Source organism: Amycolatopsis sp. NPDC021455, from assembly GCF_040640995.1.
Classification (GTDB): Bacteria; Actinomycetota; Actinomycetes; order Mycobacteriales; family Pseudonocardiaceae; genus Amycolatopsis.
The window spans coordinates 1-57671 of sequence record NZ_JBFACT010000044.1; the positions used below are offsets into that span (position 1 = coordinate 1).

The 57671-nt window shown below is 71.6% G+C and carries 47 protein-coding genes (1 of these 47 running past the window's edge); 31 read left to right on the top strand and 16 right to left on the bottom strand.

The genetic code is table 11. The annotated features are described in order from the left end of the window. Positions 1-106: 106 nt before the first annotated feature. Positions 107-1420, bottom strand: a complete 1314-nt coding sequence (locus AB0G28_RS34035) for a DUF349 domain-containing protein (protein ID WP_361098685.1) — start codon at positions 1418-1420, stop codon at positions 107-109. Between the two features lie 218 nt (positions 1421-1638). On the opposite strand from AB0G28_RS34035, the gene miaA reads away from it, so the two are divergent. Together miaA and dapF are read left to right on the top strand one after the other, a co-directional pair. Beyond that, positions 1639-2541, top strand: a complete 903-nt coding sequence (gene miaA / locus AB0G28_RS34040; protein ID WP_361098688.1) for a tRNA (adenosine(37)-N6)-dimethylallyltransferase MiaA — start codon at positions 1639-1641, stop codon at positions 2539-2541. 10 nt (positions 2542-2551) lie between these two features. Beyond that, a complete protein-coding gene (dapF, locus tag AB0G28_RS34045; protein ID WP_361098691.1) occupies positions 2552-3379 on the top strand; it encodes a diaminopimelate epimerase in 828 nt (275 codons plus the stop codon). Positions 3380-3395: 16 nt separating this feature from the next. Here dapF and AB0G28_RS34050 read toward each other — a convergent pair whose 3' ends face one another. The 3 genes from AB0G28_RS34050 to AB0G28_RS34060 form a co-directional block, all read right to left on the bottom strand. Next, positions 3396-4373: a hypothetical protein gene (locus tag AB0G28_RS34050; protein WP_361098694.1), complete on the bottom strand. Its 978-nt coding sequence runs from the start codon at positions 4371-4373 to the stop codon at positions 3396-3398. A 74-nt stretch (positions 4374-4447) separates the two neighbouring features. Then, complete coding sequence (gene valS, locus AB0G28_RS34055; RefSeq protein WP_361098697.1) at positions 4448-6964, bottom strand: valine--tRNA ligase; 2517 nt, start codon at positions 6962-6964, stop codon at positions 4448-4450. 9 nt (positions 6965-6973) lie between these two features. Beyond that, positions 6974-8227, bottom strand: coding sequence for an MFS transporter (locus AB0G28_RS34060; RefSeq protein ID WP_361098700.1), 1254 nt, complete (start codon positions 8225-8227; stop codon positions 6974-6976). 62 nt (positions 8228-8289) lie between these two features. On the opposite strand from AB0G28_RS34060, the gene AB0G28_RS34065 reads away from it, so the two are divergent. Genes AB0G28_RS34065 through AB0G28_RS34075 form a run of 3 tightly spaced genes read left to right on the top strand, consistent with a single transcriptional unit; the run spans position 8290 to position 11352 of the window. Beyond that, positions 8290-8793 (top strand): winged helix-turn-helix domain-containing protein, encoded by a 504-nt coding sequence (locus AB0G28_RS34065; RefSeq protein ID WP_361098703.1) that lies wholly within the window; start codon positions 8290-8292, stop codon positions 8791-8793. A 43-nt stretch (positions 8794-8836) separates the two neighbouring features. Then, the gene (gene hflX, locus AB0G28_RS34070; RefSeq protein WP_361098706.1) at positions 8837-10279 is read left to right on the top strand and encodes a GTPase HflX; all 1443 of its coding nucleotides are present in this window, start codon (positions 8837-8839) and stop codon (positions 10277-10279) included. A 53-nt stretch (positions 10280-10332) separates the two neighbouring features. Further along, complete coding sequence (locus AB0G28_RS34075) at positions 10333-11352, top strand: hypothetical protein (protein WP_361098710.1); 1020 nt, start codon at positions 10333-10335, stop codon at positions 11350-11352. A gap of 221 nt (positions 11353-11573) precedes the next feature. Here the strand turns inward: AB0G28_RS34075 and lexA are convergent, their stop codons facing one another. Continuing rightward, positions 11574-12233 (bottom strand): transcriptional repressor LexA, encoded by a 660-nt coding sequence (gene lexA, locus AB0G28_RS34080; protein WP_051736098.1) that lies wholly within the window; start codon positions 12231-12233, stop codon positions 11574-11576. 359 nt (positions 12234-12592) lie between these two features. Here lexA and AB0G28_RS34085 point away from each other — a divergent pair, with 359 nt between their 5' ends. From AB0G28_RS34085 to AB0G28_RS34105, 5 genes are all read left to right on the top strand, one after another. Next, a complete protein-coding gene (locus AB0G28_RS34085; RefSeq protein ID WP_361098713.1) occupies positions 12593-13066 on the top strand; it encodes a LysM peptidoglycan-binding domain-containing protein in 474 nt (157 codons plus the stop codon). 292 nt (positions 13067-13358) lie between these two features. Next, the gene (gene nrdR, locus AB0G28_RS34090; protein WP_361098716.1) at positions 13359-13853 is read left to right on the top strand and encodes a transcriptional regulator NrdR; all 495 of its coding nucleotides are present in this window, start codon (positions 13359-13361) and stop codon (positions 13851-13853) included. Between the two features lie 32 nt (positions 13854-13885). Further along, positions 13886-17767: a vitamin B12-dependent ribonucleotide reductase gene (locus AB0G28_RS34095; protein WP_361098719.1), complete on the top strand. Its 3882-nt coding sequence runs from the start codon at positions 13886-13888 to the stop codon at positions 17765-17767. Between the two features lie 111 nt (positions 17768-17878). Then, the gene (locus AB0G28_RS34100; RefSeq protein ID WP_361098722.1) at positions 17879-19123 is read left to right on the top strand and encodes a hypothetical protein; all 1245 of its coding nucleotides are present in this window, start codon (positions 17879-17881) and stop codon (positions 19121-19123) included. Between the two features lie 63 nt (positions 19124-19186). After that, on the top strand, positions 19187-19933 hold the full coding sequence (locus AB0G28_RS34105) for a ferritin-like domain-containing protein (protein ID WP_361098725.1): 747 nt from the start codon (positions 19187-19189) through the stop codon (positions 19931-19933). Here the strand turns inward: AB0G28_RS34105 and AB0G28_RS34110 are convergent. Beyond that, entirely contained in the window at positions 19930-21945 is a 2016-nt protein-coding gene (locus tag AB0G28_RS34110) for a prolyl oligopeptidase family serine peptidase (protein ID WP_361098728.1), read from the bottom strand. The genes AB0G28_RS34105 and AB0G28_RS34110 overlap by 4 nt on opposite strands. 114 nt (positions 21946-22059) lie before the next feature. On the opposite strand from AB0G28_RS34110, the gene AB0G28_RS34115 reads away from it, so the two are divergent. Continuing rightward, positions 22060-23043 (top strand): neutral zinc metallopeptidase, encoded by a 984-nt coding sequence (locus AB0G28_RS34115; protein ID WP_361098866.1) that lies wholly within the window; start codon positions 22060-22062, stop codon positions 23041-23043. Here the strand turns inward: AB0G28_RS34115 and AB0G28_RS34120 are convergent. Continuing rightward, positions 23036-23608 carry a TIGR03086 family metal-binding protein gene (locus AB0G28_RS34120; protein ID WP_361098731.1) on the bottom strand — a complete coding sequence of 191 codons (573 nt, stop codon included), beginning with the start codon at positions 23606-23608 and terminating at the stop codon, positions 23036-23038. The genes AB0G28_RS34115 and AB0G28_RS34120 overlap by 8 nt on opposite strands. Before the next feature lie 83 nt (positions 23609-23691). Between AB0G28_RS34120 and AB0G28_RS34125 the strand changes: the two genes are divergently transcribed. The 3 genes from AB0G28_RS34125 to AB0G28_RS34135 all read left to right on the top strand — a co-directional run bounded on the left by AB0G28_RS34125 (position 23692) and on the right by AB0G28_RS34135 (position 26084). Then, positions 23692-25107, top strand: a complete 1416-nt coding sequence (locus tag AB0G28_RS34125) for a PLP-dependent aminotransferase family protein (RefSeq protein ID WP_361098734.1) — start codon at positions 23692-23694, stop codon at positions 25105-25107. After that, complete coding sequence (locus AB0G28_RS34130) at positions 25104-25550, top strand: hypothetical protein (protein ID WP_361098737.1); 447 nt, start codon at positions 25104-25106, stop codon at positions 25548-25550. The genes AB0G28_RS34125 and AB0G28_RS34130 overlap by 4 nt, the downstream gene beginning before the upstream one ends. Before the next feature lie 102 nt (positions 25551-25652). Next, entirely contained in the window at positions 25653-26084 is a 432-nt protein-coding gene (locus tag AB0G28_RS34135; RefSeq protein WP_361098740.1) for a CBS domain-containing protein, read from the top strand. Positions 26085-26154: 70 nt separating this feature from the next. On the opposite strand, the gene AB0G28_RS34140 is transcribed toward AB0G28_RS34135, so the two are convergent. Further along, positions 26155-29832 carry an AAA domain-containing protein gene (locus AB0G28_RS34140; RefSeq protein WP_361098743.1) on the bottom strand — a complete coding sequence of 1226 codons (3678 nt, stop codon included), beginning with the start codon at positions 29830-29832 and terminating at the stop codon, positions 26155-26157. Further along, positions 29792-31342, bottom strand: coding sequence for a DUF4139 domain-containing protein (locus AB0G28_RS34145; protein WP_361098746.1), 1551 nt, complete (start codon positions 31340-31342; stop codon positions 29792-29794). Before AB0G28_RS34145 ends, AB0G28_RS34140 begins: the two co-directional genes overlap by 41 nt. Positions 31343-31426: 84 nt before the next feature. On the opposite strand from AB0G28_RS34145, the gene AB0G28_RS34150 reads away from it, so the two are divergent. Together AB0G28_RS34150 and AB0G28_RS34155 are read left to right on the top strand one after the other, a co-directional pair. Next, positions 31427-33232, top strand: coding sequence for a Xaa-Pro dipeptidyl-peptidase (locus tag AB0G28_RS34150; protein ID WP_361098749.1), 1806 nt, complete (start codon positions 31427-31429; stop codon positions 33230-33232). A 73-nt stretch (positions 33233-33305) separates the two neighbouring features. After that, complete coding sequence (locus AB0G28_RS34155) at positions 33306-34703, top strand: FAD-binding oxidoreductase (protein ID WP_361098752.1); 1398 nt, start codon at positions 33306-33308, stop codon at positions 34701-34703. Positions 34704-34707: 4 nt separating this feature from the next. Here AB0G28_RS34155 and AB0G28_RS34160 read toward each other — a convergent pair whose 3' ends face one another. Beyond that, positions 34708-35349, bottom strand: a complete 642-nt coding sequence (locus AB0G28_RS34160; protein WP_361098869.1) for a response regulator transcription factor — start codon at positions 35347-35349, stop codon at positions 34708-34710. Beyond that, the gene (locus AB0G28_RS34165; protein ID WP_361098755.1) at positions 35346-36458 is read right to left on the bottom strand and encodes a histidine kinase; all 1113 of its coding nucleotides are present in this window, start codon (positions 36456-36458) and stop codon (positions 35346-35348) included. The genes AB0G28_RS34160 and AB0G28_RS34165 overlap by 4 nt, the downstream gene beginning before the upstream one ends. Positions 36459-36553: 95 nt before the next feature. Between AB0G28_RS34165 and AB0G28_RS34170 the strand changes: the two genes are divergently transcribed. Next, positions 36554-37408, top strand: a complete 855-nt coding sequence (locus AB0G28_RS34170; protein WP_361098758.1) for a M23 family metallopeptidase — start codon at positions 36554-36556, stop codon at positions 37406-37408. A gap of 158 nt (positions 37409-37566) precedes the next feature. Continuing rightward, complete coding sequence (locus AB0G28_RS34175) at positions 37567-38640, top strand: DUF4192 domain-containing protein (protein WP_361098761.1); 1074 nt, start codon at positions 37567-37569, stop codon at positions 38638-38640. An 85-nt stretch (positions 38641-38725) separates the two neighbouring features. Here AB0G28_RS34175 and galE read toward each other — a convergent pair whose 3' ends face one another. The 3 genes from galE to AB0G28_RS34190 form a co-directional block, all read right to left on the bottom strand. Beyond that, entirely contained in the window at positions 38726-39715 is a 990-nt protein-coding gene (gene galE / locus AB0G28_RS34180; RefSeq protein ID WP_361098764.1) for a UDP-glucose 4-epimerase GalE, read from the bottom strand. A gap of 99 nt (positions 39716-39814) precedes the next feature. Further along, positions 39815-40993, bottom strand: a complete 1179-nt coding sequence (gene galK / locus AB0G28_RS34185) for a galactokinase (RefSeq protein WP_361098767.1) — start codon at positions 40991-40993, stop codon at positions 39815-39817. After that, positions 40990-41706, bottom strand: coding sequence for a metal-dependent transcriptional regulator (locus tag AB0G28_RS34190; RefSeq protein ID WP_020644897.1), 717 nt, complete (start codon positions 41704-41706; stop codon positions 40990-40992). Before AB0G28_RS34190 ends, galK begins: the two co-directional genes overlap by 4 nt. Positions 41707-41818: 112 nt before the next feature. On the opposite strand from AB0G28_RS34190, the gene AB0G28_RS34195 reads away from it, so the two are divergent. The 4 genes from AB0G28_RS34195 (at position 41819) to AB0G28_RS34210 (ending at position 47976) form a co-directional block, all read left to right on the top strand. Next, complete coding sequence (locus AB0G28_RS34195) at positions 41819-42664, top strand: sulfurtransferase (RefSeq protein ID WP_361098770.1); 846 nt, start codon at positions 41819-41821, stop codon at positions 42662-42664. A gap of 319 nt (positions 42665-42983) precedes the next feature. Continuing rightward, positions 42984-44153 carry an acetoin utilization protein AcuC gene (locus AB0G28_RS34200; RefSeq protein WP_361098773.1) on the top strand — a complete coding sequence of 390 codons (1170 nt, stop codon included), beginning with the start codon at positions 42984-42986 and terminating at the stop codon, positions 44151-44153. 2 nt (positions 44154-44155) lie between these two features. Further along, positions 44156-46837 (top strand): GNAT family N-acetyltransferase, encoded by a 2682-nt coding sequence (locus AB0G28_RS34205; RefSeq protein WP_361098776.1) that lies wholly within the window; start codon positions 44156-44158, stop codon positions 46835-46837. Between the two features lie 2 nt (positions 46838-46839). Beyond that, the gene (locus AB0G28_RS34210; RefSeq protein ID WP_361098780.1) at positions 46840-47976 is read left to right on the top strand and encodes a serine hydrolase domain-containing protein; all 1137 of its coding nucleotides are present in this window, start codon (positions 46840-46842) and stop codon (positions 47974-47976) included. A gap of 52 nt (positions 47977-48028) precedes the next feature. Here the strand turns inward: AB0G28_RS34210 and AB0G28_RS34215 are convergent, their stop codons facing one another. Next, positions 48029-49048 (bottom strand): acyl-CoA dehydrogenase, encoded by a 1020-nt coding sequence (locus AB0G28_RS34215; RefSeq protein ID WP_361098783.1) that lies wholly within the window; start codon positions 49046-49048, stop codon positions 48029-48031. A 10-nt stretch (positions 49049-49058) separates the two neighbouring features. Continuing rightward, complete coding sequence (locus AB0G28_RS34220; RefSeq protein WP_361098786.1) at positions 49059-50222, bottom strand: acyl-CoA dehydrogenase family protein; 1164 nt, start codon at positions 50220-50222, stop codon at positions 49059-49061. Positions 50223-50292: 70 nt separating this feature from the next. Between AB0G28_RS34220 and AB0G28_RS34225 the strand changes: the two genes are divergently transcribed. The 9 genes from AB0G28_RS34225 to AB0G28_RS34265 form a co-directional block, all read left to right on the top strand. Continuing rightward, positions 50293-50484, top strand: coding sequence for a ferredoxin (locus AB0G28_RS34225; protein ID WP_361098789.1), 192 nt, complete (start codon positions 50293-50295; stop codon positions 50482-50484). Between the two features lie 82 nt (positions 50485-50566). Continuing rightward, positions 50567-51433 (top strand): 3-oxoacyl-ACP reductase, encoded by an 867-nt coding sequence (locus AB0G28_RS34230; protein WP_361098792.1) that lies wholly within the window; start codon positions 50567-50569, stop codon positions 51431-51433. Continuing rightward, entirely contained in the window at positions 51430-52188 is a 759-nt protein-coding gene (locus AB0G28_RS34235) for a glucose 1-dehydrogenase (RefSeq protein WP_361098795.1), read from the top strand. Before AB0G28_RS34230 ends, AB0G28_RS34235 begins: the two co-directional genes overlap by 4 nt. A 76-nt stretch (positions 52189-52264) precedes the next feature. Continuing rightward, complete coding sequence (locus AB0G28_RS34240) at positions 52265-53053, top strand: ABC transporter permease (protein WP_361098798.1); 789 nt, start codon at positions 52265-52267, stop codon at positions 53051-53053. After that, positions 53053-53901 (top strand): ABC transporter permease, encoded by an 849-nt coding sequence (locus AB0G28_RS34245; RefSeq protein ID WP_361098801.1) that lies wholly within the window; start codon positions 53053-53055, stop codon positions 53899-53901. Before AB0G28_RS34240 ends, AB0G28_RS34245 begins: the two co-directional genes overlap by 1 nt. After that, positions 53898-55232: an MCE family protein gene (locus tag AB0G28_RS34250; protein ID WP_361098804.1), complete on the top strand. Its 1335-nt coding sequence runs from the start codon at positions 53898-53900 to the stop codon at positions 55230-55232. The genes AB0G28_RS34245 and AB0G28_RS34250 overlap by 4 nt, the downstream gene beginning before the upstream one ends. Further along, positions 55229-56266, top strand: coding sequence for an MlaD family protein (locus AB0G28_RS34255; RefSeq protein ID WP_361098807.1), 1038 nt, complete (start codon positions 55229-55231; stop codon positions 56264-56266). The genes AB0G28_RS34250 and AB0G28_RS34255 overlap by 4 nt, the downstream gene beginning before the upstream one ends. Beyond that, entirely contained in the window at positions 56263-57294 is a 1032-nt protein-coding gene (locus AB0G28_RS34260) for an MCE family protein (protein ID WP_361098810.1), read from the top strand. The genes AB0G28_RS34255 and AB0G28_RS34260 overlap by 4 nt, the downstream gene beginning before the upstream one ends. Next, positions 57291-57671, top strand: the beginning of a protein-coding gene (locus AB0G28_RS34265) for an MCE family protein (protein WP_361098813.1). 813 nt of this gene lie beyond the right edge of the window; the window shows 381 of its 1194 coding nt (coding positions 1-381); its start codon is at positions 57291-57293; the stop codon falls past the right edge of the window. The genes AB0G28_RS34260 and AB0G28_RS34265 overlap by 4 nt, the downstream gene beginning before the upstream one ends.

Here is a 57671-nt window from a genome sequence, read left to right on the forward strand (position 1 = left end):
GCTCTTCCGATCTCCCGGCCCCGCTTGCCGAGCCCCGTAAAGCCGTGAAGGCCTCCTTACCGGCTCTTATGGCCGGTAAGGAGGCCTTCACGGACTTGAAGCGACCTCAGCGGTCGGCGACCGCCGCCTCCGCGGCCTGCAGCCACTCACGCCACTGCGCGGCCTGCTCGTCGGCCTTCTTCGCGCGCCGCTCGTCCCCGGCCGCGCGGGCCTTCGCCGCCTGGGACTCGAACTGCTCGACGCGCTCGCGGAACTGGGCGGCGCGGGCCTGCGCCTCCGGGTCGGTGCGGCGCCAGCGGCTGTCCTCGGCCGCCTTGACCGCGTCCTGGACCGCCTTGAGCCTGCCGTCGAGCTCGCGGATGCGTTCGCGCGGGACCTTGCCGATCTCGTCCCACTGCTCCTGGATGCGGCGCAGCGCGCTCTTCGCCGCCTCCAGGTTGGCCGCCGCGTCGATCTTCTCGGCCTCGACCAGCAGTTCCTCCTTGCGTGCGGCGTTCTGCGAGAACTCCGCGTCACGCTCGGAGAACACCGCGGACCGGCGGGCGAAGAACTTGTCCTGCGCCGCGCGGAACCGCTGCCACAGCGCCTCGTCGCTGTCCTTCGGCGCGCGGCCGGCGGCCTTCCACTCGGTCATCAGGTCCTTGTAGCGGCCGGCGGTCTCGCCCCAGTCGTCGGACTCGCTGATCGCCTCCGCTTCGGCGATCAGCTCCTCCTTGCGCTGCTTGGCCGCCGCACGCTGCTTGTCGAGCTCGGCGAAGTGCGAGCCGCGGCGGCGGTTGAACGCCTCGCGGGCCTTCGAGAACCGCTTCCACAGCTCGTCGTCGGTCTTGCGGTCGACGCCCTTGACCGTCTTCCACTCGTCGAGGATCGTGCGCAGCCGGTCGCCCGCCGCCTTCCACTGCGTGGACTCGGCGGCGATCTTCTCGGCCTCTTCGGCCAGCTCCTGCTTCCGGGCGACGGCGGCCGCGCGGGCCTCCTCCCGCTCGGCCTTCGCGCTGGCCAGCGCCTTCTCGGCGTGCGCGATGACGTACTCCAGCCGCGCGGCGAGCGCCGCGAGGTCGCCGACCAGCGCGGCCTCGGCCAGCCCGTCCCGGATCTGGGTCGCGCTCGACAGCGCGTGCTTCGGGTCGCCCGCGCCGGAGACCAGCCGGGTTTCCAGCAGCTCGACCTCGGTGCGCACGTCGTCGAAGCGGCGGGCGTAGTGCACCAGACCCTCGTCGGGGCTGCCTGCCTGCCAGACGCCGACGGCACGTTCACCCTCGGCGGTGATGACGTAGACGGTGCCCTCGTCGTCGATCCGGCCCCAGGTCGACGGGGTGGGTTCGGCGGGCGGCACGGGCGGGGCGGCGTGCCCGGCGTGCAGCGCGTGCGGCACCGGGTGCGGGGCCGGGGTACCGGTGGAAGTGTTCTCCTGGGCCATCGCAGGCTCCTTATCGCCTGTACGCCCGCTCGCGCGGGCGCCCCGCCGTGGAGCGGGGCCGGGTAATGCGGTCGTCACGGGCCGTGCTCGGATGCTACGGCCCCACGCGGGCATTCAAGCAGCTCAGCGCGCACCGTGGTACTGGATGGGCCACTCGAAGCTCGTGATCCTACTTCCGGTGGACGCTCCGTGTCGGCCCGCCGGTATCGTCAGCCGTCGTGAACAGCCCAGTCGCGGTAGTCGGGCCGACGGCCACCGGCAAGACCGCGCTGGCCGTGGAGCTGGCCCTGAAGCTCGGCGGAGAGGTCGTCAACGCCGACGCGCTGCAGCTCTACCGGGGCATGGACATCGGCACCGCCAAGGCCACCGAGGCCGAACGCCGCGGCGTCCCGCACCACCTGCTCGACGTGCTGGACGTGACCGAGACGGCGTCCGTCGCGGCCTACCAGCGGCACGCGCGGGCCGAGATCGAGCGGCTCCTGGCCGGCGGCAAGGTCCCGGTCCTGGCCGGCGGGTCCGGCCTGTACGTCCAGGCGGTGCTCGACGACCTGCGGTTCCCGGGCACCGACCCGGCGGTGCGGGCCCGGCTGGACGCGGAGGCGGTCTCGCTGGGCACGGCCGCGTTGTACACCCGGTTGGGGGAACGCGACCCGGTGGCCGCCGCCAAGATCCTGCCGACCAACACCCGGCGGATCGTGCGTGCTCTCGAAGTCATCGAAATCACCGGCGAGCCGTTCTCGGCGAACCTGCCGAAGCCCGGCCCCGCCCGCTACGGCACGGTCGTGATCGGCGTCGACCGCGAGCTCGCGGACCTCGACGAGCGCGTCGACGAGCGCGTGCGGCGGATGTTCGCGGCCGGGCTCGTCGACGAAGTGCGCGAGCTGGAGAAGCGTGGCCTGCGCGACGGGAAGACGGCGTCGCAGGCCCTCGGGTACCAGCAGGTGCTCGCCGAACTGGACGGCGAAGGCGACTTCGAGGCGGCCGCCGCGGCGACGGCGCAGGCCACGCGGCGCTTCGTCCGGAAGCAACGCTCCTGGTTCCGGCGCGACCAGCGGATCCACTGGTTCGACGGCGCCGATCCCGGGCTGGCCGCGCGCGTCCTGGATACCCTGGGCCGGTAATCTTCACCCCATGGGCGGAATCGAGTTCCTCAAGGGGCACGGCACACAGAACGACTTCGTGCTGCTCCCCGATCCGGCCGGCCGCCTCGAGCTGACCGGGGCGAGGGTCACCGCGCTGTGCGACCGCCGCCGCGGCCTCGGGGCCGACGGCGTGCTGCGCGTCGTCCGCGCCGCCGCGCTCGACGAGCCGTCCGCGGGCGAGTGGTTCATGGACTACCGCAACGCCGACGGGTCGATCGCGGAGATGTGCGGCAACGGCGTGCGCGTCTTCGCGCGCTACCTGGTCGAAGCGGGCCTGGCGACCGAGGGCGAGTTCGTCGTCGGCACGCGCGCCGGCGACCGCCCGGTGGTCGTGCACCCGGACCGGTCGGTGACCGTGCGGATGGGACCGGCGACGATCACCGGCACCTCGGTGACGGTGGTGGCCGGCCGCCCGTTCTCCGGCGTGGCGGTGAACGTCGGCAACCCGCACCTGGTGTCGCTGCTCGACGACGACGTCGCGGACCTCGACCTGCGCGACCAGCCCGACTTCGACCACGACGTCTTCCCGCACGGGGTGAACCTCGAGTTCGTCAACCGCCTCGGCGAGGGCGCGCTGCGGATGCGCGTGCACGAGCGCGGGGTGGGCGAGACGCGGGCGTGCGGCACGGGCACGGTCGCCGCGGTGGCGGCGGCGTTCCACCTGGCGGGCACGGACACCGGAGCGTCCACTGTGGACATCCTGGGCGGCCGGGTCTCGGTGACGGTGTCCCGCGGCGCGTCGACGCTCTCGGGCCCGGCGGAGATCGTGGCCCGCGGTGAGATCGACGAAGCCTGGTGGGCCGCCGCCGGTTCCTGACGGCGGCGCTTTTCGCTCAGGGGCGGCCGGTGTCGAGCGCGTTCATGATCTTCCAGGTGCCCCAGCGGGAGTCGTGCTCCTGGCTGAGCAACGAGACGGCTGTCAGCACCGCCACGAGCGCGTTGGTCGGCGTGACCTGACCCGGCGCGGTGATGAAGTGGCTGGTCACGTGTCGGCTGAACGTGGTCGGCGCGGGTGCGCCGCTTTCCGGCCACCACGGCGTCATCGCGTGCAGCAGGGGCATCATGGTGGCCAGTTCGCGCAGGATGCCGAGCGAAGCGAGGAACGACAAGCCCGCGCTGTGGGCGCGTTCCGACAACGACTGGACGCGGCTCAGCGTCTTGGCCTGGCTGTGCCGGCCGCCGTAGACGATGGTGAACGCGGTGCGGAGCAGTTCGTCGATGAGGTTCGTGGCCGCCGCCTGAGCCGGCGACGGGAGATCGAGACGAAGCGCCCGGATCGCTTCCCGGGCGACCCGGACCGACGGTGACACCGCGGGGGCCCGGTCCAGCTCGTCCAGGCGGCTGTCGCAGTGGTCGAGGATCAGCTCGCGGCGGTCGTCCAGAACGGCGTGGACCGAGACCGCTTCATCGCCGTGGGCGGCCAGGAGCAGCTTGACGGTTTCCGGGTCGGGCACCCAGGCCAGGGGAACGCCTTGCGCCAACGAGAACCGGACGGCCGCGAAGTAGTCGACGTCCGCCTTGCCCTCGGAGACCCAGTTCGGCGGAGCGGCCCGCCGATGGAGCTCGTCGACCCTCTTGCCCGAGGCCCTGGCCGTTCTTTCGACCCAGGGCCAGAACCCGTCGATCGCGTGCCCGATGGAGTCCGCCAGCTGCCGCGTGCCCTCGGGGGCCGGCTCGGGCGAGCGTTCCGCCGGCGTGGCCGAGTCCGGCTGGAGCAAGGTCCGGAACGGTCGCAGCAGGTCAGCGGCGGCGACGGCGAACTCGTCCCCGGCCGCCGCGGGACGGGCCCCGCCCGGCGCATCCGTACTCATGGCGAGAGATTAACCGGCCGGCCCGGCGGAATTCCCGTTTCCGGGGCAGGAATTCCGGCCGGGCCCGCCGGGGGTCAGCCGCCGATCTTCGCTTCGACCCCGAAGTCGCCTTCGCGCGTCTCCACCGACGCGATCGCGCCCGCGGTGCGGATGTCCGGCTCGATGGCCGCGAACCGCGCCAGCAGCTCGGCCGGTCCGGTCACCGTGAGCCGCTCGACGGTGGTCCGCATCGACACCTTCGCGTCCGTCTTCGCCCGGCGGACCGCCGCGATCACCTGGCTCGCCAGGGCCAGCAGCTCCGGGTCACCCTCGGCGGCGACCGAAGGCCACGCGGCGCGGTGCACCGACCCCTCCTGCCACCACGACCAGACCTCCTCGGTCGCGAACGGCAGGAACGGCGCGAACAGCCGCAGCACCGCCGACAACGCCGTCACCAGTGCTGCCTGCGCCGACGCCGCGGCCTCGGGGCCCAGGTCGCCGTACGCGCGGCCCTTCACCAGCTCCACGTAGTCGTCGCAGAACGTCCAGAAGAACGTCTCCGTCACCTGCAGCGCCCGCGCGTAGTCCAAGGCCTCCAACGCCGTGGTCGCCTGCGAAACGACCGACGACAGCGCCGCCAGTAGCGCCCGGTCCAGCGGCTCGGTCGCCACCGTGTCCGGCGAAGGCACGCCCAGGCCGAGCACGAACCGGCTCGCGTTGAGCAGCTTCGTCGCCAGCCGCCGGCCGACCTTCATCTGCCCCTCGTCCACCGCGGTGTCCACACCCGGCCGCGCGCTCGCCGCCCAGTAGCGGACCGCGTCCGAGCCGAAGCGCTCCAGCAGGTCCACCGGCGTCGTCACGTTGCCCTTGGACTTCGACATCTTCTTGCGGTCGGGATCGAGCACCCAGCCCGCGATCGACGCCGCCCGCCACGGCAGCACGCCGTGCTCCAGCTCCGCGCGCACCGCCGTCGAGAACAGCCAGGTGCGGATGATCTCGTGCGCCTGCGGCCGCAAGTCCATCGGGAACACCCGCGCGAACAGGTCGTCGTCGAGGCTCCACCGGCCGGCGATCTGCGGCGTCAGCGACGACGTCGCCCAGGTGTCCATCACGTCGGGATCGGCCACGAACCCGCCCGGCACGCCGCGCTGTTCCTCGGTGAACCCCGGCGGGACGTCGCTGCTCGGGTCGACCGGCAACGTGTCCGGCAGCAGCCGCGCGTCGTAGTCCGGCTCGCCGTGTTCGTCGAGCCGGTACCACAACGGGATCGGCACGCCGAAGAACCGCTGACGGCTGATCAGCCAGTCCCCGGCCAGGTTTTCCACCCACGACGAGTACCGCACGCGCATGTGCTTCGGCACCCAGTTCAGCTCTTCGCCGCGAGCGAGCATCTTCTCCCGGAAGGCCGCGTCGTTCCCGCCGTTGCGCAGGTACCACTGCCGGCTGGCGACGATCTCCAGGGGCTTGTCGCCCTTTTCGTAGAACTTCACCGAGTGCGTGATCGGCCGTGGTTCGCCTTGCAGGGCACCGGCTTCACGCAGCAGGCGCACCATGATCTCGCGTCCCGTGTGGACGGTCTTGCCCACCAGCGGCGCGTAGGCCTCGGCAGGCACCCCGGACGGCGCGTCGGGCAGGAACCGGCCGTCGCGGCCCAGCACCACCCGCGTCGCCAGCCGCAGCTCGCGCCACCACGTGACGTCGGTGGTGTCGCCGAACGTGCACACCATCGCGATCCCGTGGCCCTTCTCCGGATCCGCGAGGTGGTGCGCCACCACGGGCACCTCGACGCCGAACACCGGCGTCCGCACGGACTTCCCGAAGAGCGGCTTGAACCGCTCGTCGGCCGGGTGCGCCACCAGCGCGACGCAGGCGGGCAGCAGCTCCGGCCGGGTCGTCGCGATCACGACGTCCGCGCCGTCCGGCCCGGTGAACGCGAGGTCGTGGAAGGCACCCGGGCGTTCGCGGTCCTCCAGCTCGGCCTGCGCGACGGCGGTCCGGAACGTCACGTCCCAGAGCGTCGGCGCTTCGGCTTGGTACGCCTCGCCGCGCTCGAGGTTGCGCAGGAACGCGCGCTGCGAGATCAGCCGTGAGTCACGCCCGATCGTCTGGTACGTCGTCGTCCAGTCGACCGACAATCCGAGCCGCCGCCACTGCTGCTCGAAGACCTGTTCGTCGGTCACGGTCAGGGACTCGCACAGCTCGACGAAGTTCCGGCGCGACACCGCGACGACGTCCTTGCCCGGCTTCTCCGGCGGCCGGAACTCCGGGTCGTACGGCAGCGACGGCTCGCAGCGGACGCCGAAGTGGTTCTGCACCCGGCGTTCCGTCGGCAGGCCGTTGTCGTCCCAGCCCATCGGGTAGAAGACCTCGAGCCCGCGCATCCGCTTGAACCGCGCGAGCACGTCGGTGTGGGTGTAGGAGAACACGTGCCCGATGTGCAGCGACCCGCTGACCGTCAGCGGGGGAGTGTCGATCGAGTAGATCTCTTCGCGGGTCTTCGTGCGGTCGAAACGGTAGGTGCCGCCTGCTTCCCATACGGGTACCCACGTGGCCTCCAGACCGTCGACACCGACCTTGTCCGGGACTCGTGGGCGTTCGTATGGGGTAGTCATGAAGCAACTCTAGGCGGCCGCGGAACCGCTTTTCGCTTCGGTCGGCAGGTCGCGCATGTGCCGCAGGGGCGAGCACACCACCCACAGCACCGCGGCCACTTCACCGGCGACCGCCACCCACATCGCGCCGCGCAGCCCGAGTCCTTCGCCGAGCGCGCCACCGAGCAGACCGCCGAGCGGGATGGTGCCCCAGACGACGAACCGCACGCTGGCGTTCATCCGGCCGAGCAGCCGGTCCGGGCAGATCGCCTGGCGGTAGGAGACCGCGGCGACGTTGTAGACGATCATCCCGAACCAGCCGAGGACCGCGCCGAACCCGGCCAGCCCGAGCCGCCAGTCCGGCGCGGCGAGCGGGATCAGCAGGTGGCCGGGCATGGCGACCAGCGGGACCAGCCAGATCGCGCGGGACTGGCCGACCCGCCGGGTGATCGCGCCGGAGCAGACCGCGCCGAGGATGCCGCCGGCCCCGCCGACCGCCATGAGCACGCCCACCGCGGCCGGGGGCAGCCCGACGGTCCGCGTCAGGAACAGCACGTACACGGCGGTGAAGGCGCCGCCGAAGAAGTTCGCCGTCCCCGTCGTGCCCACGATCGCCCGCAACGGCTTGTCGGAGAAGACGAACCGCAGCCCCTCGGTGATCTGCGGGAGCAGCCGGGCGTGGCCCCCGCGGTCCGGCGCGGGTTCCTGCGCGCGGATCCGCAGCAGGCACAGCGCCGACGTCAGGAAGCCGAGACCGGTGACCAGCACGGTGTTCGCCGCGGTCACCACCTGGACCAGCACGCCGGCCGCGCTCGGCCCGGCGATCTGCGCGGTCGACTGGACGGCCTGCAGCTTGGCGTTGCCCTCCAGGAGGTGCTCCCGGCCGACGAGCGAGGGCAGGTACGACTGGTAGGCGATGTCGAAGAACACCGTCGCGATGCCCACGAACAGCACGACGACCAGCAGCTGCGCGAGGGAGAGCACCCCCGCCCACCAGGCGATCGGCACGCTCAGCAGCAGCGCCGCCCGCGTGAAGTCGGCGGTGAGCATGACCTGGCGGCGGCGCATCCGGTCGACCCAGACGCCGGCGGGCAGCCCGATCAGCAGGAACGCGAGCGTTTCGGCCGCGGTCAGCAGTCCCATTTCGAACGGCGTCGCGGCCAGTGTCACGGCCGCGAGCAGCGGGATGGCGGTGTTGCCGACGAACACGCCGAACTGGCTGGCCGTGTCGCCGGCGAACAGCCTTCTGAAGTCGGCGTGGCGGAAGAGTGACCCCCTGTGCATGCCCGCGAGTCTGGCGCAAGTGATTGGAAAGCGTCAATCGCTGTTCGCTCTAGGCTGTCGCCGTGCTCCCTGCGAAACGACGCGCCGCGACCGAAGCCGAGGCCGCCGCGCTGGCCTCCGGAATACGGCTGCGCATCATCCGGTTGACCTTTTCGGAGGCGCTCACGAACAAGGAGCTCGCCGACCGGCTGGGCCGGGACCCGGCGACCACCCTGCACCACGTGCGCAAGCTGGTCGACGCCGGCTTCCTCGCCGCGCAGCCGCCGCGCCGCGGAGCCCGGGGCGCCAAGGAAATTCCGTATCTTTCGACGGGGCTTTCGTGGACACTCGACGCATGCGGTGACAAGGGCTTGGAACAGGCGATGCTCGAGGCGTATCTGGCCGAGATCGCCGAGACCGGTTTCGACGGCGTGCACCAGACACGCCTGGTCGTCCAGGTGGCCCCCGAGGAGCGGGCGGAGCTGGAAACCCGGCTGAACGCCCTGCTCGAGGAGTTCCGCGCGCGCCCCCGCCGTCCCGGCGCGGAACGCACCGCGATCTACCTCGCCACCTATCCCAGCAGCTAATGAGTTCGGTTCCCGCGGCGAATCGTGGGAACATGGAGGCACGATGACAGAACTGACACACACCGAAGACCACGACGACGACCTGTACGACCCGTCGACCGGCGAGATGGAGCTCGAGGACCGGGCGTCCCTGCGCCGCGTGGCGGGGTTGTCCACCGAGCTGGCCGACGTCACCGAGGTCGAATACCGGCAACTGCGGCTCGAACGCGTCGTGCTGGTCGGCGTGTGGACCGAGGGCACGGCCCTGCAGTCCGAGGCGTCGCTGGCCGAGCTGGCGCGCCTGGCCGAGACGGCGGGCTCGGAGGTCCTCGAAGGCCTCATCCAGCGGCGGACCAAGCCGGACCCGGCCACCTACATCGGCTCGGGCAAGGTGCGGGAGCTGCGCGACATCGTCGGCTCCACCGGCGCCGACACCGTGATCTGCGACGGCGAGCTCTCGCCGGGCCAGCTGCGGCAGCTCGAGGAGAAGGTCAAGGTCAAGGTCATCGACCGGACCGCCCTGATCCTCGACATCTTCGCCCAGCACGCCCGGTCGAAGGAGGGCAAGGCGCAGGTCGAGCTGGCCCAGCTGCAGTACCTGATCCCGCGGCTGCGCGGGTGGGGTACGTCGCTGTCCCGGCAGGCCGGTGGCCGCGCGGGTGGCGCGAACGGCGGCGTCGGCCTGCGTGGTCCGGGTGAGACCAAGCTCGAGACCGACCGGCGGCGGATCAACAAGCGCGTGGCCAAGCTGCGCCGGGAGATCGCCGCCATGGACACCATCCGCGAGACCAAGCGCGGGCGGCGGCTGGCCAACGAGGTGCCCAGCGTGGCGATCGTCGGCTACACCAACGCCGGCAAGTCGAGCCTGCTCAACGCGCTGACCGGGGCCGGGGTGCTGGTGGAGGACGCGCTGTTCGCCACCCTCGACCCGACCACGCGGCGCGCGCAGACCGCGGACGGGCGCGGCTACACGCTGACCGACACCGTCGGGTTCGTGCGGCACCTGCCGCACCAGCTGGTGGACGCCTTCCGCTCGACGCTGGAGGAAGCCGCCGACGCGGACCTGCTGCTGCACGTGGTGGACGGGTCCGACCCGGCACCGGAGGAGCAGGTCAGTGCCGTGCACGAAGTGCTCGGCGAGATCACGCGCAAGCGCAAGGAGCCGCTCCCGCCGGAGCTGCTGGTGATCAACAAGACGGACGCGTCCGACGAGGTCACCCTCGCCCGGCTGCGGCACGCGCTGGCCGGCTCGGTGCCGGTTTCGGCGCGGACCGGAGCGGGCATCGCCGAGCTCGTCGAGGTGATCGCCGACCGCCTGCCGCGGCCTGAGGTCACGGTCGACGTCCTCGTGCCCTACTCGCGCGGCGAGCTGGTCGCGCGGGCGCACGCGGACGGCGAAGTCCTCGAAGAGGAGCACGTCGAGGAGGGCACGCGCCTGCTGGTGCGGGTCCGCCCCGACCTCGCGGCGGCTTTGCGCGAGTACGAGACCAACTCGACCAGGGCCTGACACGTCTCCGTAGTGTGCGGGGCAAGGGAACCGCACACTACGGAGGTGGCTGGGTGCGCTGGGTGGTCGCTTTCGCGGCGGTGGTTCTGGCGGTGCTGACCGGGCCAGTGCCCGCCTCGGCGGCTCCGGCGGTCGAGACGCTGTGCACGATCAAGGACTCGCGGATCGGCGAGCTGTCCGGCCTGGTGTCCGATGGCGAGCACCTCTACGCGATGAACGACGGCGGCACCAAGATCCAGGTTTTCGTGCTGGGCCGGGACTGCAAGGTGCAAAAGGTCATCACCGACCGCACGGACCCGTTCGACCCCGAGGACCTGGCCCGCACGGCCGACGGGACGCTCTGGCTGTCCGACACCGGCGACAACAACAAGGGCCGGCTGACGGTGGCGCTGGAGGAGCTCAGTCCCCAGGGCAAGGTCACGATGCACCGGCTCACCTATCCCGACGGCCAGCACGACACCGAAGCGCTGATCATGGACAAGTCGGGCACGCCGTACCTGATCACCAAGGACGTCCTCGGCGAGGCGAAGGTCTACCGGCCCGCCGGGCCGTTGGCGAGTCCGGGGCCGACCAACCTGGAGAAGGTCGGCTCGCTGAAGATCGACGCCACGGACACCCAGGGTGGCCCGGTCGGCTCGATCGGCTCGGTGCTGGTGACGGGCGGCGCGTCGATGGCCGATGGCAGCGTCGTCGCACTGCGCACCTACACCGACGCGTACCTCTACGCCGTACCGGACGGCGATGTCCTGGCCGCGTTGCAGCGCACCCCGGTCCGGATCCCGCTGCCGGGGGAGAAGCAGGGCGAGGCGATCGCGTTCGACCCCGACGGGACGCTGGTGTCCGGCAGCGAAGGCGTGGGCCAGCCGCTGCGCGTGGTGCGGGGCGCGGCCTCGCTGGCCGCGCAGTCGGCGTCGGCTTCGCCGGACGGGAAAGCCTCGACCAGCGCGAGCGGATCGTCCGGCTCGGCGGACGGGGCCGGGCTCCCCGTCCTGCCCGCCGCCGGGATCACGCTCGCGGTGGTCGGCCTCGGCTGGTTCGGCTTCCGCAGACTGCGGAAGCGAAGCCACCGCTGATCTCGGCTCCCCACGGCCGAAGATCATCCGATCCGGTGACCTCAAACTCCAACACCCAACCTCAGCCGTGCGAAACCTGGGCGCTGACGCCAAGGTGACCGAGGTGGGGGTCCGGGGGCTTGCCCCCGGGCGGGGTCTGGGGGTTGCACCCCCAGAAGACACTTGTAGCGAGTGGCCGTGGTCCGCGCTTTCCGCGGACACACTTCACCCCAACCCGCTCGCTACAATCGTCGAAGCACCGCCACGACCTTGCCGAGCACCGTGGCGTCGTCGCCGGGGATCGGCTCGTACGCCTCGTTGTGCGGCATCAGCCAGATGTGGCCGCCCTTGCGCTTGAAGGTCTTGACCGTGGCCTCGCCGTCGATCATCGCCGCGACGATCTCGCCGTTGTCGGCGTCCGGCTGCTGCCGGACCACGACCCAGTCGCCGTCGGTGATGGCCGCGTCGACCATCGAGTCGCCGGTGACCTTCAGCAGGAACAGCTCGCCCTCGCCGACGATCTCCCGCGGCAGCGGGAAGACGTCCTCGATGGCCTGCTCGGCCAGCACCGGGCCACCGGCGGCGATCCGGCCGACCAGCGGCACGTACGCCGCCTTCGGCATGACCGGCTGCTGGTCCATCTCGATGCCCATGGGGTTGTCGTCGGTCGCCGAGAGCACGCCGACCGCGCGCGGGCGGTTCGCGTCCCGGCGCAGATAGCCCTTGCGCTGCAGGGCGCGCAGCTGGTGCGAGACCGACGACGTCGACGTCAGCCCGACCGCTTCGCCGATCTCCCGGACGCTGGGCGGGTAGCCGAACCGGCTGACCCAGGAGCGGATCACGTCCAGCACCTGCTGCTGGCGGACGGTGAGCGTCTCGTCCACGTCGTACACCTCGGGCATCGGGTGCACCTTGCCGGTGTCCCCGGGGGACCCGCTGGTCCTGCCCGCCTTGTTCTCCTTCGCCACTGCGTCGCCTCCCAGACGTTCGCTGCACGTATCCGCGCGCCGGCCGCCGCCCGCGGGTGCGGGCAGGCTCGCCGGCGGCATCTGCCCGGCAGATGCCCTGGTCACCGACGTTAGCCCCCGGGCACGACGATTTCAAACATCTGTTCGATCGACACGCCGTGTCCGCTCGATTTTGTCGGTGGTAGGTGGTAGACCTTCGCACGAGCGTTCGATAGAACGCCTGTTCGACCTTGATCCACGGGCCGCTCCCGGTCCGGGAATCGGGCGGACACCAGGGTTTCGAGGAGGTTCGGATGTCCATTCTGGCCGAACGCGGGCAGGTCCGCCCGGCGACCCCGGTCCCGGCGCAACCCCGTCCCGTGCGCGTGCTGCGCGGTCGCCGCGGCGAAGTGCACCGCCCGCCGACGCGCGCGCGGTTCGTGGCGGGCCGCCGGCCGGCCGGCGCGCCGTGCGCGGCGCCCCGGCGGGTGCCGGTGCGGTGGCCGTGGCTCGCCGCGCTCGCCGTCGCGAGCTGCCTGGTGATCACCGGATTGGGTCTTCTTTCCGGCGGTGTTCCGGGCGCGCCGGTGCCCGAGCGGACCGCGACGGTGTCCGTCGAGCAGGGCGACACGCTCGCTTCGCTGGCTGCGCGATTCGCGCCGGACAGCGACCCTGGCGCGGTTGTCACCCGGATCAAGGAGCTGAATCGCCTGGACCAGGCCGTCCTGGTGCCCGGGCTGTCGCTCGCGGTCCCGGTCGCCGACCCCGCCGCCGTGCCCGCTCCCTGACCCGTCGCGGACCGTCGGGGCAACCTTCTTCCGCGATGCGCGTCGGCTTGCGTGCGAACTCCCCGGGTTCTACGCTCGCCCGCTATATGTAGTAGTTACACCGCTGTAGTTGGTCCACAGGTTGGGGTAGACTGGGCAGCAGTTGTCCACAGCTGGCCGGCGTTTACCCACCGGATGTCCACAAGTCGATCACCAGGTGCAGGGGTACCGGGTGCTCGAAGCCCCGGCCACGCGTGGTGGCCGCGGGGACGTCGACCGGGGCGGCCGGCGCGGAGGGGAAGGTGATCGGCGGATGAGGTGCCCGTTCTGCCGGCATGCGGACTCTCGGGTCGTCGACTCCCGAGAGGTGGATGAAGGCCAGGCGATCCGCAGGCGGCGCTCGTGCGCGTCGTGCGGACGGCGGTTCACGACTTCGGAGACGATGGTGCTCGCCGTCGTCAAGCGGTCCGGGGTCACCGAACAGTTCAGCCGGGACAAGGTGGTGAGCGGCGTCCGCCGCGCCTGCCAGGGCAGGCCGGTCGACGACGACGCGCTGCAGCAGCTCGCGCAGCGCGTGGAGGAGTCGATCCGCTCCGCCGGGCTGGCGGAGATCCCGAGTCACGAAGTCGGCCTGGCGATCCTGGGCCCGCTGCGTGAGCTCGACGGGGTCGCCTACCTCCGGTTCGCCAGTGTCTACCGCTCCTTCTCGTCGGTCGAAGACTTCGAGAAGGAGATCGCCGACCTCCGTGAGGCCATGGCGGGTTCTGCTGCCCCCCAGGAGAGCGATCAGCGCGAAGACGGCGATTGAGCCGTCCCGCTGCGGGAGTGAGGGTTCGACCGATGACCGAAACCGTGGGTACGGGGGCCGGCGCGGCCACCGGCAAGAAGAGCAAGACAGCCGGCGGGCTCAGCGTGAAGCGCGTCTTCACGACCGAAGGCGAGCACCCGTACGACCAGGTGACCTGGGAGCAGCGGGACGTCGTGATGACGAACTGGCGCGACGGCTCGGTCAACTTCGAGCAGCGCGGCGTGGAGTTCCCGGACTTCTGGTCGGTCAACGCGACCAACATCGTCACGAGCAAGTACTTCCGCGGCGCCGTCGGCAGCCCGCAGCGCGAGCGCAGCCTCAAGCAGCTGATCGACCGCGTCGTGAAGACGTACGTCGGCGCCGCGCGCGACCACGGCTACTTCGCGACGCCGCAGGACCTGGAGATCTTCGAGCACGAGCTCACGTGGATGCTGCTGCACCAGGTCTTCAGCTTCAACTCCCCGGTCTGGTTCAACGTCGGCACGCCGTCGAAGCAACAGGTCAGTGCCTGCCAGCCGTACGACGCCCTGGTGAGCACGCCCGGGGGAGCCGTGCCGATCGGCCGCTTCGTCGAGCTGAACGCCGTGGGAGCCAAGGTTTACGACGCTCACGGAGTGACCAAGGTCGTCGCCACCAAGGCGAACGGTGTCAAGGAAGTCCTGCGCGTCACCACGAAGTCGGGCCACGTCCTCGACGTCACAGCCGACCACCTCGTATGGCGTGCGGCTTCGAACGGCGGCAAGTTCGTGCCGGCCGGAGAGCTCCGCGTGGGCGACACGCTCGAATGGCACCGCCGCGCCGCTTTCGGTGAGGAGGAGATCCGGGAGACCGACGTGGCCGAAGCCGCCCTCGCGGGCTGGCTGCAGTCCGACGGCTTCGTGGGCCAGTACTCCGGAACGAACCGCTCGCTCGCCATCGAAGCGATGACTGTGAACGATGCCGAGCTGGCGTGGGTGCGCAACGCGCTCGACCGGGTCTTCCCGGACGTCCACCGCCACGAACGTGCCGTCGAGACGAAAGACGAGACCCTCGACTGCCGTCGCACCCGCCTTTACGGCAACGTTCTCGGGAACTTCGTCGACGCGTGGGGCCTGCGCGCTCGCGGGACCGACATGGCGGTGCCGGAGCACCTGCACACGGCTCCGCTCCCGGTCGTCGCCGCCTACCTGCGGAGCATCTTCCAGGCCGAGGGTTACGTCTCCGCGCGCGAGGGGTCCACCTTGGTCGCGTTGGACATGATCAGCGAGGAGCTGGTCCGCGGCGTTCAGCACCTGCTGGCCCGGTTCGGCATCTTCGCCCGGGTGGGTCGCAAGAAGGAGAGCCGGCCGGACCGGCACGACCTGTGGGGCATCCGGATCCAGAACCCCGGCGACCGGCGGATCTTCGCGGACGAGATCGGGTTCATCGACCCCGTGAAAACCGCGAAACTCGAGGCATCCTTCGAGCAGCCCGGTCTGCCCGCCCGCGAGACGAAGCGACTGGAGATCGCCGCCATCGAAAGCCGTGGCGAGATGCCGGTCTACGACATCCAGACCGAATCGGGCGAGTACCTCTCCGGGAACCTCCGCGTCCACAACTGCTTCATCCTCGCCGTCGACGACACGATGGAGTCGATCCTCAACTGGTACCGCGAAGAGGGCCTGATCTTCAAGGGCGGCTCCGGCGCCGGTCTGAACCTCTCCCGCATCCGCTCCTCCAAGGAACTGCTCACCTCCGGCGGCACCGCGTCCGGGCCGGTCTCGTTCATGCGCGGCGCCGACGCGTCGGCGGGCACCATCAAGTCCGGCGGCGCGACGCGGCGCGCGGCGAAGATGGTCGTGCTCGACGTCGACCACCCGGACGTCGAGGAGTTCATCCAGACCAAGGCGCGCGAAGAGGAGAAGATCAAGGTCCTCCGGGACGCCGGGTTCGACATGGACCTCTCCGGCGCGGACATCTCCTCGGTGCAGTACCAGAACGCGAACAACTCGGTCCGCGTGTCCGACGAGTTCATGCAGGCGGTGGAGAACGGCACCGACTTCGGCCTGCGTGCCCGGCTCACCGGCGAGGTGATCGAGCGGACCGACGCGAAGAAGCTCTTCCGCACCATGGCGCAGGCCGCGTGGGAGTGCGCCGACCCCGGCATCCAGTACGACGGCACGATCAACGACTGGCACACCTGCCCGGAGTCCGGCCGGATCACCGCGTCCAACCCGTGCAGCGAGTACATGCACCTCGACAACTCGAGCTGCAACCTGGCTTCGCTGAACCTACTGAAGTTCGTCACGCCCGAAGGCACGTTCGACGCGCCGCTGTTCGCCCGCGCCGTCGAATTCGTCATCACGGCGATGGACATTTCCATCTGCTTCGCGGACTTCCCGACCGAGCCGATCGCCGACACCACGCGGAAGTTCCGCCAGCTCGGCATCGGCTACGCCAACCTCGGCGCGCTGCTGATGGCGCTGGGCCACGCGTACGACTCCGACGGCGGCCGAGCCCTCGCCGCGGCGATCACGTCGCTGATGACGGGCGTGTCGTACCGGCGCTCGGCCGAGCTGGCCAAGGCGGTCGGCGCGTACGAGGGCTACGCCCGCAACGCCGAAGCGCACCAGCGAGTGATGCGCAAGCACGCGGCGGCGAACGAGCTGGTCCGCACGTACCACGCCAACGACGCCGCGGTCCGCGCGCTGGCGACGGAGGAGTGGACGCGCGGCATCGAGATCGGCGCGAAGCACGGCTGGCGCAACGCGCAGGCCAGTGTCTTGGCTCCGACCGGCACCATCGGGTTCATGATGGACTGCGACACGACCGGGATCGAGCCGGACTTCTCGCTGGTCAAGTTCAAGAAGCTGGTCGGCGGCGGCTCGATGCAGATCGTCAACCAGACGGTGCCGCGCGCGCTGACCGCGCTCGGCTACCAGGACGAGCAGGTCGAGGCGATCGTCGAGTACGTGGCGCAGCACGGCCACGTCGTCGACGCGCCCGGGCTGCGGCCGGAGCACTACGAGGTGTTCGACTGCGCGGTCGGCGAGCGCTCGATCGCGCCGATGGGCCACGTCCGGATGATGGCCGCGGTGCAGCCGTTCCTCTCCGGCGCGATCTCCAAGACGGTCAACATGCCGGAGTCGGCGACGGTCGAGGACGTCGAGGAGATCTACTTCCAGGGCTGGAAGCTCGGCCTCAAGGCCCTCGCGATCTACCGCGACAACTGCAAGGTCGGCCAGCCGCTCTCGACGGCGAAGAAGGAGACGGCGGCCGCCGAACCCGAAAAGGTCGTCGAGTACCGCCCGGTCCGCAAGCGCCTGCCGAAGAAGCGCCCGAGCCAGACGGTGTCGTTCACCGTCGGCGGCGCGGAGGGCTACCTGACCGCGGGCTCGTACCCTGACGACGGCCTCGGCGAGATCTTCGTCAAGCTCGGCAAGCAGGGCTCGACGCTGGCCGGCGTGATGGACGCGTTCTCGATGTCGATCTCGGTCGGCCTGCAGCACGGCATCCCGCTCGAGTTCTACGTCTCGAAGTTCTCCAACCTGCGCTTCGAGCCGGCGGGCATGACCGACGACCCGGACATCCGCATCGCGACGAGCGTGATGGACTACCTGTTCCGCCGGCTGGCGCTGGACTACCTGCCCTACGACAAGCGTTCGCAGCTGGGCATCCTGTCCGCGGACGAGCGGTCGGCGGAGGTCGAGGCGACCTACGGCAACCCGGGCGTCGACCTCGAAGCCCTGCGGTCCACAGTGGATTCCTCGCCGGAGCCGCACGCGGAGGAAACCGGGCACCCGCACCGCGAAGCCCAGACGACGACGGAGCTGATGGAGCTCCGCCTCGGCAAGGCGGCGGACGCCCCGCTCTGCATGACGTGCGGAACGAAGATGCGCCCGGCCGGCTCGTGCTACGCCTGCGAAGGGTGCGGCGCGACTTCGGGCTGCAGCTGACGGGTCTTCGGCTGAACCGGGCGGTCGCGCCCGGTTCAGCTTCCCGGACCCGTGTAACGCTGGTTCCCGGGGCAGCGATCTCACCCCGATCGGTACGGCGATGGGGTGGGCATGACAGATCTGACGCGGGAATCGACGGCCCGCAGGCGGCTCCCACCGGGGTGCCGGCTGCGGCTCGTGCAGCACATCCCGTTCCTGACGGGCCTCGACGTGATACCGGCCCGTGCCGAGAGCGCCGAGCCGGGCCTGGACCTCCAGATGTACACGCCGGTCCTCGAAGGCGAGCTGCGACGCTACCTGCCGCACCGGGTGGCGACCATCGATGTCGAAGCCGAGGGTGAAGAGCCGCGGTTCCGGCTGCGGTCGGCGAAGTGCCGGCTGTGGGACTCCGGTGCCGGGGTGCTGGAGATCGGCTACGAAGTCGACGTCACCGGCATGACCTGCCAGGAACTGCGCCACGCCATCGACCGGCTGCACGAACTCGCTCCCGGGCGGTGGAACGAAACGGCCGCGCGGTGTGCCGATCGCTTCGTGGCGAACCTGGGGGGTGGCAAGACTGCTTTCTTCCGGGGGTTCCGGGTGGCGGAGCCCCCGGCCCGGGGCGAAGCCCCGGATGTCACCGAGACCGGCACGGTGTGGGTGCACGACACGCTGATCTTCAGCGGGCTCGCCGCCGGTCTCGCGGAAGAGATCGCCGACTACTACACGGACGGCGGCGCGCGCCACGAACTCACGATGGAGCGACGCCGCTGGCCGCTCCGGCTCGGTTTGACGGCGTGCCTGGTGACCGACGACGTCGACTGCCGGAAGGCCGCGGTCCGCGTGATCGAGGCCCACCAGGCGTTGTGGGCCACGGCGATCGAATACGACCGGCAGCTGTTCCGGGTGCTCGCCAAGGAGGCCGCGGGCAAAGGGATACGCCGTCTCGAAGACGAACTCGACGAACTGCTCCGGGTGCAGCGGAAGATCAGCGACCTCGCGTCGAAGGTCTCGGCCACTCCGGTGCACCTGTCTCGGCTGGATCAGCAGCTGTGGGTCGCCGTGCACGAGTCGTGGCGCCTGCAGGACCAGATCGACGGGCTGACCGGGCGGCTCGGCGCCCTCCGGAGCTCCTACTCGGAACTCGCGAACCGCATCGGGACGCAGCGCAGCCGCCGGCTGTCCTACTTCCTGGTGATGTTCACGCTCCTGAGCGCGGTCTCGACCGCGGCGAGCCTGCGCGTGTTCGTCCAGCAGGACCTCCAGCCGGCGAACGCGGACAGCGTGCGGTGGCTGCTGATCTTCATCGGCATCGCAGCCGTGCTCGCGGTGGTTCTCGTGGTGTTCGTGGCGCGCGGGTACGGCCGGCGGCGCTGATCCTCACCGGATCTCCACACGAGCGGCGCACGGCGTCCACAGCCACCCGGCATCATCGACACGATGGACTACGCACACTGGCTCCAGGACTTCGAAGCCGAAACGGAACGCAGGCGGCAGCACGAGGATCCGCCGTGGGCGCGGGGCGCGCGGCTGCACCCCGACGTCGCGCGGAGCGTGCAGCGGTTCCAGGTCGGCGAAGCCGGCGACGGCGCCAACCTCATCGCGAAAGCCGCCGGCGACGGCGGTTACCTCGCGACCGTCGAGCTCTTCGTCGCCGAGGAGCAGAACCACGCCCGGATGCTCGCCGAGCTCCTCGGGGCCGCCGGTGTCCCCACCATCCAAACCCACTGGTCGGACACCGTGTTCGTGCGGCTGCGGCGGGCGCTCGGGCTGCGGCTGGAACTGATGGTGCTGCTCATCGCCGAGGTCGTCGCGCTGCGGTACTACCGCGCCCTGCGCGACGGCACCGGCGACCCGCTCGTCACGCAGGTCGCCGCCCGGATCCTCGCCGACGAGGAGCGGCACGTGCCGTTCCACTGCCACCGGCTCCGGGCGGCCTTCGACCGCTTTCCCCGGGGACTGCGCGCCGCGGTGTTCGGTGCCTGGCGGGTGCTGCTGCTCGGCGTTACGATCACCGTCGCCGCGGACCACGGGCGAGCGTTGCGCGAACTCGGCGTCGGACGGCTGGTGTTCGTCGCGGACGTGCTCACCGCGTTCGAAGCGGCGCTCGCGACGATCCGCGGCGAGGAGCCGAAACCGGCGCCGAGGCACGTCCCGCGGCGCGCCCGGCCGAGAGGGCTTGTCTAGGGCGTGAGCTGCTCCCACAGGAACTCGAACACCAGCGCCCATTTGAACGCCAGCTGCTCGTTGTCCGCCGCGGCGCCGTGGCCGCCTTCGATGTTCTCGTGGTAGCGGACGTCGTGGCCCTGCTCGCGCATCCGGGCCACCATCTTGCGGGCGTGGGCGGGGTGCACGCGGTCGTCGCGCGTCGACGTCACGAACAGCGACGGCGGATACGTGCGTCCACTGTGGACGTTCTGGTACGGCGAATACGCGCCGATGTACGACCACTCCGCGGCGTCGTCCGGGTCGCCGTACTCCGCCATCCACGACGCGCCGGCCAGCAGCTGGTGGTAGCGGCGCATGTCCAGCAGCGGTACCTGGCTGACGATCGCGCCGAACCGGTCCGGGTAGCGCGTCAGCATGACACCCATCAGCAGGCCGCCGTTGCTGCCGCCCTGGATCCCCAGCTTCGCCGGCGTCGTGATGCCCCGCGAAACCAGGTCCGCGGCCACCGCCGCGAAGTCCTCGTACACGCGGTGGCGGTGCGCCTTGATCGCCTGGGTGTGCCAGCCGGGCCCGTACTCGCCGCCGCCGCGGATGTTCGCGACGACGTACGTGCCGCCGCGCGCGAGCCAGCCGCGGCCGATCATCCCGCTGTAGGACGGCGTCAGCGAAACCTCGAAGCCGCCGTAGCCGGTCAGCAGGGTCGGGCCGCCCTCGGCGCCGGAGGGCCGGACGACGAAGTACGGGATCTTCGTGCCGTCCTCCGACGTCGCGAAGTACTGCGCGACGCTCATGCCCGAAGCGTCGAAGAACGCCGGAGCCTGCTTCAGCACTTCGACCTCTTCGCCGACGTGGCCGTAGCTGAGGGTCGACGGCTGGAGGAAGCCGCTGGAGTCGATCAGGTACTCGTCGCTGACGTCGGGATCGGTGTCGAAGATGTCCGCGCTGCCGAACTCGGGGCCGCCCGCCAGGGGCTCGTCGGTCCAGCCGTCCGGGCCGGGGGTCAGGGTGCGCAGCTCGCTGCGGACGTCGCGCAGCGTGCCGAGGAGCAGGTGGTTGCGCGTCCAGGCCCAGTACTCGAGCGAGGTGTGCGCGTCGGGCGTGAACAGCGTGGTGAAGGACCGGTCGCCGGCCATGAAGGCGTCGAAGAGGATGGCGATGAGCGAGCCCGCCGGGTGTTCCGTGCCGCCGACGGTCCACGCCGTCCGCGGCCGCACCAGCAGCCATTCGCGGCGCACGGACGCGCTCGCGTCGTCCGGTACGTCGATCTTGACCAGCCCGCCGGGCGTCCGCAGGTGCAGCTCCGAGCGGTAGAAGTCGATCGCGCGGCTGACGAAGTCGCGTTCGAAGCCCTCGGTCGGGTCGTGCGACGCGCCGATCGAGACGTCGTCGGGCTTGCCCTCGAAGACCGTTACGGCTTCGGTGAGCGGCGTGCCGCGGCGCCACTCCTTGGCCAGCCTCGGGTAGCCCGAGCTGGTCAGCGAGCCCGGGCCGAAGTCGGTGCCGAGGTAGACGCGGTCTTCGTCGATCCAGCCGATCCGCGTCTTCGCCTCCGGCACCGTGAACCCGTCTTCGACGAACTCGTGCGCGTCGAGGTCGAACTCGCGGACCACCGTGGCGTCCGCGCCGCCGCGGGACAGCTCGACCAGGCCGCGCCGGTAGCCCGGCCGCAGCACGGTGGCGCCCTGCCAGACCCAGTTCTCGCCCTCGGCCTCGGCCAGCGCGTCGACGTCGAGCAGCAGCTCCCACTCGGGTTCGGCCTGCCGGTAGGACTCCAGCGTCGTCCGCCGCCACAGGCCGCGCGGGTGGCTCGCGTCCTGCCAGAAGTTGTAGAGGAACTCGCCGCGGCGGCGCACGTACGGGATCCGGTCGTCGGCGTCGAGCACCTCGCGCAGCTCGTCACGCAGCTCGGCGAACCGCGCGCCGGTGGTCAGCTCGGCCAGCGTCTCGTCGTTGCGGGCGCGCACCCAGCCGAGCGCGTCTTCGCCGGTCACTTCTTCGAGCCACAGATAGGGGTCCTCGACGCTACTCATGACAGACAGTCTCGCCTGGTCGAGGGCCCGGTGGCCACCCGGTGGCGTTTTCGTTTCGTGATCCCTGCCTCCTGGGGTGTCCGTATGCTGGTGCCACAGCAGCAGGGGGAGAACGTGAACGACGCCGAACCGCCGTGGCCGGGGACGGCCCGGCCACCGGAACCCGCATGGGTGCCGGAGCCGAACCCGTGGGCCCCGAACTGGGCCGCCGCCCCGCCCGTCCCGATCGCCCCGCCGCGCAACCGGCTCTGGGGCGCCGTCGGCGGGGTGCTGGTCGTCGTGGTGGCCTTCTCCCTGATCGCCGCCACCATCCCGCGCCGGGTCGACGGGCACGCCGTCGTCGCGCAGGGCGCCGACACCGGCCGCGCCTACGGTGGCGGCTCGGACAAGAAGCCCCCGAAGGCCGTGCCGGAGCTGGCCCGCAACCCCCTGCTCGGCGACGGCATCAGCCCCGGTCCGGCCACCTGCTCCCTGCCCGACCTCGGCCGTGCGCCCGAGCAGCTCAAGGCCTACTACGGCGCGCTCGTCGACTGCCTGGAGCAGTCGTGGCGCCCGGCGCTGGAGAAGGCGAACGAGCCGACGCTGACCGCGACCGTTTCGGTGACGCTGCCCGGCCACAGCGCCTGCGGCGCGGCGCCGACGGAGAACGAAGCCGTCGCCTACTACTGCGGCGGCGACACCACGATCTACGCCCCGACCGACTGGATGCTGTCGGACGCCGGGCTCAACAAGGCCCGGCACATCGCGACGATCGCCCACGAATACGGCCACCACGTGCAGCGCGAGAGCGGCATCCTGTCCGCGGCGGCGGACAAGATGACCTCGCCGGACGAGCACAGCACGGCCGACAAGGAGGTCGTCCGCCGGATCGAGCTGCAGGCGAACTGCTTCGGCGCGCTGTTCCTGGCGGCGGTCGCCGGCTCGGGCTCGATCAGCCGGTCGCTGGCGAACGCCGCCGTCGCCGACTACGGCCGGGCCAACGACAGTGACACGCACGGTTCGCGCGAGCACCAGCTGTCCTGGGCGAAGGCGGGCTACGACGGCAAGGCCACGAAGGCGTGTGACACGTGGAGCGCGCCGGTCGACGAGGTCAGCTGACGCGCCAGGCCGGGTCGCGCCCGAGGAGGGCGAGGAACCGGTCGAGCCGGCTCGCCCCGGCGGGGACTTCGACGCTGCGGGCGAACGAGCCGTTCTTCTCGCGGCCTTCGTCCGGGATCCGCTCGGCGAGCTTGAGGGCGATGTACACGGCCTCGTCGTCCGGCTCGTAGGGCAGGCCGAGCGTGCGGGCCAGGTCCCAGCCGTGCGCGACCGTGTCGACCAGGTGCATGTGCGCGGCGATCGCGCCGGGGAACGTGCCGAAGTGGTTGATGGTGAGCTGCCGCTCCAGCACGGCGTCGTCGGCGAAGGCGTCGAGGAAGTCGTCCACGGACGCCTGGTACGCGGCGTAGGCGTCGTCGCCGAGGGTGCCGGCGTCCCAGTCCGGGGCCGAGCCTTCGCGGGCGGCGGTCGCGAAGGCGTGGTTCTCGCTGACCTGGTGGCGGAGCAGATCGGCCAGGGTCCAGCCGGCGCACGGCGTGGGCCGGGCCAGGTCGGCGGGGGTCGCGGCGGCGACGAGCTTGTCGAGGACGAGCAGGGTGCGGCGGTCGAGTTCGCGGAGATCCATGCTTCGCACGCTAGGCGGGGGAGAGGACCACGAGGAGTGCCAAATCCCTCCCAACCTTCGTGGGCCAATCTAGACTGAGACGGGTGGAGATCCACATCGACCTGACCGGTCCACGTGGCCACCGCGACGCGATCTACCGGCAGCTCCGCGCGGCGATCCTGGACGGCCGCGTCCGGCCCGGCGAGGCACTGCCGCCGACGCGTGAGCTCGCGCAGCGGCTGGCGGTCTCCCGGACGACGGTCAGCGCGGCCTACGACCGGCTCACCGCCGAGGGCTTCCTCACCGGGCGCGTCGGCGCGGGCACGTTCGTCACGGCTTCCCCGGCGGAGCGCCCTTCCCCGGCGCCCGTTTCCGGGGTGCGGCCCCTCCCGGAGTGGGAGGCCGTCCCGCCGCCACCCGCGCCCTTCGCCCCGGCACCGGAGTTCGACTTCCGGCCCGGCGTCCCCGACCTCACGCTGTTCCCGTTCGACACCTGGCGCCGTCTCGTCACGCAGCGGCTGCGGGCGGGCCAGGCCGGCATGATGACGTACGGGGACCCGCAGGGCCACGCGCCGTTGCGGGCGGAGATCGCCCGGCACGCCGGGGTGTCGCGCGACGTGCGGGCGAGCGCGGCGCAGGTCGTCGTCACCGCCGGCGCCCAGCAGACGACGGACCTGGTCGCGCGGGTACTGCTGCGGCCCGGTGACCTGGCCGCCGTCGAGAACCCCGGGTACCCGCCACCGCGGCTCGTGCTCGGCGCGCGTGGTGTCCGCGTCGCGCCGGTGCCGGTGGACGCCGAAGGGATCGTCGTCGGCGCCATCCCGGCGGGGACGCGGCTGGTCTACGTGACGCCGTCGCACCAGTACCCGCTGGGCCTGCCGATGTCGCTGGAGCGCCGGCTGGAGCTGCTCGACTGGGCCGAGCGGAACGACGCGGTGCTCGTCGAGGACGACTACGACAGCGAGTTCCGGTACACGGGCAGGCCCTTGGAACCGTTGCACAGCTTGGATTCCCGGGGCCGGGTCGTCTACGTCGGGTCGTTCTCGAAGGTGCTCTCGCCCGCGTTGCGGCTCGGGTTCCTCGTCGCGCCGCTCTCGCTGGTGCCCGCGTTGGTCAAGGCCCGCTACCTGACCGACTGGCACGCGCCGAACGTCGAGCAGGCGGCACTCGCGGCGTTCATGGCCGAAGGCGGCTTCGCGCGGCACGTCCGGCGGATGCGGAAGATCTACCGCGAGCGGCACGAAGTCCTGTCCACGTTGCTCGCCCGCGACTTCGCGGACTTCCTGACGCCGTTGCCGTCGACCGCGGGCCTGCACCTGAGCGCGGTCGCGGCGGCCGACTGCGGCGGCTTGGTCCGCGCCGCGCGGCGCCGCGGCGTCCGGCTGTACTCGCTGGGCGACTTCGGCGTGGGGGAGGACCGGCGGCACGGGCTCGTCTTCGGCTACGGTTCGGTCACGGCCGAGCGGATCGAGCCGGGACTGGCCCGGCTGCGCGCGCTGGCGGACGAAGGAGCGGCATGACCGACGACGTGATGGTGGCGATCGACGCCGGTCTGCGGCAGCACATCGGCGGCGACCGGGCGGGCGCGTACGCGACCTTCACGGCGTTGTGGGCCTCGATCGGCTCGGACGGCGACCCGCTGCACCGCGTCGCGCTGGCGCACCACATGGCGGACGTCTGCGACGACCCGGCCGAGGAGCTCGAGTGGGACCTGCGGGCCTTGGCGGCGGCCGATTCGCTGACCGACTCGCGGGCCCAGGAGTACCACTCGTCCCTGGCGGTGCGCGGGTTCTACCCGTCGCTGCACCTCAATCTGGGCGAGGACTACCGCAAGCTCGGCGACCTGCCCGCGGCCCGCGAGCAGCTGGCACTGGCCCGAGCCCGCCTCGACGCCCTGGGCGACGACGACTACGCCGCCGGGATCCGGCTCGCGGTCGAGGACCTGGCCGGACGCCTCGCCTGAATCGGTTCGAATACCACGAAGACGCCCCGTTTGCCGGACTTTCGCCCCGGCCCCGGTGGCCCTAACCTGTGGTGATCCAGCTCACCGACGGGAAGGATCGCCATGCGGATTGCGGATCTGCTGCGCAAGAAGGGGTCGGCGGTCGCGACGGTCACCCCGGACACCACGGTGACCACGCTGCTGGCCGGACTGGCCGAACACAACGTCGGAGCGATGGTGGTCGTCGCCCCGGACGGGTCGATAGCGGGAATCGTCTCGGAACGCGACGTGGTCCGCCGCCTGAACGAGCGCGGCCCGGCCCTGCTCGACGGGCCGGTCTCGGAGATCATGACGAAACTGGTGGCCAGCTGCGGCCCGGACGACTCGGTGGACCAGCTGTCGGTCCTGATGACGGAGAGGCGAATCCGCCACGTCCCGGTCCTCGCCGACGGCCGGCTGGCGGGGATCGTCTCCATCGGGGACGTCGTGAAGAACCGGATGGAACAGCTGGAGCAGAGCCAGGAACAGCTTCAGGCGTACATCTCGCAGGGCTGACGTCGGGTCGTACCACCACGGGTGCTCGCCTCCCGCGGGGCGAGCACCCGTCCTGTTCGGAGCCGGCTCGTCACCGCCCGATCGGTGCGGAATGGGGAAGGTCGGCGGCCAGCGTCTCGAAGTACCGCCACTTCGCCCATTCCCGCCGGTTGCCGATGACGTAGAGACGCCGCTTGGCGCGGCTGACCGCGACGTTGAGCAGATTCGGTTTGCCCGAAGCCCATTTGCGGGCGCCCGGGCGGTCGGGCGCACTGCCGAGAACCAGGATGACGATGTCGGCCTGCTTGCCCTGTGCGGTGTGCACGGTCCCGGCCACCAGTCCCGGGTGCCGCCCGGACCGGCGGGCGATCTGGCGGGCGATGTCCCGGAACGGGCCGATGATCAGAACCTCGGACATGTCGAAATCCAGTCCCGTCAGCGTCGCGAGAATGCGATCGAGCTGACGGCCCTCTTCGGGAATCCAGTGGCCTTGGGCGCCGTCGCTCGCCACATCGATCCACTTCGACTCCGGCAGGCTCGGATAGGCCCGCTTGAATTCCGCTGCCGGTCCCGGAGCGGTGCCGTTGATCATGAGCCCGTCATAGGCGACCGTGTTGACGATGTCGAACATCGGCTGATCGCAGCGGCGGTGCACGGTCAGCGGCACGCCCACCCAGGTTTCACCGTCGTCGTCGCGCAGCCGGGTGCCCAGTGAAGTGAGCCGGTCGGCCAGGCGCTGGACCGAGGTCCGGCTGGTCAGCCACTGCTCGTCGACGCGGAGTTCGGTGCGGATCGCCTGCTCGGTGCGGAACGGCAAGGTGGTGATCGGTTCGAGCTGGAGGGGGTCGCCCACGACGAGCGCGCGTCGCGTCCGCCACAGGGCTCCGACGGCGTTCTGCGGAGTCGCCTGCCCGGCTTCGTCGATGAGGAGCCAGCCCAGCGCTTCCTTGCCCAGGTGGCTGAACAGGCGCGCGTAGGAGGCGAACGTGGTGGACACCACGGGCACCACGAAGAACAAACTCTGCCACGCGACCAGCACCGCCTCGGCGGGGGCGTCTCGAGGGGCGTCGCCGGTGAGGACGTCCATGGCGGCCTGCAGGTTGCATCGCACCGCGGTGGCCGCGTGCCGCAGGAATGCCTTGTGCAGCGCCAAGGCGGCGAACAGCAGCTCGGTTCGCGCACTGTTCCACACCGCGTCCGTCCACAGCGCGCTCGCTTCCCGGCGTTCGCGGTCATCCCACCAAGTGTCGTCGGGAAAGTGCGGTCCGAGGGCCTCCGCGGCTTTCCCGAGCCGGTCATCGAGCGCGGCGAGTTCCTCCTCACCCGCCCGCACCGAACGCTCGGCGTCCGCCTCGGCTTGGATGGCGGTGGAAATCGCCTGGTCGATCAGCGCCAGCTCCCGGCGTGCCGCGATGAGCGGCGTGTGTTCGACCTCGGGCAGCGGAATTCCCTCGGCCAATGCGGTTCGTGCCCGGCTCAGCTCCCGCACGGCGGTGTCGAACGCGCGTTGGGCGGTTTCGACCTCCCACTGGGCGGCGTCCCGGTCCCGCTGCGCCGCGGTCAGTTCCTGCCTGGCCGCGATCACCTGGCTCGCCAGCCAGTCGTCCCGCCAAGCCCACTGCTTCCGGGCGCCGCCGAGGGTGCGCAGCCGTTCCCACGCCCCCGGAAACGCTGATCGGTGAGCGAGGTGGGCCTGCTCTCGCGCGTCCACCTCGGCCTGCCATGTCCGGACGACGCGTTCGGCCTCGGTACGACGTGCCGTTCCGACCCGCGCGAGATCCGCCCGGCGTGCCTCGACGGTCTTCTCGGCCAGCTCGTGGCGTTCGCGGGCCGCTTGTTCTTGCGCGGCTTGACGGGCTCGGGCGATTTCGAGTGCAGCAGCGGCTTCTTTCGCTTCCTCGGCGACGGCGGCCGTGCGTCGAGCTCGTGCCGCTGCCACGCTCTCGGCGGCCTTGAACCTGTCCTCGAGCCGGCGGGCTGTTTCTTCCCGCACCTCGGACCGGCGAAGGAACGCTTCCCAGGTTTCCGACCGTTCGGTGCGAATGGCCTCGACGCGTGCTTCGGCGCTCCGGAACTCCTGGACGGCCGCGGCCCAGGATTGCTCGGGCTCCTCCTGTTCGTAGCCCTTGAGCACGGCCAGCAGGCCGTGCCACTCGTCGTCCTTCGCGGTCCGCGGAGTGTGGTACCAGAACGTGCTGACGAACCGGTTGCGGTTGGCCTTGTTGCCCAGCCTCGCCGCCACCAGTGCCCAGGCATGCTGGCCGCCCGAATCGCCGCTTGAACTGCCGCTCGAACTGCCGCCCGGTCCTCGCGGCTCGGCGTCCGGTTCCGGCGCGAGCAAGGCGGAGGCGATGGCGGGGAAGTAGTCGACGGCGGCAGCGCGGTCCGCCCAGGCTTCGTCGATCGCGGCCGCGGCCGGGATTTCGTCCGTGACGTTCTGCACGGCTCCGTTGTTCGCCGAGGCGACCACCATTTCGAAACCGGTGAGCTCTGGGCGCCAGTGGGACAGCACCCGGGTGCGATCCCCGGTCCGCCAGCGCGACTTCCGGCCCGAGAAGGCGTCGCCCGGCTCGGTCAGCGCGGCCAGTTCGCGGGCCCGGCCCACCACCAAACCGGCGATCAGGTCGCGCAGCATGGTGGTCTTGCCGGTGCCGGGAGGGCCGTTGACGCCCATGACCCCGGCCGAGCCGGCCGTCAGCATTGCCGTGCTCACGGCCAGCTGCTGGTTCAGGGCCAGCGCGTGCTGCGGTTTGCTCGGCCAGCGGCCGGCCGGTACGGCGCCGGGTGCCGTCGCGGCCAGGACGACATCGGTCCGGGTGCGGACGTCGACGCGGCGAGTGGTGCGGATTTCGGCGTTCGGGAGCAGGTAGTCCCGCAGGGCGGCGCCGATGTTCCCCTTGGCGGTCTCTTCGCCGACGAGCCCCAGGTCGCCCATGATCATGCTGTTGAGGAAATCGTGACCGGCCGCGTTGTCGGCCTTGCGCCGGGAGACGATCCGGCTGCTGATCCGGACCTCCGGACACGACAGCGTCCCGGTCGTGCCGGCAGCGGCGACAGCGACGGCGAGACATCGCGCGAGCGCCTCGTGGTCCAGCACTTGCGGAACGTATTGCGGAACGTCACCGTCCACCTGCAGTTCGTCGGCGACCTCGTCGCGCCAGGCGCGGGAGAAATCGAGGGTGTCGTCCTGGAAGAGCGCCGGCCAGTCCGGATCGCAGTGCCGGTCCCGCGCCAGCTGCCCGGTGGCCCAGGCACAGCTGGAAAGGACCTCGGAGTCGAGCAGGGCCCGTCCGTCTTCGCCGACGAGGAAGGCCGCGACCGCGCTGTCTCCGGCAGGCCGCTCGTCATAGCTGTCCTGGTCGGGCTCGAAGACCCGCGAGAGCACCTCGAACACCTCGTCGAGCCGGTAGACGCCCAGATACACGAGGTGCTGCCAGGTTTGGTTCGGCTTCAGCTCCCGGTCGGCGAGGTCGTGCTCCGGTTCCCACGGCAACGGCTGTCCCGGGCGCACGGTGAACACCAGCTTCTCGTGACTGGATTTGTCCACTTTCTGCGGGCTGAACATTTCCACGGTGCGCCAGAACTCGACGATCTCCGCTCGTGCGGTGTCCGCGCCCGATTTCAACCCCGGCTCCGATCGTCGATTCCGTTGCTTCGTCAGCGTCGAAGATAGTGCCTTTCGAGTGGGTTTGTTCAGCCTTTCCGGTAATCGAGCGGAGGGAGCCGGCTCACTCCCGCCAGCCGGACAGCTCCACGCCCTTCGCGACATCCACCCGGTACGAAAGCGTCACCACCCCCGTTTCCCCGGGCGCCAACGTCAGCTTCCAAGTCAGCTCACCCAGCTCCGACGTCTCCACCGGCTCAGGTGACGATCGAACGTCCTTCACCGTGATCGTGTCGTCCCGCGACACCGGCGCCTGATCCAGCACCGTCACCACGGCCGGGCGAGGCCCGTGGTTCCCCACCGAAATCCGGTACTCCGCCTCTCGCCGCTTCTGCCCGGACAAAGTCGCCTTGGACGCCGTCCGCCGGACCAGTTCCCGCTCCACCCGGATCCGGTCGTCCACGCCCAGGGCCAGCTCCAGTTCCTCCCCGGGCGCCCACGGTTCGAGCATCGTCGTCCCGACGAACTCCGCGTCGTGGAACACCGAAGCGCGCCCCGGCCGCAACGCATGCTCCGAAGTGTTCACCACCGTCGCCCGCAGGTAGGCCTCCTCCGCCAGCACCGGCGCCGTGACGTATCCCAGCGACGCCGTCAGATCCAGCTGCGCCAACGTCGTCCGGTGTCCCGCGGCGCCGGACGGCACCGCCACCGGGCGCGACGGGCGGTACGTGACCGCCGTCGTGCCCTGTTCGACCGCGGCGAACTTCGGGGCCATGGCCGCCGCCGCGAACCGGGCGCCGTCCGGGATTCCGCCGCCCGCGCCGCCGTACGCCGCCGCCGGCGCTGCCGGGGCCACCGGGACCGGGCGGACCCGGTCGAGGTACCACGGACGCAGTTCCGGCACCACCACCGACACCGCCGGCCGGGCCGTCGACAGCGCCAGTTCGCACTCCGGCCAGTCCTCGCCCGTCTGCTGGCTGACCAGACCGTACGACACCACCGTGACGTCGGTGCCGCGCACGCGGACGTCGTAGCCCGGTGTCCAGCTCGCGCCGGCGACCACATAGGACAGTTCCAGCTCGGCCGTCCCCGACGGGTCCGGGATTTCCAGCTCCACGACCACCGACGTGCTGTCCTGCCACGCCTGCCCCCGGTGCGCTTCGATCCGCCGGTCGAGCGCGTCGAGGTCTTCGCGCAGCCGGGCGATCCGCTCGGTCAGGACCCGCCGCGCCTTCAACGCCGAGGCCAGCCGCTCGCTCACCGCGTCGGTCACCTCGGCCACGCGGGACGGCTCGGTCGTTCCAGCCGCCAGTGCCTTCGCGAAGCTGCCGCCGCTGCGCTTCGCGAGTGAAGTCAACAGATCCACCTTCATCGCTTCGGCCGCTTCGTCGTCCACGACGCTGTCGAGCGTGGCTTGGTCCGAACGCCGTTGCTCGACGAGCGTGCGCAACACCGCGTCGGCCGGGGAGGGGTGCTGCTCGGTCCGGACGTCGACACCGGTGATCAGCGCCGGCCCGGTGCCGGTGACTCGCACCGATTCCGCGTCGAGGGCCGGGGACAGCCCGGCGAACGTGACGCGCGATCCGCCGTCGAGCGGCACGCGGCCCCGGCGGGTGATCCGGGCCTGCTGCGGGTAGACGGTCACGGCGGCGATCGGCGCTTCCACGGTCGGCATGCCTCCGACGTTAGCCTCTTGACACCCCCGCGGGCGGGACGGAAGTCTCGGAACTCGTCCGCTTCGCCCGGCTTGGGGGTTTGAGTGAAAGCCGCACGAACCGCAGTCCTGCTCCTCGCGCTCGCGACCCTGCCGCTGACCGCGGTGACCGCCGAAGCCGCGCCGCCCGCCCCGGTGTTCACCGGCGGCCAGGCGCAGCCGGTGTTCGACCCGGCCGACGTCGTCCGCGAGGACGTCTGGGTCACCGCGCCGGTCGACAGCGACCACGACGGCGCCGACGACCTCGTGCACGCCCAGGTCGTGCGCCCGCGCGCGACTCAGCAGGGCCTGAAGGTGCCGGTCGTCTACCAGGCGAGCCCGTACTACGCCGGCGGCAACGACATCGCCAACCACGACGTCGACGTCGAGCTGTACGCGCCCGGCCAGGCCCGCGGCCCGGAAGGCCCGCGCGTCGCCGCGCACGGCGTCGGCCCGGCCGCCCCGATCGGCTGGCGCTACCAGGATTACTTCACCGCGCGCGGGTTCGCCGTCGTCTACGGCGAATCGCTCGGCACCGGCCTGTCCACCGGCTGCCCGACCACCGGGGACGTCAACGAGACCATCGGCGCGCGCTCGGTCGTCGACTGGCTCAATGGCCGCGCGACCGCACAAGACGCGAACGGCGCCGCCGCGAAGGCGGACTGGAGCACCGGCAAGACCGGCATGATGGGCGTGTCCTACAACGGGACGCTGCCCAACGCCGTCGCGAGCACCGGCGTCGAAGGGCTCGAGACGATCGTGCCGATCGCCGCCATCTCCAGCTGGTACCAGTACTACCGCAACGACGGCGCGGTCGTCGCGGCCGGCGGGTTCCAGGGCGAGGACGCCGACGTGCTCGCCGAGTACGTCTACACCCGCGCCGACCGGCGGATCTGCCGCCCGGTGATCGACGGCCTGACCCGCGACCAGGACCGGGTGACCGGCGACTACACGCCGTTCTGGGACGTCCGCAACTACCGCAACGACGTCGCCAAGGTGCACGCGTCGGTGCTCGCGGTGCACGGCCTCAACGACTGGAACGTCAAGACCGACCAGGTCGCCGAGTGGTACGAGGCGCTGAAGGCCCACGGCGTCGAGCACAAGATCTGGCTGCACCAGGCCGCGCACGCCGACCCGTACAACCTGCGGCGCGACGCCTGGCTCGCGACGCTGAACAAGTGGATGTCGCACTACCTCTACGGCATCGACAACGGCATCCAGAACGAACCGAAGGCAACGATCCAGCGCGAGGACAAGTCGTGGACCGACGAGGCCGACTGGCCGGCTCCGGGCACCGCCGACGTCCGCGTGTACCCATGGCCGGGCGGCCGGTCGAAGGGCGCCCTCGACACCCACGACCCGGTCCCGGGCACGGCGGCCGCCGAAACCCTCGCCGACGACTCGTCGAAGACGATCGAGCAGCTGGCCGGGCTCGCGTCGTCCGGCAACCGCCTGCTGTACGCGACGCCGGCGGCGAAGCAGCCCGTCCGCCTCTCCGGTACCGCCAAAGCCGACCTGGCGCTGGCGTTCGACCGGCCCGCGGCGAACGTCACGGCGATCCTGCTCGACCGCGCGCCCGACGGCACGTCCCACATCATCAGCCGGGGCTGGACCGACCCGCAGAACCGCACCTCGCCGGCGCGCACGGAACCGATCACGCCGGGGCAGACCTACCGGATCGGCGTCGAGCTCATGCCGAAGGACTACGTCCTCGCGGCGGGACACCGGCTGGAGTTCCTGCTCGCGTCCAGCGACCACGACTACACGCTGCGTCCGAAGCCGGGCGCCGGGCTGGCGCTCGACCTCACGAAGACATCGGTGACGCTCCCGGTCACGGGTGGCAAGCCGGCCCTGCGAGCCGCGTTCGGCTGACGGCGGCGATCCCCTGATGTAACGATCGTCGCAGGTCAGGCGACTCATGGGGGCATCCACGAGAGGAGCCGCCATGACCTCGACCACCGAACCGACCCTGGAGAGCCTGCGCGCCCGGCTGTCCGGCACGGTGCTCACCGACGGTGACCCCGGCTACGACACCGCCCGGTCGGTCTGGAACGGGGAGATCGACCGCCGGCCCGCCGTGGTCGTGCGGCCGGCCGGTCCCGGGGACGTGGCGACGGCGCTGGAGTACGCGCGCGAAGCCGGGCTCGACGTCTCCGTGCGCGGCGGCGGGCACAACTTCGGCGGCGCCGCGGTCGTGGACGGTGGCCTCTGCATCGACCTGAGCTCCCTCGACGCGATCACCGTCGATCCCGTGGGCCGGACCGCGCGCTGCGGCGGCGGGACGACCTGGGCGCGGCTCGACGCCGCCACCCAGGCGCACGCGCTGGCGGTGCCGGGCGGCACGGTCAGCCACACCGGCGTCGGCGGTCTCACCCTCGGCGGCGGCTTCGGCTGGCTCACCGGCAAGCACGGGCTGGCCTGCGACAACCTGCTCTCCGCCGAGGTCGTCACCGCGGACGGCGAGGTGCTGCGGGCGTCCGCCGAGGAGCACCCCGACCTGTTCTGGGCATTGCGCGGCGGTGGTGGCAACTTCGGTGTCGTCACCGAGTTCGAGTTCCGGCTGCACCCGGTGGGCCCGATCGTCCACTTGGGCCTGTTCTTCTGGGGCCTCGAGGACGGCGTGGCCGCGTTGCGCCAGGCCCGTGAAGTGCTCGAGACGCTGCCCGGCGAGATGGGCGTGCTCGTGGCCGGGCTCAACGCGCCGCCCGCGCCGTTCGTCCCCGAAGCCTTCCACTTCCGGCCCGGCTACGCCCTGCTGATCGCCGGGTTCTCGGGGGAGGAGCAGCACGCGGAGGCGATCCGGGCCGCGCGGACGGGACCGGCGCCGTTGTTCGAATTCGTTTCGCCGATCCCGTACGTCGAGCTGCAGCAGATGATCGACGGCGCCGCGCCGTGGGGCATCCTCGGCTACGAAAAGGCGGCCTTCGCCGACGCGTTCACCGACGAGGTCATCGAGGTGATCGCCGACTTCCTGCCGCGCAAGAGCTCGCCGATGTCGATCATGCCGATCTTCTCGCTGCACGGAGCGTTCGCCGAAGCCACCGACGACGGCACGGCGTTCGGCGGATCCCGGCGGAAGTGCCTGGCCGTGAACATCGCCGCCATCGCCGCCGACCCGGAGGCGTTCGCGGCCGACCGGGCCTGGGTACGGGAGTTCTGGGCCGCGCTGGCGCCGTTGTCGGCCAACGACGGTGGCTATGTCAATTTCATGGCCGAGTACGAAGCGGACCGCGTCCGGACGTCGTACGGGCCCGCGAAGTACGAGCGCCTCGCCCGGATCAAGGCCGTCTACGACCCGCGGAACGTCTTCCACCACAACGCGAACATCCCGCCCGCGACGTGAGGGGTCAGCCGGCGATGCCGGCCCGGTAGGCGAAGGCGACCGCCTGGGCGCGATCGCGCAGCCCGGCCTTGGTGAACAGGTGGTTCACGTGGGTCTTCACGGTCGCCTCGCTGACCACCAGGGTGCGGGCGATCTCGGTGTTGGACAGCCCGGCGGCGATCAGCCGCAGCACCTCGATCTCGCGCGCGGTCAGGCCTTCGACCTCCTTGACGCGCCCGGGAGTGCCGCGGGTGGCGGCTTCGACCAGCCGCCGCTGCAGCTCGCCGTCCACTGTGGACTGGCCGGCGGCGGCCGAGCGCAGTGCCCGTGCGATGGCCTCGGCGTCGGCGTCCTTGGTGAGGAAGCCGCGGGCGCCGGCGCGCAACGCGGCCAGCAGCGATTCGTCGTCGGCGTAGGTGGTGAGGACGACGACCTCGGTGCCCGGGTGCTCGGCGCGGATGCGCTCGGTGGTCTCGACGCCGTCGCATCGCGGCATCCGCAGGTCCACCAGGACGACGTCGGGGTGGTGCTCGGCGACGAGGTCGAGCGCGGCCTGCCCGTCGGCCGCGGCGCCGACCACCTCGATGCCGGGCAGCAGCCCGAGCAGCGTGACCAGGCCCTCCCGGACCACCGCCTGGTCGTCGGCCAGCACGACGCGCAGCGTCACGCCGGCACGGTCAGGTGAATCCGCCATCCGTCCTCCCCCGGCCCGCTGTCCAGGCGCCCGTCGAGCAGTGCGACCCGTTCGCCCATCCCGCGCAAACCGTAGCCTGCCGCCGGCGCGTCCGGCGGGCGCCTGCCCTGCCGGTCGGCCACGGTCAGCTCCACCGACCCGTCGGTGTAGTCCAGCGTGACGTCCACTTCCGCCTGCGCCGCGTGCTTGCGGGTGTTGGCCAGCGCCTCCTGCACCGCGCGGACCAGCGCGGTGCCGACGGCCGGAGCGAGCTCGCGCGGCGTGCCTTCGACGCTGAGGTCGGCGCGGGCGCCGGTGTCCAACCGGTACGCGGCGAGGAGGTCCGCGATCGCGCGTTCGACCGGCACGGCGTCCTCGCGCAGGGCGGCCACGGCTTTGCGAGCCTCGGCGAGGCCTTCCGACGCCAGCCTCTGGGCCCGTTCGATCTGCGCGACGGTGTCCGGGCTCGCCCCGTCGCGCACCAGCATCAGCCGCGCGCCCTGCAGGTTCAGCGAGAGCCCGGCCAGCGAGTGCGCCAGGACGTCGTGCAGCTCGCGGGCGATGCGGGCGCGTTCGGCGAGGGCGGCCGCGCGCGCGTGCTCCTCGGTGGCCGTCCGGGCGCGGGCGAGGGCGAGCTCGGTCTGCTCGATCCGGGCCAGCCGGGTCCGCCGGTTGATGCCGAGCAGCACCACGATGGCGAGGATCGTGCACGACGGCAGGGCGCCTTCCCAGGCGTCGTGGTAGGCCGCCCAGAGCGCGATCGTGCCCAGGTCCAGCGCGACCGCGAGCACGACCGGGACGGTGCCCTGCCGCAGGACGACGAAGAAGGTGCAGCTGAACATCGTCACCGACGCCCAGCTGTTCGGCACCAGCGCCCACAGCAGGCCCGCGCAGAAGATCACGGTGAGGAGCAGCGCCGGCGGCAGGGTCCGTTCCCGGATGTCGTTGAGCCACAACAGCGGGACCGACAGGACGAGGGTGATCCCGATCAGGACCCACGCGAGCGTGTCCGCCCGGGGCATCGCGGCGAGCATCGGCACCGCGACGAACGCCCACCGCAACCAGGCCTGGGCCTGGGGGAACCGGGCTCGTCCGGTCGTCATTTCGCGGGCCTCCACGGGGTGCTTGTACGGAAAATGTACCGACGGAGGCTTCGCTTCGGGGTGTCAAGATGTCCCGTTTGTCAGGAGGTTCCCCCATGTCCAGGTTGCGACGGCTCGCCGTGTTCGCCGCCGCCGCGGCGCTGCCCGCGCTCGGCCTCACCCTCGCCGGCCAGGCGACCGCGTCGGCCGCACCCAACTTCCAGGTGCCGTTCAAGTGCGGGGTCACCGTGACCGCGGCGACGTTCAGCGGCCACAGCCCGGAGTACTCGGTCGACTTCCAGAAGGACGGCATCACCGGCATGCCGGTGCTCGCGGCGGCGTCCGGCACGGTGACGCGGGTGGCCGACGAGGGCAGCACGAGCTACGGCAAGTGGATCGAGGTCGACCACGGCAGCGGCTGGCGGACCCGGTACGCGCACCTCTCGGCGCAGGAGGTTTCGGTCGGGCAGTCGGTCGCCGGCGGCAAGGAGATCGGCAAGGCGGGCGCGACCGGCGGGGTCACCGGGCCGCACCTGCACTTCGAAGAGCGGCTCGACGGCGTGGTGCAGAAGGCGAAGCTGAACGGCGTCGCCGTGCCGTACTACGGCCACACGAGCTTCACGAGCAAGAACAACTGCGGTGGCAACCCGTACTCCGCCGAAGAGGTCTGCGGCGACGGCTTCTCCGTCGTCGACCAGCAGGCGCTGGCGAACTCGTCGGGCACGGCCTACCTGCTGTACAACGCTTCCACCAAGGCGAACTGCGTGACCACGCTCAAGGCCACCTCGCTCGGCACGGCCAGCCCGGTTTCGGCCTTCCTCGAGGTCCAGGGGGCGGCGCGGGTGACCGATTCCGGCAGCTTCACCTACTACGCCGGGCCGGTGAAGAAGACCGCCGATTCCACCTGCGTCAAGTGGGGCGGTTCGGTGGGCAGCAACACCTATGAAAGCGGTTTCGAGCACTGCGGCTGAGCCGAGCCGGTCGGTGGGGCCGGGCAGCATAGCCCGCCCCACCGACAAAACCGCCCCGCCCGGCCGCCGCCGGGCGGGATTCGTCCACATCGGCCGCACCTGTCCACAGATTTGCCGCCATCGCCCCATCCGGGCTCGTCTTGCCCCACGGTGGAGGCATGACCACTGCCACCCCCGCCGGCCGTTCGCCGGTCGACCTCCGAAACCCCGCGCAGCTGCTGGCCGCGCTCCCGTACCTGATCGGGTTCCGGCCCGAGAATTCCGTCCTCCTGCTGGGGCACCGGGCGCCCGCGGGCAACCGGCTGGGCCTGGTGCTGCGCGGCGATTTGCCGCGCCGCGAAGACAGGGCCCGCCAAGCGCGGGCCCTCGCGCCGAAGCTCGCCGAGGAACCGCACACGGGCGTGACGCTGGTGATCGTCGGCGGACGCCGAAGATCCGGCGGCCCGCCACCCCACGCGGGCTTCGTCGAAAAGCTTTCGGCGGCGCTGGCCGAGTTCGGCTTGCCGGTGCTGCATGCGATATGGGCGGCCGACATCGCGGCGGGCGCACCGTGGGGCTGTTACGCCGACGCCGACTGCGGCGGCGAGCTGCCGGACCCCCGAGCGACGGTGGCGGCCGCGGTCGCCACGGAAGGCGGCGCGGTGTTCTTCGGCAGCCGCGACGAACTGGCGGCGCTGCTCGCCCCGCGGTCACCGGAAGCAGTCGCCCGCCGGGCGGATTTGTTGGCGCGGCAATCAGAACTCCCGTGGCCCGAAGCGACCCGGTTCGCCGACGCGGCTTCGGAAATCCGGGCGGCCTTCGACCGCCGGCGCCGCGACGAGGGGCCGCCGACCGACGAGGAAGCCGTCCTCCTGGCGCAGGCGCTGAAGCTGCCCGAGATTCGTGACGAGTGCCTCGGAATGGCCGTCCCACCCGGCACCCCGGTGGCGCGCGCGGCCGAGCGGCTGTGGCTCACGCTGGTCCGCGAGCTCCCGGCCCCCGAACGCGCGGAAGCGGCGGCGCTCCTGGGATACACGGCCTACATGCGCGGCGACGGCACGTTCGCGGGCATGGCGCTGGAGAACGCGCTGGACGCGAACCCGGGCCACGTCCTGGCCGGGCTGTTGAGAACGGTGCTGCGCCTGGGTTTCCCACCGGAGCGGCTCCTCGGCCTGGCGATGGCCGCGGACCCGACCGGCGTGGCCGGCTTCGGCCTGGCCCCACCCGACGTCGATATGAGGCGGGCCGGGTGACCTGCGGGGTCTCGCTGTGGTGTCGCGAAAGGACGGTTCTCGATGAGCGTCGGCAGGCCGCGAAGGCCCACCCGCGCTTTCCGGCTCAGTCCTGGGGCGCGCGTCGGGCCCGGGTGAATTCCCAGGCGTCGCGCACGATTCCCGTCAGTTCGGTGCGTTCCGGCTTCCAGCCGAGTTCTTCGCGGGCCCGGTCGCTGGCCGCCACGAGTACCGACGGGTCGCCCGCGCGGCGCGGGGCCACCGCGGCCGGCACCGGGTGGCCGGTGACCTCACGGCAGGCCTCGATCACCTCGAGAACCGAGAACCCGGTGCCGTTGCCCAGGTTGTAGATGCGGTGCGTGCCGGCGGTGGCGTGCTTGAGCGCCAGCAGGTGCGCGTCCGCGAGGTCGACGACGTGGATGTAGTCGCGGACCGCGGTGTGGTCCGGCGTCGGGTAGTCGTCGCCGAAGATCCGGATGTGCTCGCGGTCGCCCGAGGCGACCTGGAGAACGAGAGGGATGAGATGGGTTTCCGTGGCGTGACGCTCGCCGAAGGTGCCGTAGGCGCCGGCGACGTTGAAGTAGCGCAGGCTCACCGCGGCCAGGCCGTGGGCGCCGGCGAAGCTGGTGATCGCGTGGTCGATGGCGAGCTTCGTGGCGCCGTAGGTGTTGGTCGGCCGGGTCGGCGCCGACTCCGGGATCGGCGACTGCTCCGGCTCGCCGTAGGTCGCCGCGGTCGAGGAGAACACCAGCCGTGGCGTGCCGTGCTCCTGCATGGCTTCCAGCAGCCGCAACGACGTGACGACGTTGCCTTCCCAGTACTTCGCCGGATCCGTCATCGACTCGCCGACCAGCGACTTGGCCGCGAAGTGCAGCACGCCGTCGAAGCCCTCGCGCAGCAGGCTGCCCGCCACCTCGGCGGCGTCGCCCTCGATGAACCGCGCGTCGGGGTGGACGGCGTCGGCGTGCCCGGTGGACAGGTCGTCGACCACCGTGACCTGGTGCCCGGCTTCGACCAGCCGGGCGGCGCAGACACTGCCGACGTACCCGGCTCCGCCCGTGACGACCAGCTTCAGGGCGTTGCTCCGCTCCGACACATCCAGGCCTTCCTGCCGAGGGTGACTGTGCCCCGCAGTGTTCCCCTTCGGCGACGCGCGGGTCCGCGCGGGGGTTGCCCCACGCGGACCCGCGCGGCGTCAGAGCTCGTCGCGGCCGGCGCCGCGGGAGGGCACCGCCGTGAACATCCGCGGCCGCCGGTAGCCGGCCTTCTCGTACGCCGCCTCGACGGCCGCCTTGACCCCGTCGAGGTCGGCGTCGCGGACCAGCGCGATCGCCGAGCCGCCGAAGCCGCCGCCGGTCATTCGCGAGCCCAGCGCGCCGGCCGCCCGCGCCGAGTCGACCGCGAGGTCCAGCTCGGCCGTGGAGATCCGGTAGTCGTCGCGCATGCTGACGTGCGAGGCGTCCAGGTACGGCCCGATGTCGGCCAGCCGGCCGGCGCGCAGCAGCTCGACCGTCTCGAGCACCCGCTGGTTCTCGGTGACGACGTGCCGCACCAGCGGCACCAGGTCATCCGGCAGCCGGTCGAGGGCTTCGGCGAGGCCGTCGACGGTGATGTCGCGCAGCGCCTTCACCCCGAGCAGCTCGGCGGCCCGCTCGGTGCCGCGGCGGCGCTCGCCGTACCCGCCCTCGGCGTGCGAGTGCTTGGTGCGGGTGTCCATGATCAGCACCTGCAGCCCGGCCTCGGCCAGGCCGAACGGCACCTGCTCCTGCTCGCCCGACCGCACGTCGAGGAACAGGACGTGGGACTCGGTGCAGCAGAGGGACGCGGTCTGGTCGAGCAGGCCGGTCGGCGCGCCGACGAAGTCGTTCTCCGAACGCTGCACCCACCGCGCGACCTGGGACCGGGCCGGGATGTCGTCGTGGCCGATCTCCCGGCCGGTCAGGCCGAGCAACGCCAGCGACACCGCGCACTCGAGCGCGTGGGAGGAGGACAGGCCCGCCCCCGACGGTACGTCCCCGGCGACGACCAGGTCGGCGCCGTTCGTGAAGCCCTGGTCGCGCAGCACCCAGGCGACGCCGGCCGGGTACGCGGCCCACCCGTCGACCGAGCCCGGCGCCAGGTCGGCGATCTTGAGCTCGCCGGAGCGCTGGATCTGGCCGTCGTCACCCAGGGTGGCCACGGACAGGATGCCGTCCTCGCGGGGCGACGCCGCCGCGGCCAAGCGGTGCGGCAGCGCGAAGGGCAGCACGAAGCCGTCGTTGTAGTCGGTGTGCTCGCCGATCAGGTTGACCCGGCCCGGTGCCGACCAGACCCCGGCCGGCTCGACGCCGTGGACCGTGCGGAACGCCGCCACGGCCTCCGAAGCGGGGCTCATCGGGCCTGCGCCAGGACGGCGTGCAGCGCGGAGCTGGCGACCTGGGCGGTGGTGTCCCCGCCGGTGACCTCGATGGTGCCGCCGTTGGCCTTGCCAACGGTGACCGTGCCGCCCGGCACGATGCCGACGGACTTGAGCTCGGTCATCAGCGACTCGTCCAGCTGGACGTGCTCGGCGATGCGCCGGATTTCGACGCGGCCGCCGCCGGTGCGGGCGAACTCGTCGAGCCGGACGAGGTCGGCTTCCGCGGGCGGGGCGGGATCGCCGTCGCCCAGCTTGTCGAGGCCGGGGATCGGGTTGCCGTAAGGGGAGGTGGTCGGGTGGTCGAGCAGCTTGACCAGCTTGCGCTCGACGGCCTCGCTCATCACGTGCTCCCACCGGCACGCCTCGTTGTGCACGTGCTCCCACTCGAGCCCGATCACGTCGACGAGGAGGCGCTCGGCCAGGCGGTGCTTGCGCATCACGGCGATGGCCAGCTCGCGGCCGTGGTCGGTCAGCTGGAGGTGCCGGTCGTCGGCGACCACGACCAGCCCGTCACGCTCCATCCGGGCGACGGTCTGGCTCACGGTCGGGCCGCTCTGCTGCAGGCGCTCGGCGATGCGGGCGCGCAGCGGAACGACACCCTCTTCTTCGAGCTCGTAGATCGTACGCAAGTACATCTCGGTGGTGTCGATGAGATCGTTCACGCTGTCCCCTTCGTCCGCGTTGCTCATCGTAGTCGTTGCCCCAGGCCGCGGCGGCGGGCGCCGGGATAACAACTCGCCGGTGGGGGATATGTCCGCACCCCGGCGCGGCCGGGTGCGCGGCCGCTGGAAGATGGGAGGCATGCGTCCGCTGATCAGCACCACCGACCTCGCCGCCGCGCTGGCCGGCCCGGCCGGGGACCGGCCCGTTGTCCTCGACGTCCGCTGGCGGCTCGCCGGCCCGCCCGGCGCCGAGTCCTACCGCGAGGGGCACGTGCCCGGCGCGGTGTTCACGGACCTCGACCGGGTGCTCGCCGGCGAGCCGGGCGACGGTGGCAGGCACCCGCTGCCCGACCCGGCCGGCCTGCAGCGCGACCTCCGCGCGGCGGGAGTGCGGGCGGGTGTGCCGGTGGTGGCCTACGACGACGCCGACGGCTCGGTGGCCGCCCGGGCGTGGTGGCTGCTGCGCTGGGCCGGCCACGAAGAGGTGGCGGTGCTCGACGGCGGTTACGCGGCGTGGACGGCCGGCGGCCACCCGGTGAGCACGGACGAGGTGCACCCGGAGCCGGGCGACATCACGGTCCGGCCGGGCGGGATGCCGGTCCTCGACGCGGACGAGGCGGCCGCGCTGGCCCGCGACGGCCTGCTGCTCGACGCCCGGGCGAACCCGCGCTACACGGGCGAGACCGAGCCGGTCGACCCGCGCGCGGGGCACATCCCGGGCGCGGTGAACGCCCCGTTCGCGGGACACACGGACGAGCGCGGCCGCTGGCGCACGCCGGAGCAGCTGGCGGCGAGGTTCGCGGACCTGGGCCTGCGCCCAGGTGAGCCGGTCGGCGCGTACTGCGGTTCCGGGGTGACGGCCAGTTCGGTGGTGCTGGCCCTGGAGCTGGCGGGCCACCCGGGCGCGGGACTGTACGCGGGCTCGTGGTCCCACTGGTCCCGCGACCCGGAGCGCCCGGCCGCGACGGGCACGCTCCCCGGCTGACCCGGGGCCGTCCCGCGGCCCGGCCGCCAACGGCGGTGGCGATGGGCACCCAGCCGGGCCTCCGGTGCGCCCGGCGGCGACGGGCACGCTCCCCGGCTGACCCGGGGCCGTCCCGCAGCCCGGCGGCCCAACGCCGGTGGCGTTGGGTACCCAGCCGGGCCACCGGCGCGGCCGAACCGGCACCGGCGGGACAAACCAGCCGCCGCCGGCCGGCTTCCGGCCGACCCGGCTCCGCCCCGCGCCGGAACCCGCGGGCACTCCGGCCGGGCCGGCCCTTTCCAGTCCACGGATTTCCGCGATCGGCACTAGAGTCGACCGCATGTCGCCGGCCGTCGTTTGGGACCGTGCCCTGCTGGGTTATGACCTCGGCGGGGAGCACCCGTTCAACCCCGTCCGGCTGGAGCTCACCGTCCGGCTGGCCACCGAGCTCGGCGTGCTCTCCGGCGTCGAACTGCTCGTCCCCACCAGTGCCGGGGACGAGGAGCTCCTCCGGGTCCACGCCCCCGAATACCTCGCCGCCGTGCGGGAGGCACCGCTCGTCGGGTGGGATGTCGGGCACGGGCTCGGGACCGCCGACAACCCCGTCTTCTCCGACATGCACGACGCCTCCGCGCTCGTCGTCGGCTCCACGCTGCTCGCCGCCCGGAAGGTCGCCGAAGGGGAGGCGACCCGGGCGGTCAACATCGCCGGGGGCCTGCACCACGCCATGCGGGACCAGGCGTCCGGCTTCTGCGTCTACAACGACTGCGCCGTCGCCATCTCGTGGCTGCTCGACCACGGCTTCGAGCGCATCGCCTACATCGACACCGACGTCCACCACGGCGACGGTGTCCAAGCCGCCTTCTACGACGACCCGCGCGTCCTCACCGTCTCCCTCCACCAGCACCCCTTCACGCTCTGGCCGGGCACCGGCTACTCCGCCGAGACCGGCCGCGGGAAGGCCGACGGCACCTCGGTCAACGTTCCCCTGCCGCCGCGCACCCGGGATCCCGGGTGGCTGCGGGCCTTCAACGCCGTCGTCCCCTCCCTGCTCGCCGACTTCGAACCGCAGCTGCTCTTCACGCAGTGCGGCGTCGACTCGCACGAAGAAGACCCCCTGGCCGACCTCTCCCTCAGCGTCGACGGGCACCGCACCATCTACGCCACCCTGCGCGAGCTCGCCGAGACCTACGCGGGCGGCAAGTGGATCGCCGTCGGCGGTGGGGGCTACCAGCTGATCCGGGTCGTTCCCCGATCCTGGACGCACCTGATCGCCACCGTCCTCGACCGGGACGTCGACCCCGCGACGCCGCTGCCGCCCGGCTGGGTTTCGAACGTGAGCAAGGCGGCCCCGCACGCCGAACTGCCGCAGAGCATGACCGACGACCGCGACACCGGGTTCAAGCCGTGGGGCGACGGCGAGGACGACCCGGTCGACATCGCCGTCCGGGACACGCGCCGCGCCGTCTTCCCCCTGCACGGCCTCGACCCGGACGATCCCAGGGACTGACCATGGCCGGACGGGACCCCTTCGACTACCCCCGCGACTGGGAGGCCGACGTCGTGCTGTCCGACGGCGGCACCGTCCACCTGCGCCCGATCGTGCCCACCGACGCCGACGGCCTCGTCGCCTTCCACGCGAAGCTCTCCGAGCGCACGCGCTACTTCCGCTACTTCGGCGCCTACCCCCGGATCCCGGAGAAGGACCTGAAGCGGTTCTCCACGGTCGACCACCACGACCGGGTCGCGTTCGCCGCCTTCCTGGGCGACGACATCGTCGCGGTCGGCCGGTACGAACGGCTCGACCACGGGCCGTCGGCGGAGGTCGCCTTCGTCGTCAGCGATGCCCACCAGGGCCGCGGGCTCGGCTCGATCCTCCTCGAACACCTCGCCGCGGCCGCGTCCGAATGCGGGCTGCGCCGGTTCGTCGCCGAGGTCCTCGCCGAGAACTCCGCCATGGTGCGGGTCTTCCGCGACGCCGGGTACCAGGTCAGCCGCGAGATCGAGGAAGGCGTGCTGCACCTGGAGTTCGACATCGACCCGACCGAGGAGTCCCTCGCCGTCGCGCGTTCGCGGGAGCAGGCGGCCGAGGCCCGCAGCGTGCACAACCTGCTGCACCCGTCCTCGGTCGCGGTGATCGGGGCGTCCACCGAGCCGGGCAAAGTCGGGCACGTCGCCTTCGTGAACCTGCTGGCCGCCGCGTTCACCGGCACCGTCTACCCGGTCAACCCGGAACACCGCTCGGTCCGCGGGGTCCGCGCGTACCCGTCGGTGCTGGACATCCCGGACCCGGTCGACCTGGCGCTGGTCGCGGTGCCCGCCGAAGCCGTCGAGTCCGTGTTGGACGCTTGCCTGGCCAAGGGCGTGAAGACGCTGCTGATCGTCTCCGGCGGGTTCGCCGAGGCGGGCGCGCACGGGCTGCACGCCGAGCTGCGGCTGGTCGGGGAGGCGCGGGCGCACGGCATGCGCGTGGTCGGCCCGAACGCCCTCGGCGTGCTGAACACCGCGCCCGGCATCCGGCTGAACGCCACGCTCGCGCCGCGGCTGCCCGGCCGCGGCCGCACCGGGTTCTTCTGCCAGTCCGGGGCGCTGGGCACGGCGATCCTCGCCGACGCCGAAGCCCGCGGCCTCGGCCTGTCGACGTTCGTCTCGGCCGGCAACCGCGCCGACGTCTCCGGCAACGACCTGCTGCAGTACTGGGAAACCGACCCGGACACCGATCTCGTGCTGCTGTACCTGGAGTCCTTCGGCAACCCGCGCAAGTTCGCGCGGCTGGCCCGCCGGCTGGCCCGCACGAAACCGATCGTCGCGGTGAAGTCCGGGCGGCACGCGGTCCGCCCGCAGCTGGCGGCGACGTCGACCGAGATCGACGAGGCCAGCGTCCAGGCGCTGTTCGAGCAGGCCGGCGTCGTGCGGGTGGAGTCGCTGGCGCAGCTGTTCGACACCGCGCTCGTGTTCGCCCACCAGCCGCTGCCCGCCGGGCCGCGGGTGGGCATCGTCGGCAACTCCAGCGCGATCGGGCTGCTGGCCGCCGACACCGCGCGGATGCAGGGGCTGCGGCTGGCGTCGGACCCGGTGGACGTCGGCCCGCAGGCGCCGCCGGAGGAGTTCGCCAAGGCGGTCCGCGAAGCCCTGACCTCGCCGGAGACCGACGCGCTGGTCGTCGTCTTCGCGCCGCCGGTGGCGATCCCCGGCACCGCGTACGCGCGCGCCCTGCGGGAGACCGTCGTGGAACTGGGACAGCGCAAGCCGATCGTCTCGACGTTCCTCGCCGCCGAAGGCGTGCCGGACGAGCTGGCCGTCCTGTCCGGCGAGGGCGTGCCGACGCGCGGGTCGATCCCGTCGTACCCCAGCCCGGAACGCGCGGTGAACGCCCTCGCCCGGGTGATCCGGTACGCGGCCTGGCGGCAGCGCCCGCAGGGCACGCTGGTGCGGCCGGCCGGGATCCACACCGAGCAGGCGCAGGGGCTGGTGCGCGAGCTGCTGGAATCCGAGAGCGGCAAGACGACGCTGCTGTCGGACGCCGACGTCGTGCGGCTGCTGGGCTGCTACGGCATCGACGTCGTCCCGTTCCGCATCGTGTCCACTGTGGACGACGCGGTCGCGGCGGCGGCCGAGCTGGGCTACCCGGTGACGCTCAAGGCGGTCGACGAACGGCTGCGCGGCCGTCCCGACCTGGCGGGGGTGCGGCTGGACCTGGCCTCCGAGGACGCCGTGCGCACCGCGTACGAGACGTTGCGCGAGGTCTCCGGCGACGACGAAGTCTACGTCCAGCGGATGGCCCCGAAGGGCCTGTCGTGCGTGATCGGGCTGCAGGACGACCCGTCGTTCGGCACGCTCGTGTCGTTCGGGCTGTCCGGGCTGGTCAGCACGCTGCTGGGCGACCGCGCCTACCGCGCGGTGCCGCTCACCGACGTCGACGCCGCGACCCTGCTGCGCGAGCCGCGGACGGCGCCGCTGCTCACCGGCTACCGCGGCGACGAGCCCGCCGACCTCGCCGCGCTGCAGGACACCGTGCTGCGCGTGGCCGCGCTCGCGGAGGACAACCCGGAGGTGCGCTCGCTGGTACTGGACCCGATCCTGGCGTCGCCGGCCGGTGTCTTCGTCGCCAACGCGCGCCTGGTGCTGGGGGCACCGCCGGCGCGGCCCGACACCGGTCCGCGCCGGCTGCGCGCGATCAACCCGCTGGACTGATCATGACGGCCCTGAACGAGGTCCTGGCCCGGCACATCGGCGACGTGCCGGGTGCGGTGGCGCTGGTGGCGCACGGCGAGCAGGTCGAAGCCGCGGCCGCCGGCTCGGCGGACGCCGAGGGCACCGTGCCGATGGCGCGGGACTCGCTGTTCCGCATCGCGTCGCTCACCAAGCCGATCACCGCGGCGGCGGTCCTGCTGCTCGTCGACGAGGGCGAGCTGGCGCCGGCCGACCCGGTCGCGCGGTGGCTACCGGAGCTGGCCTCGCCGGTGGTCGTGCGGACGCCGTCCGGGCCGGTCGACGACGTCGTGCCCGCGCGCCGCCCGATCACGGTGGAAGACCTGCTGACCTTCCGCTGCGGGTACGGCCTCGCGGCGGACATGACGCTGCCCGCGGTCGACCTGCTGCTCCAGGTCCTGGGCCACCCGGCCGCGGCACCCCGGGCGGTCGCGCCGGACGAGTGGCTCGCGGCGCTGGCACAGGTGCCGCTGCTGCACCAGCCGGGCGAGGCGTGGCTCTACGACACCGCCTCGGACCTGCAGGGCGTGCTGGTCGCGCGGGTGTCGGGCCGTCCGTTGCCGGAGTTCCTGGCGGAGCGGCTGTTCGAGCCGCTCGGCATGGCCGACACCGGGTTCACCGTGCCCACCGCGGCCCTGGGCCGGTTCACCAGCGCGTACCGCCGCGGCGAGGACGGGATCCGGCTGATCGACTCGCCGGAGGGCCGGTGGAGCGGCCCGCCGCCGTTCCCGTCCGGGGGCGGCGGGCTCGTCTCGACGGCGGACGACCTGCTCGCGTTCGCCCGGTTCCTGCTGGACGAAGGCACGGCGGGCGGCCACCGGCTGCTGACGCCGGAGTCGGTCCACCGGATGACCACCGACCACCTGACCCCGGCCCAGCGCGAAGCCGGGCGGCCGTTCCTGCACGGCCAGGGCTGGGGCTACGGCGGCTCGGTCGACGTCGACCCGAAGGAACCCTGGGAGGTGCCCGGCCGCTACGGCTGGATCGGCGGCGCGGGCACGGCCTGGCACCTGGTCCCGTCGACGGGCACGGTCACGATCCTGCTGACCCAGGTGGAGATGACCAGCCCGGACCCGACCCCGCTGATGCGCGACTTCTGGACCTACGCCGCAAAGCCGTGAAGGCCTCCTTACCGGCCATAAGAGCCGGTAAGGAGGCCTTCACGGACTTCGCCTAGCCGGTGGCCAGGAGGGTGCCCAGGTCGAGGAGCTGGGAAGTCGCCGAGCCGAGCTGGAACTCCAGGCGTTTCGCCGCCGCGAAGTAGCGGTGGACGACGTGGTCGACGTCGATGCCGACGCCGCCGTGGACGTGGACCGTCGTGTGGGCCACCCGGTGGCCCGCCTCGGCCGCCCAGAACTTGGCCGTCGCGACGGCTTCCGCGGCCGGGAGGCCCGACGCCAGCCGCCACGCCGCCTGCAGCGTCGTCAACCGGACCGCTTCGACGTCGAGGTAGGCGTCCGCCAGCCGCTGGCGCACCGCCTGGAACCCGCCGATGACGTGGTCGAACTGCTTCCGCTCGGCCGCATACGCGGCCGTCAGCTCGAGAGAACGCTCGACCACGCCGAGCTGCTGAGCGCACACGCCGACCGTGCCGCGCAGGCGCAGCCACTCGCCGATGTCGCCGAGCGAGACCCCGGGAACGTCCGACAGTTCCAGGAGACAGGCGTCCGCGTGGTCGGTCGTCTGCTGCGGCCGCACCGACACACCGGACGCGGAAGCGTCGATCAGGAACGTCTCGCCCGGGGTGGCCACCAGGAAGCCGTGGGCGAACGCGCCGGACGCCACCGCGGACCGGGCGCCCGACACCCGGCCGTCCGAGGCGGTGAACCCGGACAGCGCCACCGCGAGAACACGTTCTCCCCGCAACACCGGGAGCACCCAGCGGTCCACCAGCTGCGGTGTCCCGAACTCGGCCAGCGCCGACGCCGCCATGGTGATCGACGGGAGGTACGGGACCGCCGCCACCGCGCGGCCGATCTCGGTCAGCACCGCGCACTGCTCCAGCAGCCCGAACCCGCCGCCGCCGAGTGACGACGGCAGGCCCGCGTCGAGCACGCCCGCCTGGCCGAGCGCCGTCCACGAGGGCGCGTCGAAGCCGCCGGTGCCGTGCGGGGTGTGGGTCACCTTGTCGGCGAGGATCCGCCGGGTCAGCGCGGCGAGGTCGGCCGAGGCCTCGGAAGGGGTGAAGTCCATTGCGACGCTCCTAGCGCGTGACGGGCAGGCCGAGGGCGGTGGCGGCGATCATGTCCCGCTGGATCTCGTTGGTGCCGCCGCCGAAGGTGAGGATCAGCGCCGACCGGTGCAGCCGCTCGATCCGCCCGGCCAGCAGCGCGCCCGGCGAGCCTTCGCGGACGACGGCGGCCGCGCCGAGCACCTCCATCAGCAGCCGGTAGGCCTCGATCGCGAACTCCGTGCCGAACACCTTCGTCGCCGACGCCTCCGCCGGGCCGAGCTCGCTCGCCGCGGCCGCCCAGGCGATCCGCCAGTTCCGCAGCTTCAGGTACTCCGCGCCCGCGTGCACCCGCGCGAGGTTCACCCGCACCCACTCGTGGTCGATGGCGCCGGTCTCCTTCGCCCACGCCAGCACGTCGGCGAGGGCCTTGCGGATCGGCGCCGACGACGTCAGCGCGACGCGCTCGTGGTTGAGCTGGTTGGTGATCAGCGGCCAGCCCGCGTTCTCCTCGGCGACGCGCGCCGACACCGGCACGCGCACGCCGTCGTAGTAGGTCGCGCTCGTCCCGGCGCCCGCGACGGTGTGCACCTTGGTCCACGAAAACCCGTCCGCGGACGTCGGCACGATGAGGATCGACAGCCCGCGGTGCTTCTTCGCGTCCGGATCGGTCCGCACCGCGAGCCAGACGTAGTCGGCGTACTCGATCAGGCTGGTCCACATCTTCTGGCCGGTGACGACGTACTCGTCGCCGTCGCGCTCGGCGCGCGTCCGCAGCGACGCCAGGTCGGTGCCGGCCTCCGGCTCGGAGTAGCCGATCGAGAAGTGCAGCTCGCCGGCGGCGATCTTCGGCAGGTAGAACGCCTTCTGTTCTTCGGTGCCGTAGCGCATGATGGTCGGCCCGACGGTGTTCACCGTGAGGAACGGGACCGGCACCCCGGCGACGGCCGCCTCGTCGGTGAAGATGAGCTGGTCGAGCATCGACCGGTCCTGCCCGCCGTACTCCTTCGGCCAGCCCAGCGCGAGCCAGCCGTCCTTGCCCAGCTGCCGCACGATCTCCTTGTACGCCACGCCGTCGCCGTACTCGCCGCCGCCGGAGCGGAGGCCCGCACGCCGTTCGGGCGTCATCAGTTCGGCGAAGTACTCCCGAAGCTCGGCCGCCAGGGCCTGTTGCTCCGGCGTGTAGTCGATCCGCACCCGTCACCTCGATCCGGCGTTACACTAGAACCTGTTCTAGTTGTACCAGGACTCACGTGGCGGAGGAAGCATGGAGATCGGGGTCGACCGTCAGCTCTGCGAGGCGAACGCGGTGTGCGTGGGGTTCGCGCCGGACATCTTCGACCTGGACGACGACGAAGAACTCGTCATCCGGCCCGGCGCGGTGCCGGACGACCAGGTAGAACGCGTTTCTGACGCGATCAAAGGCTGTCCGAAGAACGCCCTGTTCACCATTGGTTAGCGGTGTTCACTCAGAGGGTTGCCTCGAACGAGAACAGATTCTACTGTAGGCCAGATCCAGGACTCGACGAGGAGGTCCCGCGGTGAGCCTGACCGGCAGGACAGCGATCGTAACCGGCGCGGCCGCCGGGCTGGGGCGGGCCGAAGCGCTCGCGCTCGCCGCGCGGGGCGCCACCGTCGTCGTCAACGACATCAGCGAGCCGAAGGACGTCGTCGACGAGATCGAGACGGCGGGCGGCAAGGCCGTCGCGGTCGCCGGTGACGTCGGGGAGCGGGCCACGGCCGACGCGCTCGTCCGGGCCGCGCTCGACCTCGGCGGGCTCGACATCGTGGTCAACAACGCCGGCGTGGTGCGCGACCGCATGCTGTTCTCGATGTCCGACGACGAGTGGGACACCGTGCTCCGCGTCCACCTGCGCGGGCACTTCCTGTTGTCCCGCAACGCCGCCAAGTACTGGCGTGACAAGTCCAAAGCGGACGGGAAGCCGGTTTACGGGCGGCTCGTCAACACCGCGTCGGAGGCGTTCCTCTTCGGTTCCCCCGGCCAGCCCAACTACGCCGCGGCGAAGGCGGGGATCGCCGCACTCACCGTGTCGGCCGCCCGCGGCCTGGCCAAGTACGGCGTCCGCGCCAACGCGATCTGCCCGCGCGCGCGGACGGCGATGACCGAGGGCGTGTTCGGTGCCGCCCCTGAGAACGCTACAGCCGGCACCGATCCCCTTTCGGTCGACCACGTCGCCCCGTTCGTCGCCTACCTCGCTTCGCCCGCGGCCGAGCACGTCAACGGCCAGGTGTTCGTGGTGCACGGCGGCCAGGTCGCCCTCGTCGAGCCGCCGCGGATCGAGCGGCACTGGGCGCTCGACGAGCTCGAAACCACCGTGAGCGCGTTCTTCGCCGAACGCGATCCCGCACGGATGTTCGCCGTCACCGAGAACCTGGAGGAGTCGTGAGGCTGGACGGGAAGATCGCCCTGATCACCGGGGCTGCCCGCGGGCAGGGCGAGGCCGCCGCCCGCGCGTTCGTCGCCGAGGGCGCGAAGGTGGTCATCGCCGACATCCTGGACGACGAGGGTAAGCAGCTGGCCGCCGAGCTCGGCGAGCAGGCCGTCTACCAGCACCTCGACGTCGGCGACGAGGACGGCTGGACGGCCGCGGTCGAGCGCGCCACCACCGAGTTCGGCGCCCCGAACGTGCTGGTCAACAACGCGGGGATCCTCCATTTCTCCGAGCTCGGCAAGACGACGCTGGCCGACTACGAGCGCGTCATCCGGGTGAACCAGATCGGGGCGTTTCTCGGCATGCGTTCGGTCGTTGAACCGATGACCGCCGCCGGCGGTGGCTCCATCGTCAACGTGTCCTCTGTGGAGGGACTGGCCGGGATGCCCTACCTCGTCGCGTACACCGCGAGCAAGTTCGCCATCCGCGGGATGACCAAGGTCGCGGCCATGGAGCTCGGCAAGAAGCACATCCGCGTCAACTCGGTGCACCCCGGCGCGATCGACACCAAGATGGTCGAGACCGCGGCGGGCGGGCAGAAAGTCGACATGTCGTACGTCGGGAAGAAGGTCGCGCTGCGGCGGGTCGGGCAGCCCGAGGACGTCGCGAAACTGGTGTTGTTCCTGGCCAGCGACGAGAGCGCGTACTGCACGGGAGCGGAGTTCATCGCGGACGGCGGGGCCACGGCGACGCACGCGCTCAATTTCTAGTAAACACTGCTAACGAAAACCGGCTACCGGGTGTGGAGAAGACTCGGAGGTCAATGGCGACCGACTGGGAGGTGTGGTGAGCGACAGCACTGGCACGCTCCCGGGAACCGCGGCCCTGACCCAGGTAGGCCGCCTGGCGACGCTGTCCTGGGAGGTCCTCCGCGCGATCTTCAAGCGCCCCTTCCAGGCCCGCGAGTGGATCCAGCAGTGCTGGTTCTTCGCCAGCGTCACGATTCTCCCGACGGCGCTGGTGGCGATCCCGTTCGGCGCGGTGATCGCGTTGCAGCTCGGCTCGCTGACCGCGCAGATCGGCGCCCAGTCGTTCACCGGCGCGGCCAGCGCGCTGGCCATCGTCCAGCAGGCCAGCCCGCTGATCACCGCGCTGCTCGTCGCGGGTGCCGGCGGCAGCGCGGTCTGCGCGGACATCGGCGCGCGCAAGATCCGTGAAGAGATCGACGCGATGGAGGTCCTCGGCGTCAACCCGATCCAGCGCCTCATCGTGCCGCGCGTGCTCGCCGCGATGGTGGTTTCGGTGCTGCTGAACGGCTTGGTCAGCGTCGTCGGCGTGCTCGGCGGCTACTTCTTCAACGTCGTCCTGCAGGGCGGCACGCCGGGCGCGTACCTGGCCAGCTTCAACGCCCTCGCGCAGGTGCCGGACCTCTGGATCAGCGAGATCAAGGCGCTGCTGTACGGCTTCGTCGCCGGGGTCGTCGCCGCGTTCCGCGGGCTGAACCCGGCGGGCGGGCCGAAGGGCGTCGGCGACGCGGTCAACCAGGCCGTCGTCATCACGTTCCTGCTGCTGTTCCTGATCAACGTCGTGCTCACCGCGATCTACCTGCGGATCGTCCCGCCGAAGGCGATGTGATGACCGCCGGATCCGTGGACACCGACCGGACGCTCGAGTACCTCGCGCGCCCGGGCCAGAGCCTGGAAGGGCTCGGCAAGCAGCTCGCGTTCGCCGCGAAAGCGCTCGCCTGGTCTCCGCGCACGATCCGCCGCTACAGCCGGGAAACGCTGCGGCTGCTCACCGAAGTCTGCTTCGGCACCGGCGGGCTCGCGGTCATCGGCGGCACGCTCGGCGTGATGATCGGGATGACGCTCTTCACCGGTCTCATCGTCGGCCTGCAGGGCTATTCCGCGCTCAACCAGCTCGGCACGGCCGCGCTCACCGGGTTCATCTCCGCCTACTTCAACACCCGCGAAGTCGCGCCGCTCTCGGCCGGGCTCGCGCTGTCCGCGACCGTCGGCTGCGGTTTCACCGCCCAGCTCGGCGCGATGCGGATTTCCGAGGAGATCGACGCCCTGGAAGTCATGGGCGTGCCCAGCATGCCGTACCTGGTGACCACCCGGGTGCTCGCCGGCGTCGCCGCGGTCATCCCGCTGTACGCGGTCGGCCTGCTCTCGAGCTACCTCGCCTCCCGGCAGATCACCATCTGGCTCTACGGCCAGTCCGCGGGCACCTACGACCACTACTTCACGCTCTTCCTGCCACCCGGCGACGTCCTGTGGTCGTTCGGGAAGGTGATCGTGTTCAGCGTGCTCGTGATCCTCTCCCATTGTTATTACGGCTTCACCGCGAGCGGCGGCCCGGCCGGCGTCGGCGTGGCGGTGGGCCGCGCGGTGCGGACGTCGATCGTGCTGATCTCGGTGCTGGACTTCTTCCTGTCCCTGGCGATCTGGGGCGCGAACACCACGGTGAGGATCTCGGGATGAGGCGCGAGCTCTGGCAGCGGCTCCGGTACCAGGTACTGGGGCTGGCCTTCCTGCTCGTCGCCGCCCTGTTCATCACGCTCACCCTGGCCGTCTACAACAAGGCGTTCACGCCCGTGACGCTCGTGAAGCTCGAGACCGACCGCGTCGGCAGCCAGCTGCGCACCGGCGGCGACGTCAAGGTCCGCGGCATGCTCGTCGGCGAAGTCCGGTCGGTCGTGGCGAAGGGCGACCACGCCGAGCTGGAACTGGCCCTCGACCCGGACAAGACGCACGTCATCCCGAAGAACGTCTCCGCGCGGTTGCTCCCGAAGACGCTCTTCGGCGAGCGCTATGTCGCTCTCCAGCTGCCCGACCACAAGGAAGGGCCGATCGAGGCCGGCGACGTCATCCCGCAGGACCGCAGCAGCGCCGCGATCGAACTGCAGAAGGTCCTCGACGACGTCATGCCGCTGCTGCAGGCCGTCCAGCCGGAAAAGCTGTCGAGCACGCTGACGGCGGTGGCGACCGCGCTCGACGGCCGCGGCAAGCAGCTCGGGCAGACCCTCTCCGGCCTGTCCGACTACCTCGGCAAGCTCAACCCGTCGCTCCCGGACATCAAGGCCGACATCACCGGCCTGGCGAACGTCGCGAACACCTACGACAAGGCGGCGCCGGATCTCCTGCAGGCGCTGTCCGATCTGACCACGACGAGCCGGACGATCGTCGACCAGCGCGCGCAGCTGAGCGACCTCTACGCCACCGTCACCGCCGCGTCCGTCGACCTCACCAACTTCCTGCAGGTCAACAAGGACAACCTGATCCGGCTCACCACGGCGATCCAGCCGACGCTCGACGTCCTCGCCAAGTACGCGCCCGAGTACCCGTGCCTGCTGCGGCAGCTCGCCGAGTCCGTGCCGCGGGCGGAACTGGCGTTCGGCAAGGGCACCGCGCACCCCGAGGTCAGCCGGGTCACCATCGAGTTCGCCGCCAGCCGCGGCAAGTACCTGCCCGGCGTCGACGAGCCGAAGTACGAGGACAAGCGCGGCCCGCGCTGCTACCCGAGCGTCCCGCACCCCGGCGTGTGGCCGCAGTACCCGCCCGACGGTCCCATCAAGGACGGCTCGAGCAAGCCCGCGCCGCCGAAGAACCCGCCCGAGAAGCTGCCCGGCCCGATCACCGCGGGCGGCGGCGCCGTCGGCGGGGACGGCACGATCGTCGGCTCGGCCTACGAAAACGACCTGATCGACCTGCTCGCCTCGCCCGCGCTCGGCACCTCGCCGGGTGACGTGCCGGGCTGGGCCGGCCTGCTCGTCGGGCCGCTCTACCGCGGAGCGGAGGTGGAGCTGAAGTGAGGAGTTTCCTCCCGTCGCTGATCAAGCTGGGGATCTTCGCGGTGGTCACCGTGCTGCTCACCGGGATCCTCGCGGCCACCATCGCGAACACCAACTTCGGCGAGACAGCCGGTTACCTGGCCAAGTTCACCGACGCGTCCGGCCTCAAGGAAGGCGACGACGTCCGCATCGCCGGCGTCAAGGTCGGGCAGGTCGACGCGATCGAGGTCGTCGAGGGGGAGCGGAACCTCGCGCAGGTGCGGTTCGACGTCGAACAGGCCTACCGGCTGCCCGAGACGGTGACCGCGACGATCAAGTACCGCAACCTCGTCGGCCAGCGCTACCTCGCGCTCGGCACCGACGTCCCGGGCGACAAGACGCTCCCGGACGGCGGCACGATCCCGCCCGAGCGCACGAAACCCGCGTTGAACCTCACCGTGCTGTTCAACGGCTTCAAACCGCTGTTCAAGGCGCTGAGCCCGAAGGACGTCAACCAGCTCTCGGCCGAGATCATCAGCGTCTTCCAGGGCGAGGGCGGCACGATCACCAGCCTGCTGCAGCACACCGCGTCGCTGACGAGCGCGATCGCGAGCAAGGACCAGGTGATCGGCCAGGTCATCGCCAACCTCAACACGGTCCTCGGCACGGTCAACGCCCACGGCCCGCAGCTCGGCGACCTGATCGAGCAGACGCAGAAGCTGGTCAGCGGGCTGGCCGAGCAGCGCAAGCCGATCGGCGACGCGGTCAGCGCGCTCGGCGACCTGGCCGTGTCGACCACCGGGCTCTTGGCCGACGCGCGTCCGGCGCTGAAGGACGACGTCGCGAAGCTGCGCACGCTCTCGCAGAACCTCGGCGACTCCGGCGTGCTGCTCAACCACCTCCTGGAGGTGCTGCCGGGCAACCTGCAGAAGTTCACCCGGACCCTGAGCTACGGCAGCTGGTTCAACTACTACCTGTGCGGGATCACCGGCACCATCGGCATTTCCTCGCTCGACATCACCCTGCCGATCATCCCCATCCCCGGCACGCAGCGCGCGGAGAGGTGTGGTCCGTGAAGCCGCTGAAAGAACGCAACCAGGCGGGAGTGGGCGCGGTCGCGCTCGTGCTGATCGTGCTCGTCACGGCCACGACGTACTTCTCCGACCAGCTCCCGTTCTTCGGCAACGGCACGACGTATTCGGCGTACTTCGGCGAGTCCGCCGGGCTCGCGCCGGACAACGAGGTCGAGGTCGCCGGCGTCAAGGTCGGCACGGTGTCGTCGGTGAAACTCGCGGGCAAGCAGGTCCTGGTGAAGTTCCGGGTCAAGGACGTCCGGGTCGGCGACGCGACGACGGCGTCCATCGAGATCAAGACCCTGCTGGGGGAGAAGTACCTGGCGCTCGACCCGAAGGGCGACGGCGCCCAGGAGCCGAACGACACCATCCCGCAGGCCCGCACGCGCACGCCGTTCCAGCTGCAGGACGCCTTCGAACAGCTGTCGACGACGGTCGGCGACATCGACACGAAACAGCTCGCGGACAGCTTCAACGCACTTTCCGACAGCCTCAAGGACAGCCCGCAGTACCTGAAGGACACGCTCAACGGGCTGTCGTCGCTGGCTCGCACCGTCTCGTCCCGTGACGCCGACCTGCACACCCTCCTCGCCAACACGAGCCAGGTCTCGAAGACGCTGTCCGACCGCAACGCCCAGCTGCAACGCGTGATCAGCGACGGCAACCTGCTGCTCACCGAACTGCAGAACCGCAAGGCCGCGATCAACGCCCTGCTCACCGGCACCCAGCAGCTGTCGCAGCAGCTGACCGGGCTGGTCCGGGACAACCGCGAACAGCTCAAACCGACGCTGGAGAAGCTCGGGAAGGTGACCGACATCCTGCAGCGCAACCAGGGCAACCTCGAGAAGAGCCTGCAGCTGATGGCGCCGTTCGCCCGCGTCGGCGCCAACGCCACCGGCAACGGCCGCTGGTTCGAGGGCTACCTGTGCGGGCTGCTGCCGCCGACGATCACCGTGGGCGGGCTGCACATCAACCCCGAAGGCTGCACCCCGCCGATCGCGGCGCCGAACCAGGGGGTGGGCGGCCGATGACCATCCACACCTACCGCGGCCGGCGGCTCGTGACGTGGCTGGCGTTCGCGTGCGTCCTCGCGCTGGTCGTCACCGCGGGGCTGTACCTGGTGTTCCGTGCGTCCACCGGCACTGTCGTGTCCGCCTACTTCGGCAAGACCGTCGGGCTGTACGCGGGTTCGTCGGTGCGGGTGCTCGGCGTGCCGGTCGGGCAGGTCACCGACGTCACGCCCGAAGGCGACGCGGTCCGCGTCGACATGCGGGTCGACGACGTGCCGCTGCCCGCCGACGTCGGCGCGGTCGTCGTCGCGCCGAGCCTGGTCAGCGACCGGTACGTCCAGCTCACCCCGGCCTATGACAGCGGCCCTGTACTCGCTTCGGGCACGGTCCTGCCGCGC

Excerpts from the sequence above, each read along its gene's own strand:
- AB0G28_RS34035 (WP_361098685.1), bottom strand. The coding sequence starts at position 1,420 with ATGGCCCAGGAGAACACTTCCACCGGTACCCCGGCCCCGCACCCGGTG.
- dapF (WP_361098691.1), top strand. The coding sequence starts at position 2,552 with ATGGGCGGAATCGAGTTCCTCAAGGGGCACGGCACACAGAACGACTTC.
- AB0G28_RS34050 (WP_361098694.1), bottom strand. The coding sequence starts at position 4,373 with ATGAGTACGGATGCGCCGGGCGGGGCCCGTCCCGCGGCGGCCGGGGAC.
- valS (WP_361098697.1), bottom strand. The coding sequence starts at position 6,964 with ATGACTACCCCATACGAACGCCCACGAGTCCCGGACAAGGTCGGTGTC.
- AB0G28_RS34060 (WP_361098700.1), bottom strand. The coding sequence starts at position 8,227 with ATGCACAGGGGGTCACTCTTCCGCCACGCCGACTTCAGAAGGCTGTTC.
- hflX (WP_361098706.1), top strand. The coding sequence starts at position 8,837 with ATGACAGAACTGACACACACCGAAGACCACGACGACGACCTGTACGAC.
- lexA (WP_051736098.1), bottom strand. The coding sequence starts at position 12,233 with ATGCCCGAGGTGTACGACGTGGACGAGACGCTCACCGTCCGCCAGCAG.
- AB0G28_RS34085 (WP_361098713.1), top strand. The coding sequence starts at position 12,593 with ATGTCCATTCTGGCCGAACGCGGGCAGGTCCGCCCGGCGACCCCGGTC.
- nrdR (WP_361098716.1), top strand. The coding sequence starts at position 13,359 with ATGAGGTGCCCGTTCTGCCGGCATGCGGACTCTCGGGTCGTCGACTCC.
- AB0G28_RS34095 (WP_361098719.1), top strand. The coding sequence starts at position 13,886 with ATGACCGAAACCGTGGGTACGGGGGCCGGCGCGGCCACCGGCAAGAAG.
- AB0G28_RS34100 (WP_361098722.1), top strand. The coding sequence starts at position 17,879 with ATGACAGATCTGACGCGGGAATCGACGGCCCGCAGGCGGCTCCCACCG.
- AB0G28_RS34105 (WP_361098725.1), top strand. The coding sequence starts at position 19,187 with ATGGACTACGCACACTGGCTCCAGGACTTCGAAGCCGAAACGGAACGC.
- AB0G28_RS34110 (WP_361098728.1), bottom strand. The coding sequence starts at position 21,945 with ATGAGTAGCGTCGAGGACCCCTATCTGTGGCTCGAAGAAGTGACCGGC.
- AB0G28_RS34120 (WP_361098731.1), bottom strand. The coding sequence starts at position 23,608 with ATGGATCTCCGCGAACTCGACCGCCGCACCCTGCTCGTCCTCGACAAG.
- AB0G28_RS34130 (WP_361098737.1), top strand. The coding sequence starts at position 25,104 with ATGACCGACGACGTGATGGTGGCGATCGACGCCGGTCTGCGGCAGCAC.
- AB0G28_RS34135 (WP_361098740.1), top strand. The coding sequence starts at position 25,653 with ATGCGGATTGCGGATCTGCTGCGCAAGAAGGGGTCGGCGGTCGCGACG.
- AB0G28_RS34140 (WP_361098743.1), bottom strand. The coding sequence starts at position 29,832 with ATGTCGCGAAGGGCGTGGAGCTGTCCGGCTGGCGGGAGTGAGCCGGCT.
- AB0G28_RS34145 (WP_361098746.1), bottom strand. The coding sequence starts at position 31,342 with ATGCCGACCGTGGAAGCGCCGATCGCCGCCGTGACCGTCTACCCGCAG.
- AB0G28_RS34155 (WP_361098752.1), top strand. The coding sequence starts at position 33,306 with ATGACCTCGACCACCGAACCGACCCTGGAGAGCCTGCGCGCCCGGCTG.
- AB0G28_RS34165 (WP_361098755.1), bottom strand. The coding sequence starts at position 36,458 with ATGACGACCGGACGAGCCCGGTTCCCCCAGGCCCAGGCCTGGTTGCGG.
- AB0G28_RS34170 (WP_361098758.1), top strand. The coding sequence starts at position 36,554 with ATGTCCAGGTTGCGACGGCTCGCCGTGTTCGCCGCCGCCGCGGCGCTG.
- AB0G28_RS34175 (WP_361098761.1), top strand. The coding sequence starts at position 37,567 with ATGACCACTGCCACCCCCGCCGGCCGTTCGCCGGTCGACCTCCGAAAC.
- galK (WP_361098767.1), bottom strand. The coding sequence starts at position 40,993 with ATGAGCCCCGCTTCGGAGGCCGTGGCGGCGTTCCGCACGGTCCACGGC.
- AB0G28_RS34190 (WP_020644897.1), bottom strand. The coding sequence starts at position 41,706 with ATGAGCAACGCGGACGAAGGGGACAGCGTGAACGATCTCATCGACACC.
- AB0G28_RS34195 (WP_361098770.1), top strand. The coding sequence starts at position 41,819 with ATGCGTCCGCTGATCAGCACCACCGACCTCGCCGCCGCGCTGGCCGGC.
- AB0G28_RS34200 (WP_361098773.1), top strand. The coding sequence starts at position 42,984 with ATGTCGCCGGCCGTCGTTTGGGACCGTGCCCTGCTGGGTTATGACCTC.
- AB0G28_RS34205 (WP_361098776.1), top strand. The coding sequence starts at position 44,156 with ATGGCCGGACGGGACCCCTTCGACTACCCCCGCGACTGGGAGGCCGAC.
- AB0G28_RS34210 (WP_361098780.1), top strand. The coding sequence starts at position 46,840 with ATGACGGCCCTGAACGAGGTCCTGGCCCGGCACATCGGCGACGTGCCG.
- AB0G28_RS34215 (WP_361098783.1), bottom strand. The coding sequence starts at position 49,048 with ATGGACTTCACCCCTTCCGAGGCCTCGGCCGACCTCGCCGCGCTGACC.
- AB0G28_RS34225 (WP_361098789.1), top strand. The coding sequence starts at position 50,293 with ATGGAGATCGGGGTCGACCGTCAGCTCTGCGAGGCGAACGCGGTGTGC.
- AB0G28_RS34245 (WP_361098801.1), top strand. The coding sequence starts at position 53,053 with ATGACCGCCGGATCCGTGGACACCGACCGGACGCTCGAGTACCTCGCG.
- AB0G28_RS34250 (WP_361098804.1), top strand. The coding sequence starts at position 53,898 with ATGAGGCGCGAGCTCTGGCAGCGGCTCCGGTACCAGGTACTGGGGCTG.